The sequence below is a fragment of the Erysipelatoclostridium sp. MSK.23.31 genome (assembly GCF_019125875.1).
GTDB lineage: Bacteria > Bacillota_I > Bacilli_A > Erysipelotrichales > Coprobacillaceae > Thomasclavelia > Thomasclavelia ramosa.
The window spans coordinates 1-57,671 of the sequence record NZ_JAHOCB010000008.1; the positions used below are offsets into that span (position 1 = coordinate 1).

At 31.4% G+C, this 57,671-nt stretch carries 42 protein-coding genes (1 of these 42 running past the window's edge); 5 read left to right on the forward strand and 37 right to left on the reverse strand.

Translation table 11 applies throughout. The features are described from left to right. Nucleotides 1-233 precede the first annotated feature (233 nt). The 3 genes from KSU54_RS05460 to nagE all read right to left on the reverse strand — a co-directional run bounded on the left by KSU54_RS05460 (nt 234) and on the right by nagE (nt 8,413). The gene (locus KSU54_RS05460) at nt 234-5,915 is read right to left on the reverse strand and encodes a beta-N-acetylglucosaminidase domain-containing protein (protein WP_117792032.1); all 5,682 of its coding nucleotides are present in this window, start codon (nt 5,913-5,915) and stop codon (nt 234-236) included. Nucleotides 5,916-6,102: 187 nt separating this feature from the next. Further along, nucleotides 6,103-6,933, reverse strand: a complete 831-nt coding sequence (locus tag KSU54_RS05465; RefSeq protein WP_008792067.1) for a PRD domain-containing protein — start codon at nt 6,931-6,933, stop codon at nt 6,103-6,105. A 19-nt stretch (nt 6,934-6,952) separates the two neighbouring features. Then, complete coding sequence (gene nagE / locus KSU54_RS05470; RefSeq protein WP_008792068.1) at nt 6,953-8,413, reverse strand: N-acetylglucosamine-specific PTS transporter subunit IIBC; 1,461 nt, start codon at nt 8,411-8,413, stop codon at nt 6,953-6,955. Between the two features lie 461 nt (nt 8,414-8,874). Between nagE and KSU54_RS05475 the strand changes: the two genes are divergently transcribed. Further along, nucleotides 8,875-9,357, forward strand: a complete 483-nt coding sequence (locus KSU54_RS05475) for a PTS sugar transporter subunit IIA (protein WP_003538437.1) — start codon at nt 8,875-8,877, stop codon at nt 9,355-9,357. A 130-nt stretch (nt 9,358-9,487) separates the two neighbouring features. On the opposite strand, the gene KSU54_RS05480 is transcribed toward KSU54_RS05475, so the two are convergent. The 11 genes from KSU54_RS05480 to KSU54_RS05525 all read right to left on the reverse strand — a co-directional run bounded on the left by KSU54_RS05480 (nt 9,488) and on the right by KSU54_RS05525 (nt 24,980). Then, nucleotides 9,488-14,644, reverse strand: a complete 5,157-nt coding sequence (locus tag KSU54_RS05480) for a beta-N-acetylglucosaminidase domain-containing protein (RefSeq protein WP_117792031.1) — start codon at nt 14,642-14,644, stop codon at nt 9,488-9,490. 171 nt (nt 14,645-14,815) lie between these two features. Continuing rightward, the gene (locus KSU54_RS05485; RefSeq protein WP_003538441.1) at nt 14,816-15,406 is read right to left on the reverse strand and encodes a thiamine diphosphokinase; all 591 of its coding nucleotides are present in this window, start codon (nt 15,404-15,406) and stop codon (nt 14,816-14,818) included. Next, complete coding sequence (rpe, locus tag KSU54_RS05490; protein ID WP_003538443.1) at nt 15,403-16,044, reverse strand: ribulose-phosphate 3-epimerase; 642 nt, start codon at nt 16,042-16,044, stop codon at nt 15,403-15,405. The genes KSU54_RS05485 and rpe overlap by 4 nt, the downstream gene beginning before the upstream one ends. After that, on the reverse strand, nt 16,037-16,912 hold the full coding sequence (gene rsgA, locus KSU54_RS05495; RefSeq protein ID WP_003538448.1) for a ribosome small subunit-dependent GTPase A: 876 nt from the start codon (nt 16,910-16,912) through the stop codon (nt 16,037-16,039). Before rsgA ends, rpe begins: the two co-directional genes overlap by 8 nt. Nucleotides 16,913-16,921: 9 nt before the next feature. Beyond that, nucleotides 16,922-18,868, reverse strand: a complete 1,947-nt coding sequence (gene pknB, locus KSU54_RS05500) for a Stk1 family PASTA domain-containing Ser/Thr kinase (protein ID WP_008792071.1) — start codon at nt 18,866-18,868, stop codon at nt 16,922-16,924. 1 nt (nt 18,869) lies between these two features. Then, the gene (locus KSU54_RS05505) at nt 18,870-19,607 is read right to left on the reverse strand and encodes a Stp1/IreP family PP2C-type Ser/Thr phosphatase (RefSeq protein WP_003538450.1); all 738 of its coding nucleotides are present in this window, start codon (nt 19,605-19,607) and stop codon (nt 18,870-18,872) included. Further along, nucleotides 19,607-20,635 (reverse strand): 23S rRNA (adenine(2503)-C(2))-methyltransferase RlmN, encoded by a 1,029-nt coding sequence (gene rlmN / locus KSU54_RS05510; RefSeq protein WP_003538451.1) that lies wholly within the window; start codon nt 20,633-20,635, stop codon nt 19,607-19,609. Before rlmN ends, KSU54_RS05505 begins: the two co-directional genes overlap by 1 nt. A 1-nt stretch (nt 20,636) precedes the next feature. Then, nucleotides 20,637-21,890: a 16S rRNA (cytosine(967)-C(5))-methyltransferase RsmB gene (gene rsmB, locus KSU54_RS05515; RefSeq protein ID WP_003538453.1), complete on the reverse strand. Its 1,254-nt coding sequence runs from the start codon at nt 21,888-21,890 to the stop codon at nt 20,637-20,639. Between the two features lie 12 nt (nt 21,891-21,902). Beyond that, nucleotides 21,903-24,101 (reverse strand): replication restart helicase PriA, encoded by a 2,199-nt coding sequence (gene priA / locus KSU54_RS05520; protein WP_117792030.1) that lies wholly within the window; start codon nt 24,099-24,101, stop codon nt 21,903-21,905. Between the two features lie 194 nt (nt 24,102-24,295). Then, the gene (locus KSU54_RS19125; RefSeq protein ID WP_003538456.1) at nt 24,296-24,421 is read right to left on the reverse strand and encodes a hypothetical protein; all 126 of its coding nucleotides are present in this window, start codon (nt 24,419-24,421) and stop codon (nt 24,296-24,298) included. Nucleotides 24,422-24,461: 40 nt separating this feature from the next. Further along, nucleotides 24,462-24,980, reverse strand: coding sequence for a nitroreductase family protein (locus tag KSU54_RS05525; RefSeq protein WP_008792074.1), 519 nt, complete (start codon nt 24,978-24,980; stop codon nt 24,462-24,464). A gap of 116 nt (nt 24,981-25,096) precedes the next feature. Here KSU54_RS05525 and KSU54_RS05530 point away from each other — a divergent pair, with 116 nt between their 5' ends. Beyond that, nucleotides 25,097-25,918, forward strand: a complete 822-nt coding sequence (locus KSU54_RS05530) for a DUF4300 family protein (RefSeq protein WP_009299607.1) — start codon at nt 25,097-25,099, stop codon at nt 25,916-25,918. Here the strand turns inward: KSU54_RS05530 and KSU54_RS05535 are convergent, their stop codons facing one another. The 4 genes from KSU54_RS05535 to gmk form a co-directional block, all read right to left on the reverse strand. Continuing rightward, nucleotides 25,919-26,491, reverse strand: coding sequence for a YdcF family protein (locus tag KSU54_RS05535; protein ID WP_003538461.1), 573 nt, complete (start codon nt 26,489-26,491; stop codon nt 25,919-25,921). It lies immediately after the preceding gene. A gap of 49 nt (nt 26,492-26,540) precedes the next feature. Then, on the reverse strand, nt 26,541-26,957 hold the full coding sequence (locus KSU54_RS05540) for a YjdF family protein (RefSeq protein WP_003538462.1): 417 nt from the start codon (nt 26,955-26,957) through the stop codon (nt 26,541-26,543). A 125-nt stretch (nt 26,958-27,082) separates the two neighbouring features. Next, entirely contained in the window at nt 27,083-27,493 is a 411-nt protein-coding gene (locus KSU54_RS05545) for a hypothetical protein (RefSeq protein WP_003538465.1), read from the reverse strand. Between the two features lie 28 nt (nt 27,494-27,521). Continuing rightward, on the reverse strand, nt 27,522-28,094 hold the full coding sequence (gmk, locus tag KSU54_RS05550) for a guanylate kinase (protein WP_003538467.1): 573 nt from the start codon (nt 28,092-28,094) through the stop codon (nt 27,522-27,524). Between the two features lie 123 nt (nt 28,095-28,217). Here gmk and KSU54_RS05555 point away from each other — a divergent pair, with 123 nt between their 5' ends. Then, on the forward strand, nt 28,218-29,861 hold the full coding sequence (locus KSU54_RS05555) for an Rqc2 family fibronectin-binding protein (RefSeq protein WP_003538474.1): 1,644 nt from the start codon (nt 28,218-28,220) through the stop codon (nt 29,859-29,861). 21 nt (nt 29,862-29,882) lie between these two features. Here KSU54_RS05555 and KSU54_RS05560 read toward each other — a convergent pair whose 3' ends face one another. Beyond that, nucleotides 29,883-30,275, reverse strand: a complete 393-nt coding sequence (locus KSU54_RS05560; protein WP_009008800.1) for a hypothetical protein — start codon at nt 30,273-30,275, stop codon at nt 29,883-29,885. A 74-nt stretch (nt 30,276-30,349) separates the two neighbouring features. Here KSU54_RS05560 and pgeF point away from each other — a divergent pair, with 74 nt between their 5' ends. Beyond that, nucleotides 30,350-31,096: a peptidoglycan editing factor PgeF gene (pgeF, locus tag KSU54_RS05565; protein ID WP_003538479.1), complete on the forward strand. Its 747-nt coding sequence runs from the start codon at nt 30,350-30,352 to the stop codon at nt 31,094-31,096. A gap of 337 nt (nt 31,097-31,433) precedes the next feature. Further along, on the forward strand, nt 31,434-37,001 hold the full coding sequence (locus KSU54_RS05570) for a diguanylate cyclase domain-containing protein (protein ID WP_117798483.1): 5,568 nt from the start codon (nt 31,434-31,436) through the stop codon (nt 36,999-37,001). A 252-nt stretch (nt 37,002-37,253) separates the two neighbouring features. Here the strand turns inward: KSU54_RS05570 and KSU54_RS05575 are convergent, their stop codons facing one another. From KSU54_RS05575 to KSU54_RS05660, 18 genes are all read right to left on the reverse strand, one after another. Continuing rightward, on the reverse strand, nt 37,254-38,729 hold the full coding sequence (locus KSU54_RS05575; RefSeq protein WP_009008798.1) for a bifunctional ADP-dependent NAD(P)H-hydrate dehydratase/NAD(P)H-hydrate epimerase: 1,476 nt from the start codon (nt 38,727-38,729) through the stop codon (nt 37,254-37,256). A 101-nt stretch (nt 38,730-38,830) separates the two neighbouring features. Beyond that, nucleotides 38,831-39,853, reverse strand: coding sequence for a hypothetical protein (locus KSU54_RS05580; protein WP_117792028.1), 1,023 nt, complete (start codon nt 39,851-39,853; stop codon nt 38,831-38,833). 151 nt (nt 39,854-40,004) lie between these two features. Continuing rightward, nucleotides 40,005-40,718 (reverse strand): BsaA family SipW-dependent biofilm matrix protein, encoded by a 714-nt coding sequence (locus tag KSU54_RS05585; RefSeq protein WP_003538491.1) that lies wholly within the window; start codon nt 40,716-40,718, stop codon nt 40,005-40,007. 22 nt (nt 40,719-40,740) lie between these two features. Further along, a complete protein-coding gene (locus KSU54_RS05590) occupies nt 40,741-41,517 on the reverse strand; it encodes a BsaA family SipW-dependent biofilm matrix protein (RefSeq protein ID WP_003538493.1) in 777 nt (258 codons plus the stop codon). Between the two features lie 20 nt (nt 41,518-41,537). Next, nucleotides 41,538-42,266, reverse strand: coding sequence for a BsaA family SipW-dependent biofilm matrix protein (locus tag KSU54_RS05595; protein WP_008792083.1), 729 nt, complete (start codon nt 42,264-42,266; stop codon nt 41,538-41,540). A gap of 232 nt (nt 42,267-42,498) precedes the next feature. Then, a complete protein-coding gene (locus tag KSU54_RS05600; RefSeq protein ID WP_003538498.1) occupies nt 42,499-43,272 on the reverse strand; it encodes a BsaA family SipW-dependent biofilm matrix protein in 774 nt (257 codons plus the stop codon). Between the two features lie 232 nt (nt 43,273-43,504). Continuing rightward, on the reverse strand, nt 43,505-44,146 hold the full coding sequence (locus KSU54_RS05605) for a SipW-dependent-type signal peptide-containing protein (protein WP_117792027.1): 642 nt from the start codon (nt 44,144-44,146) through the stop codon (nt 43,505-43,507). 18 nt (nt 44,147-44,164) lie between these two features. Next, nucleotides 44,165-44,659: a signal peptidase I gene (locus KSU54_RS05610; RefSeq protein WP_008792085.1), complete on the reverse strand. Its 495-nt coding sequence runs from the start codon at nt 44,657-44,659 to the stop codon at nt 44,165-44,167. A gap of 22 nt (nt 44,660-44,681) precedes the next feature. Beyond that, the gene (locus tag KSU54_RS05615; RefSeq protein WP_009299600.1) at nt 44,682-45,323 is read right to left on the reverse strand and encodes a BsaA family SipW-dependent biofilm matrix protein; all 642 of its coding nucleotides are present in this window, start codon (nt 45,321-45,323) and stop codon (nt 44,682-44,684) included. 17 nt (nt 45,324-45,340) lie between these two features. Continuing rightward, nucleotides 45,341-45,961: a hypothetical protein gene (locus KSU54_RS05620; protein ID WP_008792087.1), complete on the reverse strand. Its 621-nt coding sequence runs from the start codon at nt 45,959-45,961 to the stop codon at nt 45,341-45,343. A 23-nt stretch (nt 45,962-45,984) separates the two neighbouring features. Beyond that, nucleotides 45,985-48,882: a vWA domain-containing protein gene (locus KSU54_RS05625; protein ID WP_117792025.1), complete on the reverse strand. Its 2,898-nt coding sequence runs from the start codon at nt 48,880-48,882 to the stop codon at nt 45,985-45,987. Continuing rightward, nucleotides 48,879-49,394, reverse strand: a complete 516-nt coding sequence (locus KSU54_RS05630) for a signal peptidase I (RefSeq protein ID WP_003538514.1) — start codon at nt 49,392-49,394, stop codon at nt 48,879-48,881. The genes KSU54_RS05625 and KSU54_RS05630 overlap by 4 nt, the downstream gene beginning before the upstream one ends. Next, entirely contained in the window at nt 49,387-50,220 is an 834-nt protein-coding gene (locus KSU54_RS05635; RefSeq protein ID WP_008792089.1) for a MucBP domain-containing protein, read from the reverse strand. Before KSU54_RS05635 ends, KSU54_RS05630 begins: the two co-directional genes overlap by 8 nt. Next, complete coding sequence (locus KSU54_RS05640) at nt 50,207-50,896, reverse strand: LPXTG cell wall anchor domain-containing protein (RefSeq protein WP_009008794.1); 690 nt, start codon at nt 50,894-50,896, stop codon at nt 50,207-50,209. The genes KSU54_RS05635 and KSU54_RS05640 overlap by 14 nt, the downstream gene beginning before the upstream one ends. A gap of 20 nt (nt 50,897-50,916) precedes the next feature. Beyond that, entirely contained in the window at nt 50,917-51,564 is a 648-nt protein-coding gene (locus KSU54_RS05645; protein WP_008792091.1) for a hypothetical protein, read from the reverse strand. Nucleotides 51,565-51,720: 156 nt separating this feature from the next. Beyond that, entirely contained in the window at nt 51,721-52,938 is a 1,218-nt protein-coding gene (locus KSU54_RS05650) for a BTAD domain-containing putative transcriptional regulator (protein ID WP_008792092.1), read from the reverse strand. Between the two features lie 425 nt (nt 52,939-53,363). After that, entirely contained in the window at nt 53,364-54,806 is a 1,443-nt protein-coding gene (locus tag KSU54_RS05655) for a C40 family peptidase (RefSeq protein ID WP_003538523.1), read from the reverse strand. 245 nt (nt 54,807-55,051) lie between these two features. After that, nucleotides 55,052-57,671, reverse strand: partial view of an FtsX-like permease family protein gene (locus KSU54_RS05660; RefSeq protein ID WP_117792024.1) — the 3' portion only. It continues 620 nt past the right edge of the window; only the last 2,620 of its 3,240 coding nucleotides appear in the window; its start codon lies off the right edge, out of view; it ends in the stop codon at nt 55,052-55,054.

The window sequence follows — 57,671 nt, forward strand, 5'->3', positions numbered from 1 at the left end:
GAGCTGCATCTCCTTCATAAACATATCCACATACAGAACATACAAATTTAGCCATTATAATTATCTCCTTTTTATATTATTTATTTCATCATCACCTATAATTAACAGTAATGATTACTGATATTAATATATCATATTTTAATTTTTTGTCAATATATATACTCACCTAAATAGAAAAAAAGCTGAATTTTTATTCAGCCTTCTTCTAAAAGAGAGAGAGAAATATATCGCTATTAACAATTTTCTTTTTTACGGTATAGCCATAATCCAGCAATACTTAACATTCCTAATACTAAGAATGATCCAATAACTACATCGTCACCAGTTTTTGAACTAGTTGTTGTATCTGATGCAGTGTTTCCATTAATTATACCATCTTCATTAGGGGTAACTGATGGTTTTATTTCTAATGCATCAATTGCTGCTTGCAACTTAGCCTGTAGTTTATCCACATCAGTTTGTAGCATTTCTGAACTATCTTTTAACTCTACTTTGATAGTTTTAATAATATCCAATAATTTATTATAAGATTCTTCAGTATATCTATTAGCATCAAGTGCTTCAGCAGTTTCTAATAAAATATTAAGATCTGTTAAATCTCCTCGTTCTACAAGTTTTTCAGCAGCAGCTTTCAAAGTTTTTGTTAATTCAGCTATATCTTCACTGCTGTTTTCATCATTTAAAGCATCTTTAACTTCTGTTAGTACTTTAACAAATTCTTTCCATGTAGAAGCAGTATAATTATTTTCTTTATAACTATCAATTAATCCATTTATAGCATTAATTTCATCAGCAGTTGCTTTTAAAACCAATGCCGCACGTGTTTCTTGTAATGCTGTTAAAGCATCTTCCAATTGTTTAACTGTCGCATCATCACTAGCAATTAGGTCATGTGCCACCTTTAATGCATCTACAAATGGTGTTGCAGTAGATGTTAGATATTTACTAGTATCTAAATTATCCAACTCATTTGTATCTATATAATTTTGTAATACTTCTTTACTCACTGAAACTTTTGTAATTAAGTTTGATTTAGCTACTTGTAATATGTTGACCATATCAGCAACTTCTTTAACGTTCAATTCTTCTTCACCTTTAGCTAATAAAGTATTAGCCTCATTAACTTTATCTTGTAATGCCTCCCATGTTGAATCAGTATAATCATCAGCAACTAATGCACCAATTTTATTTAATTCATCTTTAATTAATTGGACATTACCACGAGTAACTAAATTAGTATAAGCAATTTGTAATTCACTATATGCTTTGATTATTAATTTCTTATCTCCTGAAGCAGTTGATAAAACTTCATTTGCCTGATTCAATTTGCTAACATACTTACCATAAGAAGACGCAGTATAATTATTTTCATCAACATTTAATGAGTTAACATATTTTTGTAATGCTTCTAATTCTGGTAAAAATTCATCATCATTTAATCTTACAATTTCAGAAATTGTTGGGATATTATTTGCTTCCCATACAATCTTCAATTCATAAGTCATATCAAATGGTAAATATATCTCATTTAGTGATTTGCTTAAAGTACCTACTTGTACCCACTGTTTTTCTTCACCAACCATTACTAAAGCCATTACCTTAGCATTACTTACTGTCCCTTTTTGAACGATATTTATTTTCTTAACATCTAAATTATCAGAAAGTGTATATGTAATATACCCTGCATCAGTAGTATTTGGTTTATATGCTGTAGTTAAATCACCGTCAAACATATTTTGTGGTACAAATCCTTGTACTTCCACTGCATTTGATTCAAAAGTAGGATCATTTGATACCGGAACATACTCACCATCATTAATTACAATTTCATTGAATAAAACTGCACGATTATTATTTGTTGCTGTCATTAAAATTTTTAAATAACGAGCCTTAACATTATCAGCAGTCCCTTCAACCAATACCTTATTAGGATAAGTACTTGATGCTTTATAACCTGCATCAGAATTTATACAAGTAACAGAGGCATCATTTTTATTTTCTACTCCATCACCAATTGTTATAACCTTTGTCCAATTTTCTAAATCATTAGAAATAAGAATATCAGCATCCCGAATATAATTTACTGCAGAATCTTGGCAGAACATTTGAATTTTAGAAATATTTCTTTCTTGTCCTAAATCATAAATAATGTATTGTCCTTTTTGTGGCAGATCTGCAAATTCTGTTGTTGTATCAATATTACCATCAAAAGCCGCACCATTATTACGACTATCTTCTGCTACTCCCCATGAACTATTAATTCCCATTGTTGTTTCATATAATGAAGGAGCGTATAATTCATTTGAATGTACTTCAAATCTATTAAGATTAAAAGTAATGGCAGAATCAGTATTATTAATTATTCTTACATAACGAGCATCAGGTAATTCACTAGTTTTAGTTTTTACAGTAGTCCACTCAAGTGCATTTTTAGATGTTTCTATAGTCAAATTATCTTTATTCATATCAACAACAATTTCACTAATATCTTTAATTCTTAATAAATCAACACCAATATATTGACCTTGAGTTAATGTGATTACCTCATCATACATCAATTTAGTTAAATCTTCTTTACTTTCTGTTATCAATCTATATTCTGTATTTGTGTATACATTTGTATCATCATAATCTTTAATAGGATCAAATTGAGCAACATCAAATTCTGAGAAAATTACCCAAGAATTTTTCTGTTCATTATTTACTAAACGAACATATCTTGCCTCTACTCCACGTAAATTCTCATCAATAACATCTTTGCCGTTAGTAACACCTTCATATGATTTATATGTTGTCCAATCTTGACCATCAGCAGAGTATTGTAAACTGTATTTAAGCCACTTGTCACCCGCATTACGATCTCCACCAATAACAGCATGAACTTTTCCTATCTGAATTGTTTTTCCAAAATCCCAACCAATAAAATCACCAACGCGGCTAGTATCACCAGGCTTAGTATTAAAATCTAAAGCTGTAGTGTTATCTCCATCCGTTAGATTTGACTCTGTTCCTTTGTAGACTTCCCATGTATCAGTATACATAAATGTCTTTTCTATAGCTGCAGGATTGCTTACACTAAAATCATAAACTTTCCACCAAAAACCAGCACTATCATTTTGTAAATTTAATTCTAAATTTCTAATTCTAACTGCTTTAACCGTTAAGTTTAATGCTGAAACATCCTCATTAACTGCTGCTTGACCATCATATTTTGCAATTTCTTGCCAATTTTTACCATCAATTGTATATTCAAGCGCATATTTTGTAATTTTATCAGTTTTACTATCTTGAACAAAATTAATTGTTCCTAATTTTTTAGGATTTTTGAATGTTAAAATCAATGAGGCATCAATAGGTATATAATCTTTAATTGTGCCACCTTTATACGGATCTTCAGCAAAGTGAGCAAATGTAGAGTTATCTCCATCTGTTACTTTTGCAAGAGTACCGCCTTGTAATGACAATTTATCTATAGATAATGTTCCCATATCATTATCTACAATAGGTTCATCTGTTGGATTTACAACAATATCACGAATTCCTAACCAAGTATTAGATTTCGCTTCTGTGGCAATCATTCTAATTCCTTTTACATTTTGTAATTCTAAATCTTCTAAAACAACTTCATTTGGTAGATTATAAATAGTTCCATCCAAATCTTTCCATTCTTTGCCATCATTAGTAAATTGCACTTTAGATTTTGCAAAAGTATCTTTAGAATTACTATTTGTACCTAATCTAAATATCACTTTATCTACATCAATAGCTTTTGTGTAACTAACACCAACATATGTACCTTCATTTATAGAATTTGGATTTTTATAAACAATTTCCGTATTGGCTTTATTATCAAAAACATTTGAAATAGCTCCAGTAGGTGTATCATCACGATTTGTAATAAATTTTGTTACCTGTTTTGATGGATCAATAATTGATGATGCAACATCAGATAAGTATTGTTCCATTGTTTTTATAAACGGTACAATATGTTGTACCCCTACTTCCGCATATTCATCATGATCAACATAATGGAAATTATGTGTTTTTGATCTTTCAAAAGCAGCTTGACCTTGAGCATACAAGTCCCAAATTTGGTCATTTTCAGCACCATCTTGCACTGCTTTGACACCATTAATTAAAGCAATCGCTGCCTCAGTAGTATCATCCCAGCAATCTAACCAATAAATTATTTGATCTTTTATACGAGTGTCACCTGCTTCATTACGATAAGTTTTTGCAGCTGTTTGTAATTTTGTGAACTCGTTAATTAAATCGGTAAATAAATCATCACTGATTGTATTACCACTATTTAAAGCAGTTTTAAATTGATTCAAACGATCTTTTAATTCTACTGACTCTTGTAATGGCGTTACACGACTATCCATATTTTGATTTATCATATGTTTTGATAGTTCTTTTAAGGCATCCGAAGCAGCTGTTACTTCTGCGCTATTATGATCAACATATTTAAATGAATCTTCCCAAATTTCATCTGCTTCTTCACTAGTTTCCCAAATATTCCATGAATAACATGCATTTCCAAAAATTGCCACTTTACTTGGTTCAGATTGTTGCATTGGATTTAGAACAATACCTTGGATCTTATTTGGATCAACCCCCGGATGTAAGAATGTACTATATCCACCCATAATCAAGTGCTTTTTAGAATTATCAGTACAAGGCCAATTGATCCACATATATGGTCCACGACCTACATTATTAGTAAAAGTTGTTGTAAAATTATTTGAAACTTCACCCCAAACACGTCCACCAGTCATAACAATTTGAACGTTTTCTGGGAAATTCGTATAGTAACCTTGGCCATTACCCATATATTCTTGAGTACAAAATGGTAATGTTAATTTTAAATCTGGATATGTTTTTTGCATTTCCTTGATCCATGCAGTCATATCTTTCAAAGTTTTAATGTAGTTATCTCCACCAACATTTCCAGCATCATCAGCAAGAATTGCAATTTGACGAACACCTGCTTCAATTACTTGAGCAAATTTAGCCTGCATTACTTTTAAATCAGCTTGATAATTTTCTTCACTGTTATATCTAATTGCATTATTCATATACGGATGCAATGCAAAAACAAAACGACATTTTGATTCATTACCAGCTTGTGCTAACGGTTTTATTTTTGTTTCAATTTCTTCATCACTGTATAATTCACGCCATTTAGAATTATGTTTAGGGTCATCTTTTGGAGCATAAAAATATGAATTTAATTTATAATATCCTCCCCATTTCATCAATTCAGAGCGATCTTCTGTTGACCAAGGGTTTCCATAATATCCTTCAATGAATCCTCGACTAGCTACATCAGCGTAATCTTCCATTACAAAGTTACGGATTGAATAACTATCCATCTGGTTAAAGATATGATATAAACTAGTGATTCCATAAAATGCAGCATCAGTATCTTTACCTAATACAGTAATTGTCCCATTATCTGAGGCTAATAAATATGAATCTAATTTATCATATAATCCACTTGTTTTTAATGTGTAATTTTTAGATACATGTTTATCAACGTATCCATCTGATCCTTTAATACCTACTAAGATATTAGTTTGATCTTCTTTAATTTCATTTGAGATAGTAGCATTTATCTTCTTGATTGCCAATACCTCATTCATTCTAGCTTTAGTATATTCATCAATACCATCTTCATATACAATATTAATATTTTGATGAATAACGTAATCACCACTTTGATATTCCATCAAATGTGGTTTAGGATAAATTTCATAATCTGACTCAGCAGCACTAACTTGTGTTGGCCATGCACTAAAACAACCGAAAACCATTAGTACTGCCAAAAACATAGACATCAGTTTATGAGTATTTTTTTTAATTTTTCTCATTATCTCCTTTTCCTTTCCCGTATAGTTAATATCGAGTCCCATTCTCAAAAATTATCAATATTAGTTATACATTATATAAATAAATCAATACAGATTTTAAACAAAAATAAAGACCAAATATAATTATGCTAAAAAACATAATACATATTTGGTCTTGCCTGCTTAGAGTAACAATCCGTATTTACAAGTAAATATTAGCAAAATATTTACTAAACGTCAAGCGCTTCCATTATAATTTTGCGTTCTTTTTTATATGTATACATAAATAAGTTTGCTCGTCTGGTGATAATTCATAATCATAACGATCACGAATTAATTTAACAATCCGATTAATACACAGAGACAATCGTAAATCTTCTTTCAACATTTCCCGGATATCCGCTGTAGTATCTTGCAATTCATCAATTTCATCCCTAAAAATTCTTTCCGCTAAATACTTTAAATGAGTTGAAATTCGCGCATAACCTAGAGAATCCTCCTCTAAGTCAACTTTCATTGATAATTTAATCACATTTAGTACTTCTTTTGTCAAAGTAACAATTTTCGTTGCATTATTTGCCTTATTATCGAGTGAAAAGTTTACTAAATGTAAAGCAATATAACCTGCTTCGTCGTCATCTAACCGTATCCCCGTTTTTTCTTCTATATAATCAAGTGCCCATAAACCAACTTTATATTCTTTTTTATATAATACTTTTGTTTCACTCAAAACAACATTAGGAAGATAAATCTCTTCCTTTTTTCTTTTTACTGCAAATGAAATATGATCACTTATCGCTAAAAATATTTCACCACTAAAATCTGTATCTAATTCCTTATTAGCTTGATTAACAATTTTATTAGTTATTTCAAAATATATAGCAGGTACTGTTTCAATCGATTGCTCAAATCGTTTCTGCTGATCATCTTTAAAAAAATATGTCTTTTCAATCCTGCTTTCGTCAACTTCATCACCAATTCTCTTTTGAAAACCGATCCCCGAACCAGTTAAAATTATATCACCTAACTCATCTGATATTGCTGCAACACTATTATTATTAAAAACCTTGAGTATCTTCAATGTTATTGCCTCCATCCATTTACATTAATATGTCATTCATGGCATCGACAATAAATTGTACTTCGGTGCCTATGATAATTTGTAAATTATTTTTTCCAATTTTTATAATTCCTGTTGCTCCAGTAGCTAATATAGCTTGTTCATCAACTAAATCAGGATTACCTAATTCCACACGTAATCGTGTAATACAGCTATCTGCAAACTGCACATTATTTCGCCCCCCCAAAGCTTCTATCAAAACAATTGCAATCTCATCATAGTCTTGATTTTCTAATGTAATATTGTATTCCTCTTCCTCAATTTCAATTATATCTTCATCAGTCTCCCGACCAGGTGTCATTAAATTATAACGAACTATCATAAATCTAAAAATGCAATAATATATAAAAGCACAAATCAATCCAAGTGGAATCAGCATAAATATATCGTTAGAGAACGGGGCTTTAATACTCAAAATATAATCAATCAATCCTGCCGAAAAGCCAAAGCCCGCAAGCCATTTAAATACCGCAGCCACAAATAGCATTATTCCTGTTAATAGAGCATGAATAAAATATAATACTGGTGCAACAAACATAAAAGAGAACTCCAATGGTTCTGTAACCCCAGTAACAAATGAAGCAAAAGCAGCAGACAATAAAATCGTTCCAACTTGTTTTTTTCGTTCAGGTCTAGCACTTTGGTAAATAGCGATTGCAGCTGCTGGTAATCCAAACATCATTACTGGAAAAAAACCAGCCTGATACATACCAGTTACTCCTTTAATGCCTCCAGACACTGTTCCCCAAAATTTGCCAATATCATTAATTCCTGCCACATCAAACCAAAAGACAGAATTGAGTGCATGATGTAATCCAGTAGGAATTAATAATCGATTAAAAAATCCATATAATCCAGCTCCAACTGGTCCTAATTTCGAAATCATTTCTCCAAATGATACAAAACATTCATAAAAAAACGGCCAAACAATTAGTAGTAATAAAGAAATAACTAGCATTGAAGCAGTCGATATTATTGGGACAAAACGCTTTCCACCAAAAAAAGATAACGCATCAGGTAACTTTACTTTCGAAAACTTTTTATAATTATATGCCACCACAAGACCTGAAATTATTCCAACAAATGCATTTGCAGAATTTTCAAAAGCAGCAGAAACTTCTGCTTCGGGAATTCCTTTTATCAATGCTACAGCCGGTGGTGAAAGCAGCCTAGAAACAATCATATAAGAAACAACCGCACTTAGAGCTACCGTTAACTCTCGTTCCTGAGACATTCCAATAGCAATTCCTACAGCAAATAAAATTGGTAAATTATCAATAATCGCTCCCCCAGATTCAATCAAAAAAGCAGCAATAGCATTATTACTTCCCCATCCTGTTGGGTCGATCCAATAACCAATTCCCTTTAATAATGCAGCAATTGGCATCACTGATACAGGCAACATCAATGATTTTCCCAATCTTTGCATGTATTTCATCATTCCCATCCCCCCAATCAATATAGGATTTAACTGTACCTTTCCATTCAATATATTTATGTTTCTAAACACATTGATTATTAGTAAATTAATGTGTTTTTTTGTCCGAACGAAAATGTACTATTTTTCGTGCAGAATAATATATCCAAACCTATTGTATCACTAAAGCGCTTACTTTGTGTTAAAAAAAATACAACGAACTAAGTTCGCACTATGTAAGAAATTATACCTTTTATTATCAAATCATGTCAATAGATATATCTGTGGCTATATACATTAAATCATAACTACATATTATCATTTTATAAAATAATTGGTATAATATAAGAATATTTAAAGATATTCTTGACATATAATTATTTAGTCGATATTATAAATATAACGATGTTACTATTAAATTAGGCATTAGTGATTATTTTTTGATATCACTAATGCCTTTTTCTATATTTAAAAGGAGATAATGAATGAATTTTTTTACTAGACTATTAAAAAATAAAAAAAATACAGTATGTGCTCCTGCCTGTGGCAAAGTTATTCGTCTGGAAAATATCCCCGACAAAGCATTTGCTAACAAAATGGTCGGTGATGGTCTTGCAATTGAAATTACCGATAATAAACTTGTTGCACCATGTGAGGGAATAATTAGTGTTATTGCTAATACTAAACACGCATTTGTTATGACCCTTCCTAATGGTCTTCATTTACTAGTACATATTGGTATCAATAGAGCAAAGCCAGATGCTAATAATTTTCAGTATCATGTAAAAGCCGGTGACTATGTTTCTTTAGGAGCAGATATTGTTACACTAAGCGATAATTTATTAAAAGTCCTAAATAATAAGGTTATTACCCCTATTATTGTTTGCAACTATGAATCTCACCCTATTAAAACATTTACTACTGCTTCATCTGTTGAAACTGGTAAAACCATTTTTACTTATAAATGATTGAGTCTAAATTAAATGAAGCCCCTTATTTGGATAACCAAATAAGGGGCCTCATTTCAAAAATTAGGCTCGTTTTTTATTTACAGTATAAAAAGCGAAATTTAAATTTCGCTTTTTAACATCTATTAAATTATTCCTCTTTTTTTCTTAACAGCCAGTATATACCAACAATAGCAACAACGCCTAATCCTGTTACATAGGCAAAAATATTTACATCATCACCTGTTTTCGCAGAATCACTAGCAGGAAGTTCGTTTGGAGTCGGTGTTGGTATTGGGGCTACTGTTGCTTTTTCTTCTAATTTAGCAACCGCTGTTTCAAAATTGTTTTTAGCCTCAATAAATTCTTTAGCAGAAATATCACTTAAGTTATCAAGCATAGCTTTTAAAACATTATATGCCTCTTGATATATTTTAGCAGAACTGTCAGTGTATTTGCTTAAATCCACTAATGTAATACTGTTAATATATTCTTTTACTTCATCAGCTTTAGCACGAACTACAAGAGCTTTAAGTGCATTATCAAGTGCTTTGATACTAGCATCAATTTCTTCAGCAGTTCCATTTTCTAATCTTGCAGTTGCTTCAGCAATTGCATCAGCTAATCCTTTGTAACTGCTAGTTGTATATAATTCTTGATTAACTTTATTAGCTGTATCTAAAATATCTTTTAGATCACCAACAACTACTAATTTTTCTTTAGCAGCAGCTAATTCACTAATAGCTTTCGCAAATTCATCAGGGTGTACAGGAATGCTTTGATTATCTATAATCAACTGTTCAACTTTTGCCTTAGCTTCTAGATACATTTTCCATGAGTTGATTGTGTAAAGTTTTTCTGGATTTGTAACCGAAGCTACAAAATCATTTTCTCCTTCAATTGTAATAATTGCTTCTTCTTGATTTGAAGGATTAAATACTAAATTAGTATTTGCTAGATCATAATTAGCAATTAATTTATCAACATCTGCAACTGAAGTATTATCACCATTAGCAATTGCCTTATTAATTGCCTCAATAGCTTTACTATATGCTAACCATGAAGCCGCAGTGTAATTATTTTGATCAGTATGTGCATTAGCGATAATTATTTCCAATTTACTTAAATCACCTTTTAATACTTTATTTTCAATTGCCTTATTAATTGCTCTAACGGCATTATCAACAGTTGTTTGTGAAGCATACTCACTTTCAAGTACTTGCTTACCTGCATTATAAGCATCTCCATATGTTGCAGCTGCTGCAGCTGTCCATGAAGATAAATCTTCCTTGTTATCAATTAAAGCTTTAAGCGCATCAACATTAAGTGTAGTGACCTCAGATTTATATGTTGATAATTCTGTAATATTAGGAATCACATCACCCCACTCAACCTTAATATCTAATAAGATTGTATTTTCAGGTAAAACAAATTCATTAATTGCTTGTGATAATGTTCCTAAAGTTACCCATTGTTCTGCACTTGCATTTGTAAATAATCTTGCTTTAACAACTGAATTAGAAATTACAGCACTATTTTGAATAATTTTAATTGTGTTTACTTGGTTATTAGATGATAAACTATAGTTCACATAACCATTAGCATCTTTAGGAATAAACATTGTTGAAATATCCCCATCAACCATATAACTAAATAATCCATCTCTTGTTTCTTGACTACTAGATGTAAAGGTTGGATTGTTTTGTGAAGGTATAAATTCCCCATTATTTATTTCTAATTCTTGGAATCTAACCCATTTATCAGCTCCAACTTTAGTTCTAGTAATTTCAAATTTTAAATAACGAGCTTGCAGATTTAAACCATCTACTTTTTTTGCATTATATGAAATTTCATGACTTGGTAAAACAAAACCAATTTCATCAGTATTTTCAGCTTCACCTGGGTTATTTTCATTTTGATTACCTAAAAGCATGATTTCTGTCCAAGTTTCACCATCAGTAGAAACTGAGAACTTTCCATGACGTGGATAATCCCATTCGCTATCAGTACATATAGCTTTAAATGAATTTAAAGTTATTTCTTGACCTAAATCATATGTGAAATACTTGCCAACATTTTGTGATCCCTGATAAGCAGTAGCCGTAGTAAGATCACCATCAAATACATTCAATGGTTTATCGATTGAAAAATTACTACTTGTAATTGATTTCTCTTTAATCTCAACTGTATTTACAATAAATTTATTAAGATCAAAAGTTACTTCAGCCTCATTATTATTAATAATACGAACATAACGAGCATCAGCACTTACATTACCAGCATTTACGTTTTGCCACTCATAACTATTTTTAGAAACTTGAATGGTCAAACTATCATTTGTTAATTCACTAACAATATCTTTTAATTCATGAATTCGATCTAGTTTTAAACCTACATAATCACCATTAGCTAAAGTAATCCCTTTAGCTGGCGTGATTTTAGCACTTTCATCTAAATAATCAGCAGTTAAACTCTTGTATTCACTAACATTAGTAAATACTTTACCATTATGATATACCTTAGCTGCTACATCAAATTCACGCATAGCAATCCAAGTGTTTTGATTAACCTTATTAACCAATCGGACATATTGAGCAGTAATATTTTGATCTGACAAATCAGTCACAATATTAATTGTATTTTTATATGTTTCAACTGTTGTCCAAGTTTTACCATCTAATGAATATTGTAAATCAGCATCTTTAAAATAATCACCATCGCTATCAGTGTTACCTTGAAGAATATTAATCTTACCTAAAGTAATTGGTTTAGATAATTTAACCCCTACATAATCACCTGGAATAGTTGTATTTGCAGGTTCCCCTTTTTGTCTAACATTATAATGTACTTTAGTAGTTAAATCACCATCAATAAGATTAGCATCACTACCACCATAAATACTCCATCCATCCGTAGTACGGATCACTTCTTTAGTAAATTGTTCCTCTTCTGCCGGTTGTGTAACAACAGTAAATTCACGCATTGCCGGCCATTTGTTTCCGCCACCAACTTCGCTACATACATAACGTACGGCAACAACATCTTCAATTTCAATATTAGTAACATCTACTTGTGATGCATATTCACCATATACTTCTTTATTTAAATCTTTAAAAGTTGTTCCATCAGTAGAATATTGTAATTTTGCATAACCAAAAGTATCTTCTTTTTTATCACTATTATTAGCACCATTTAAAATATGAACACCATAAATAGTCGTTGGTTTACTTAGATCCACTTGGAAATATTGACCAGCTTTTTCATATCCATTATGCCATGCTGCAGTATCATTATTACCATCAACAATATCAGCTATTTTACCTGAATGCCAAGTAGTAAAGCTTGATGAAGCACTAATTTCTAATGGTTGTTCTGTTTCTCCACTAGCAATATAGTCATTAATTGGTCCTGAAAGTTTATCTTGTAAAGCTTTTGCCAAAGGAATCAAATGTGTTGATCCAGGACTAACTTTAGCTGTTCCATTTAATAATTTACGGATATGATTTTGACTATTAATTAATTCTGATGATGCATTTGAGAATTGATTAAAAGCTGTAACCATATCATTTTCTTCAATTGCAATTGCTGATTCTGTAAAATGTTTAATTGCTGTCGTTAAATCTTTTAAAGAACCGGTAAAAGATAATAATTCTTTTTTCAGGTTTTCATTTTTACTATTTGCATGGAAACCATCACAAGCATCAATAATCACATTCATTTCTGCAATTAATTGTTTTCCACTTTCAATAATTGAATCACCATTAGCTAACTTAGTTTTAAACTCATTAATTAATGGTTGTAATTCTTCAGATTCAGCTAAAACTAAGCCATGACCATTAGGTTGAGGATTAGACATATGCTTAGCTAATGTATGTAATTCCTCACTTGCCTCTTGATCAATATATTTAAATGAATCAGCCCAACTTTGATCATCATTAAAGCTTTTAACATTCCATGCATAATCAGCTACCGCAAAAATAGCCACTTTAGAAGCTTCAGCTTCTTGCATTGGATTAGTTACTACCCCACTTAAATCATCAATATTAATATCAGTGTGTAATAAACTTCCTTTCCCCATCATTAAACGTGACCCGTTAATATCATTGACAGGCCAGTTCAACCAGAACAGTGGACTTCTTCTTTCGTCAGCCCCTTCTGGTAATCTGTTTCTTTTAAAATGATCTAATGTTTTTTGTTCAACTGGTTGACACACTGCTTCACCAGTCCAGAAAATTTTCACATCTTCAGGGAATCCAGCATCATAATCACTTAATTCAGAATAATCCCCTTGCCATGAATGATTATATCCTGCTGGACAGAAAACAGAATCATAAACATCTCCTTTTTCTTTTGCCCAAGCTGATACACTATTCATCATTTTAATTACAACACTACGGTCTAGGCTACCAACATCATCACCAAGAACACCAAATTGGCGTACCCCAGCATCGTACAATTGATCAAACTTTTTAAGTAATGAAGCAATTTCTTCATCTACTTTAGATGCATTGAAACCACCCATAAATGGATGGGCTGTCCATACAAATCTACATTTAGAATCATTTCCTACTTGAACCATTTCCTTAATGGCTGCGAGTTCCTCTTCAGGATATAATTCACGCCATAAATTTTTATGATATGGATCATCTTTAGGTGCAAATACATAAGAAGTCATTTTGAAATCACCACCGAATTTCATTAATGACATTCTATCTTCATTTGACCAAGGAATCCCATAGTACCCTTCGATAAAACCACGAATATCGGTATCAGCATAATCTTTAATTACAAAGTTACGGATTGTTGATCCATCCATTTGATTAAAAATATGTTTTAATGAGGTAATTCCATAAAATGCCCCATCAGTATCTTTTCCTAAAATAACAATTTCACCATTATTTGAAGCAACAAAATGCGCCCCAAATTTACTAAATAGACTCTCTTCAACGCTATAGTTGGATTTAACATAGCCATCAACATACCCTCCAGATTTATATGTACCAACTAAAATATTTGTTTTTCCGTCTACTTTCTGCTTAGATGTGCTAATTTGTTTATTTTTTGACTCTAATACTTCAGTCATTCTCTTTTTAGTAGCAGCATCAATTCCATCTTCATATACCACATTAACTTGTGAACGAATAACATAATCCTTATCTTGATAAGTAATTTCATGTGGTGTTGGATAAATTTCATAATTTGTTTCTTTAGCTTCTACTTTTATATTTGGTGACATAAAAAATAGTGTACTAAATACAACCAACATTGCTAATGAAGATTTTAAAGCTTTGTCCCAAAATCTTGCCATCTTTTTCCTCCCTAAGATTTAGTCAAATGGATTAGAAAAATAAAAGACCGATATACAGAAAATAATCTGTACATCGGTCTTGCCTAATCTAATAGTAACAATCCATTTACTTCACGAGTATATCATGACAATTATCCCCTGTCAAGAAAGCGATTACAAAAAATGGATTTATCAAGCATCTTTTGATTTAACCAGAAGGATTGGTTTACTATTTGTGATAGTTGCAATTTCACAACTTACTTGATTGGATACACATAATGGATCCTGTCGTTGTAAAAAATACTGATTCAATGGGTACTCAGCACCATCAATATCAATATAAGCATCATCTAGTGCATATAATGAAAAATACTTATATTCATCTTGATACACCTTATGTGTTCCCGGCAATAATAATTGAATAACATTTTGCTGATCAATAATTCTAATTTTTTTATCTGCATATTTTTCCAAAAGACACATAACGCTAAGAAAATGATCTAAGCGACCGCCCGTCACACCATAAATATCTACTTCATCATAACCATTCTCCAAAGCATATTCTAAAGCTGCATGTGTATCGGTCACATCTTTACGAGTTGGCAATCTTTCTATATCTAACTCACTTAAAACATTCTCGTTTTCAATCGAATCAAAATCACCAATTGCAAAGACAGGCTTAATCCCCTGTTTAAGTAATATTTCAACACCATGATCAACACCAATATATTTTAAACTGTCATCGAGTTTACAAGCCAGTGCACTACAAATACCTATCTTCATTTTAGTGACTCTATTGCTTTCGTATAATCATCACTACCAAAAACATAGCTGCCGGCCACTAAAACGTCAACTCCAGCATCATTACATAACTTGGAAGTCGATTCATTGATTCCTCCATCTACTTCAATTAAATAATGATAATTATTTTCTTTTCTGAGTGTTGCCAGCTGTGCAATTTTATCAACAGCTGCCGAATTAAATTTTTGCCCACCAAAACCGGGCTCAACTGACATTACTAAAACAACATCTAACTCATTCAAAAATGGTTTTAGTACTTCTACTGGTGTATCCGGCTTAATTGATAGCCCGACCTCCACATCATGCTCCTTAATATGAGCGATTAATTCATTAATCTTATCTTCAGCAACTGCTTCATAATGAAAAACAATTAATGACGCATTACTATTAATAAAATTATCCACATATTTAGCTGGATCAGTAATCATTAAATGTACATCAAGATACATATCCGTTACTTTACTAACATCTTTTAAAATACTATATCCAAATGATATGTTTGGAACAAAATGTCCATCCATTACATCATAATGAATCCAATCTGCCGCTTTGATTGCGTTAATCTCTTCTTTCAAATAAGCAAAATTAGCTGATAATAATGAAGGTGCTACTTTAACCATACTTCCGTTCCTCTTTCTTTTTTACATCTTGTAAATTCATTAAATAATGCTCATAGCGTTCTTTAGATATTTTTCCATCTTCAACGGCTTTTTTTACCCCACAATTAGGTTCACTATCGTGTAAACATCCTCTAAACTTGCATTCATGACTAAATTGAGCAAAATCATGATAGGCTACAGCTAGTTCTTCCGGTGTCATTTCCAATTCTAATGAAGAAAAACCAGGTGTATCTCCAAGATATCCACCATACATCTTGAGCAGTTCAACATGACGAGTTGTATGTTTTCCTCGCCCAAGAGATTTTGATATCTCATTTGTTTCCAATTTTAAATTAATATCTAAGGCATTCAAAAAACTACTTTTGCCTACCCCACTTTGTCCAGTAATCACTGATACTTTATCTTTAAAGACTGTTTTTAATTCCTCAAGCCCATGATTATCTTTTGAGCTTATTTCATATACCCGATATCCAGCCTGACGATAATCTTTAACATATTGTTTAACGCTTTCATCTTCATCTAAATCCATTTTAGAAATAATAATAATTGGTTCAATTCCTAAATGCTCAATTACTAAAAGAAATTTATCTAATAATATTGATGAAAAATCAGGTTCCTTACAAGAACTAACAATCAGAGCTTGATCAACATTACAAATAGGTGGTCGAACTAAACAATTATGACGAGGCAATACATTCATTACATAGCCATCATTATCACCTTCGACTTCATATTCAACAAAGTCACCAACCAGGGGCTTAATCTCATCCTTACGAAATTTCCCCCTAGCACGACATTGAATTATTTGATGATCATCTTCGACATAATAAAACCCTGCTAATGCTTTAATAATTCTTCCTTGTGACATCTCTACCTCCTAATCATCTGTAGGTATTTCAGGTTTATAATTATAATAATAAAGTGTAATAGATTCATTCTTCTTAGTTACCGTAGTAAAGGCATCTAAACTTTGACGGACTACTTGATTTACAGTAATCTTTTCAATTTCATTTGGATCTGTAGGTGTTGGCAATGTTTCCCGTTTAACTGAAAAACCTTTATTTGTTAGTAAGGTCGCAGCAGCATCAATATCCATTCCTTTAACATTTGGTACTTCAATTTTAATTCCCGAAGAAACAGTCAATGTAATTGTCCGATCTTTTTCATCAGGATCAACCTTATGCCCTTCTTTTAGACTCTGTTCAACAACTGTTCCAACTGCTTGTTCTGAACTAGTTTCTTTGATCGTAACATCAAACCCAAGTTTTGTCAGTGCTTCTTTGGCCTTATTTTGATCCATTCCTACATAATTACCAAGAACTACATAATCACCTTTTGATACTGTTAAAATAATTTTACGATCTTTTTCAGTTGGATCTACTTTAGTTCCTTTTTCAATACTTTGATCAATTACAGTTCCTTTAGTTTTAGAAGATATCTCATATTCAATCTCTACTTCAAATTTCAATTTTTCTAATGCCTTTTTAGCAACATCTTCTTTTTTTCCAGTGTAATCTTCAAGAACAATATATTTGCCTTTCGATACTGTTACTTTAACGACATCACCTTCTTTGATCGTCGTTCCTTTTTTAGGGTCTGTTGCAATGATTTCACCTTTTTCATATTCATCAGATAGTTCTTCAGTAATATCATCGCTAATAGTAACATTATATTCTTTTAAAATTTCTTTTGCTTGTTCAACTGTTTTTTCTGTTAAATCAGGCATTAGACTAGTATCTGGCTTCACTCCAAGATAAATCGCAAAAGCAATTCCCGCGATAACTAAAGCAGTAACCACACCAACTGCCACCTTAGCTTTTGTATCTAAACCTTTAAATTTATTAACTAATTTACTGAAAAAACCTTCTTTTTTAGGGGCTGCCACTTCTTTTTCTTCAACTGGATCTACGATTGGTGCAGTATTGCCACTAGTAAATGCGGAACGAGGATCAATAACAATTGTTGGATCAGTATCTTGGTCATGTGAAAAAACTAATTTTTCTTCATCCTGACGCTCCATACAAGTCTTTATATCATCCAACATTTCTGTTGCACTTTTATAACGATCATTAAGATTTTTAGCAGTAGCTTTAATTACAATATTCTCAACAGACTGGGGAATTGAAGGATTAAACTCCAACAATGATGGTAGATCTTCCTGCATATGCTTTAATGCAATATTAACTGGTGATTCACCATTAAATGGTACTTCTCCCCGTAACAACTCATAAAAAACAATTCCTAAAGCATATACGTCACTTTGGGCAGTCGCTTTTTCACCACGTGCTAATTCTGGAGCTAAATAATGCAATGAGCCCATAATAACATCTGTCTGGGTTACCTGCGCTAGAGATTGCATTGAAGCAATTCCAAAATCGGCAATTTTAGCCACTCCACTATCAGTAACCAAAATATTTTGCGGTTTTAAATCACGATGGATAATCCCTAGCTGATGAGCTTTAGAAATTCCACTAATTACTTGTTTCATAATATCAATTGCTTCAACTACATGAACAGCACCACGCTTTAAAATCAACTCTTTTAACGTCATACCCGGCACATATTCCATGACAATATAATATTTATCTTCATCCTCACCAACATCATATATTTCAACAATATTTTTATGAGAAAGTGCAGCTGCTGCACTAGCTTCACGTTGAAATCTAGTTACATATATTGGATCTTTAGCAAGGCTAGTTCGAAGAATCTTAATCGCAATAGTACGATTTAAGATAATATCTTGAGCTAAATAAACATCTGCCATTCCGCCTTGACCAATTAGTTCTAACAATTCATAACGTTCTGCAATTATTTTTGCCATCCTATTTTTCCTCCCGATTATCAATGATAGCTACTCCGATATTATCACGTCCACCATTTTCATTAGCTCGATCAATTAATTCAGTAACTTTTTGAGATACTTTTATATTCTTTTTTAAAATTTCTTTAATTATTTCATCATTTAAGCAATTATATAATCCATCACTGCAAAGCAACAGTAAACTATCTGCAAATTCTAATTCGATAAAAGATGGGGTTAATTCAGTATCTGCACCAATTGCCTGAGTCAAAACATTTTTTTGGCTATGATTAACAGCTTCTTCTTCACTGATTGCTCCACGATCAACTAAAGCATTAACTAAAGTATGATCTTTAGTCAATTGCATTAATTGATCATTTTTCAAAACATAAGCACGGCTATCACCGACATGAGAAATATATATCACATTATCCATTAAAATTGCCACGACAATTGTCGTACCCATACCATGATGCTCAACATTTTGCTTAGCCATTCTTTTTACAATCGCATCAGCTTCATAAATTGTTTCATTTACCCATTTTTTCAACTCATCAACATTATCAAATGGGGGGATACTGTCAAAACAATTAACAAATTGATCCATCACCACCCGAGAAGCAATTTCACCAGCACGATGACCACCCATACCATCACAGACAATTGCAATAACTTGATCTTTTACATTTGCAATAACAGTAGCCTGATCCTGATTTTTATTTCGTACTTTACCGATATCAGTCAATGCATAATAGTTCATTATTTCACCCCACTTCTTTTAGCCCTTAATTGTCCACAAGCACCATCAATATCGCGCCCATGTTCTTTTCTTAAAGTTACATTAATATGTAATCTTAATAGCTCATTTTTAAATATTTCTACTGTTTCTTTATCACTAGGTTGATAACCATGCTCATCAACACTATTATATGGTATTAAATTAACATATGCATTTAATCCACGTAGATAGTGTGCCAATTGACGAGCGTAAACAATATCATCATTAACACCTTTTAACATGATATATTCAAAAGTAACACGCCGATTTGTTTTATCAATATATTCACTGATAGCTTCACGTAAATCATCCATTGGATGCACCTTATTGATCGGCATCAATTCATCGCGAATTTCATCATTAGCAGCATGTAACGAAATTGCCAAATTAGTTTGAATTCCTTCTTCACTATATCGCTTGATCCCTTTGATCAATCCACAAGTTGAAATAGTAATGTGTCGAGCGCCGATAGCTAGACCATGTGGATGGTTAATGATCCGTACAAATTCCATCACATTATCATAATTATCAAATGGTTCACCCGTCCCCATTACGACTACATGACTAACTCGTTGATCAATATCTTGTTGTACTTTAATAATTTGTGCAACAATTTCACCTGGTGTTAAATCACGTTGTTTGCGTAATAAACCACTAGCACAAAATGTACATTTCATGTTGCAGCCAATTTGGCTAGTTACACATAGTGACTTACCATAGTCATGAATCATTAAGACAGATTCAATCAAACTTCCATCTAATAATTCGAACAGATATTTAATTGTCCCATCTCTTGATACTTGTTTTTCTTTAATTTTTAAAACATCTAAAGAAAATTCTACTTTCAATTGATTTCGTAGATCTTTTGATAAATCCGACATATCATCAAAACTACGAGCATCTTTCTGGTAAAGCCAGCTAAAAACTTGTTTAGCACGGAATGGCTTTTGTTTGATTGAAGCAAAATATTCAGTTAGTTGTTCTAGTGAATAATCATAAATATTTTTCATCTTATTTTCCTTTTTCTAATTTACACATATAAAATCCATCACTGTCATAAACATACGGTAAAATCTTCTTTTCTTCAATTATCTTCATATCTGGATATTTATCAAGAAATTGTTTTATCATTTGTTCATTTTCTTTTTTATTGATTGTACACGTACTATAGACCATTTTACCATTTTTCTTCAATAAATAGTAGGCATTGTCTAACAATTTTGCTTGTAAAGGAATGATTGTATCCATTGCACCAGAATCATGATATTTAATCTCCGGTTTACGTTTCATTACTCCTAAACCGCTGCAAGGTGCATCAAGCAAAATTTTATCAAATGATTCTTCTGAATATTTTTCTTTCAACAAAGTGGCATCCCCAACATGCAGTTCTACATTATTAACACCTAAGCGTTTTAGATTAGCTTCAACTAGCTTGATTTTATGTTCAAATAAATCATATGCAATTATTTTACCCTGATTATTCATAATAGCTGCTAAATGTGTAGTTTTACTTCCTGGAGCACAACACATATCAAGAACGAGATCCGTTGGCTGAGGATCCAGCAACGGAGCAATCAACTGGCTTGACTCGTCTTGAATAGTGACTAACCCGTTTTTAAAATAATCAGTGTTAGCAATATTTCCTGCTCTGTACAAGAGTCCATCGGGAGAAAGATTCCCTGCTTCAAAATTTTCATCAGTTAATAATTGAGCCTTTGTAGTCTTTAAAATATTGACCCTCGCTGCTCTGGTTGGTGGTGTATTATCATGCTGACAAATCTTTTTGGCTATATTTAAATCATACTGTTTACTTAACATCTTAACTATCCATAAGGGATGGCTTGTTTCAATAGAAATTCTTTTCAATTCATCCTTCTCATCAATCTCACATTTTCCATTACGTAAAAAATTTCTTAAAATAGCATTAACAAATTTCCCCGCAAAATTATCACGTTTCTTTGCTAAACGGACAGCTTCATCAATTACAGCATAATCCGGAACCTTATCTAAGAAAATTAATTGATACAATGACATCAATAAAATCATTTTCTCACGATTTTTAATTTTTTTCCCTTGAATATATGGCGCCAATTGATATTCAAGATATAACTTATTTTGAATCGTTCCATATACAATTCGTGTAGCCAAATCTTTATCATTTCTAGATAATAAGCTTTTTTCTAAATAGTCATTTAAAGTAATATTTAAATAACTTTGCTCATTTTGGTATTTTATTAATACATCTAATGCAGTCGTTCTTGCCATAAATAGTCCTTCCTATATTTGATTATATGGATTAAAGTCACAAACCACATGAACTTTATTTCCTTTTTTATTATAAAAATCACTCATCTTTTCTAATACTGGATATAATTGTTTACTATTTGTAAATTTAATCATAATACGTTTACGATAAATATCCTGCATCCGATAGATCAAACTATTTGCCGGACCAAGAATTGCCATTTTATCAAGTTGTTTTTGTAAATACTTTTTTATTTGCACCGCACTTTGATTAACAACTTCTTCATCTTTTCCTTGTATTAAAATGCTCACTAAATGAACATATGGAGGGTAAGCTGCTAATTTTCGTGTTTTCATTTCTTCCTGATAAAAACGAAGATAGTCGTGATTCTTGACACATTGTAACACAAAATGCTCAGGATTGTATGTCTGAATCATTACTGTACCTTCTTTTTGACCACGTCCACTTCGTCCTGAAACCTGTTCAAGCAGTTGAAAAGTTCGCTCATTAGCACGAAAATCAGGGATATTTAAACTTATATCAGCATTTAAAACACCAACAAAAGTAACATTTTCAAAATCTAATCCTTTTGCTATCATCTGTGTTCCTAATAGAATATTACCCTCTTTGCGAGCAAACTTATCTAATAATTTTTGATGCCCATCCTTTTGTTTAGTTGTATCAACGTCATAACGTATCACTTTTGCACCATCAAATATAGTCTCCAGCTGTTCCTCTACTTTTTGTGTTCCTGTTCCAACTAATTTTAATCGTTCACTTGAACAATGTGGACAAAGACGCGGCATTTCAATTTGATGTTCACAATAATGACAACGTAATTTGTGATCCGCCTTATGATATGTTAAGGTTACATCACAATGAGGACATTTAATTACTTCACCACAATCAAGGCAACGAACATATGTTGCATAACCACGTTTATTTAATAGAAGAATTACTTGTTCATCATGATCCAGGCAGGTTTGAATTTGTTCCTTCATCGCTTTTGAAAAAAGTGAATAATTTTTATTTCTAATTTCATCAGCCATATCGATCAATTCAATCTTTGGTAAGGGAAACTGATTGATCCGCTTTGGTAGCTCGTATAGATCATAAATTCCTTTTTGTCCTCGACTATAAGATTCTAGTGACGGTGTAGCACTACCAAGAATAACGGGACAGTTATGGTATTGCCCCCGAATTCGAGCAATCTGAGTCGTTTGATACCGTGGCTTGCTTTCCTGTTTATAACTAGGATCATGTTCTTCATCTAAAATAATCAATCCTATTTTTTCCAAAGGCGCAAATACCGCACTTCGAGCACCAACAACGATCTTAACTTCACTATTCAAAATTCGCCGATACTCATCATAACGCTCACCAGCAGATAATTTTGAATGTAAAATTGCTACCTCTTTCCCAAATTTGTGTTTAAAAGCATTGACCATCATCGGTGTTAAAGAAATCTCCGGTACTAACATTAAGACAGTTTTATTATTTCTAATCACATATTTAGATAAATGTAGATACACTTCGGTTTTTCCAGAACCAGTCACACCATGAATTAAAGCAGTATGATAAGTATCAATTTTGCTCATGATTCCATTGACTACTTTTTGTTGATCAACAGTTAAAGAAAACTCATGTTCCTCTTTTTGATCATCTAAATAAGGGTCACGATATAATTCCTGTTCGATTATTACCGTTACCCTCTGTTCAATTAACTTGTCAAGCAGTCCACGGCTATAAGGAAATGCTTTTAGTGGCGTGTCGGGATGTGTTTTTAAATATTGATACGCTTCTTGTTGTTTAACAGTTTTAAGAGTAGCATCTTCATTAATAACTTTAATTACCTTTTGATACTTAATTCCAACACTTTTATTTGTACTTGGTTTTAATTGAGGTGGCAACATTGCTTGAAGACAGCTAATTCGTGGTGACAAAGTTAATTTTGCTAATGTCAAAGACAGCTCTTGTAATTCTTGATTTAATAAGGGGCGCTCATCAATAACTTCACTAATATAGCGATATTTAAATCCTGCTGCTGTTTCTAATTCCTCTTTTGTTGAATTGCTATAACGACATCCCGTTACATATCCGATTATTCGTTGATATCCAAACGCAATTGTCACTCTAACCCCACTAGCAATTTCAGTATTTGCTAAATAATCAAAAGTAGTGTCAAGAGCATGGGTTGGATGTTCTACTAATACTTGTACAATATACACCATCATCATCTCCAATTTGTTTCTATTCTACCACATCTACAAGATAAAATAAAAGAGTCGATTAACTCTTATATCTTTATAGCAAAGTATCTAATTGCTCTCCCACGTTTTTTATTTTTGGATGATCTATCATCTTACCACAAACATCTGTTCTAGCGAAAAATTAGCGAGTAACACCGCTGGTAATAAAGTGCAAATTAAACTAGCCTGATGACACTAAAAGCTTTTATTGATGATTCATCAAGATAGATATTAAGATCATGTTTCAACACATAATCATGATAACCATCAAAAACAGTTGCATGAGTTAATACATACTTCATTGCATTCACTCTCTTTTAAAAAAAGGAATCTTTGCGATTCCTAGACACGATAAATATAATTATCTTTTCGCGGTTTAGCTTCTGGTTTCGGTTCTTTACCATAACCTAAAATACAATTACCGATTCCTACATACTTTTCATCAATGCCCCACTGCTTTAACAATTCTTTTCCCTCAGTACTCATAAAAACTTCTTTGGCACGATGAATCCAGCAAGAATCTACGCCAACTGCATTGGCTGCATTTAAAAGATTCCCCATTACTAACGCACCATCTTCTAAATATGTTCCAATCGTTGAATCCCCTAAAACGACTACCACTGTTGGTGCTCCATAAAAAGGATCGTTTTCACTATCCATTATTGCCGCATTCAATTTTGATAGCCGCTTAATTATCTCAGGATTTTGAATAACTACCATAATTGCAGATTGACGTCCCATTCCTGAGGCTGCATATGTTCCAGCCGTCAAAATTTCATTCAATTGTTCTTCGCTAATTTGCTCTTTTTGGAAGCTTCGAACACTTCGACGTGTAATTAAATTATTGATTGTTTCATTCATTATACTATCCCCCTTTTTATAAGGATATTATATCACAGACTTAATGAATATTAAGATATAGATAATTGTTTTTAAGAAAAATACTCTATATAATTTAGATAAAAGGGGGGCTGTTTATGTGTAAAAAACTATCAATAATTTTACTATGCCTGCTTATGATAACAGGATGCTCTAAAGACAAGCCAATTTTATATAGCAATCTTGGTAATCAAGCCAGTCAAAATAAACTTACTAATATTTTAAATGAAGCTGATCTCCCCAAAGAGAATATTAAACAATTCTTTTCCTATGTTAATACCTTTAATCAGCACGCTACACCCTTAATTGGTGATTTTGAAACTTTAGAAAGAGAACAACCAGATTACCAATATTTTAAATATAATAGCCCAGTTGAAATAAGTGATCAAAACGATTCTAATTCACTAATTCCTTCATTTATCTTAATAAAAAACCTAATTTATACTAATAATACCGGTCACGCAGATGACTCATATATTATGTTTAATTTAAATTTAATTGATACTATTGATCAGTATTCAATGAGCCAAGAAGATCGTTTAAAATTCATTACTACTTTTAACAGCATTTCTGTTACCGGCATAAAAAATAATGAAATTTCTCATATCAATCAAATTGAAAAAACATTTAGTGATCGTGACTTTAGCGTAAAACAAAACCAAAAAGCATCATTGATTACCTTGTGGCTTCACTCTTCCGCAGATAACCGTCGCTTTGTTAGCCACTGTGGTGTTTTAATTGATAGCAATGACGGTTTATATTTTATTGAAAAATACGGTTGTTTTTATCCTTATCAGGTGACAAAATTTAATAGCCGAAGTGAATTAAAAACGTATTTATTAACTCGAAACGATCTCAAAGGAGATGAAAATGACGGTTTGCCACTCGTTTTTGAAAATAATAAATATCTGAATAAATAATTAATAATATCCTTTGAATAAATTGTAATACATTTTTATATTAGTTCCTAGATGCAGAACCACGACTTTAATCCAACAGTATGATTTCGGTGCTGAAGCACTGACCATGGCATAATCTAATTTGAATTTCCGAGCATAATGATCTGCCTTTCGTAAATGCCAGCTATTTGTAACAACTAGAGCATTTTTCAATCCATTTATCTGCATTATATCGCGGCTATACATCAAATTATGATATGTACTTCGAGATTGTCCCTCGATAAGGATATCTTCTTTTTTTACCCCTAAACTAATTGCATATGAAGCCATTATTTTCGCTTCCTGATATTCATTTTTAACTGCCCCACCAGATAAGATTAAAAATTTAATCTTATCTTTTTTATATAAAGTAACACCCATTTCAACCCGTGATTTCATAATTGTTGATGGCTCACCATCGATATTAGCAGGATAACCACAAATAATCGCACAATCATATTTTTTATAACGCTGTTTTTTATATGGTTTTTTAAATACTAATAAAAATGCTAGTAGATTCAATATTCCAAATCCAATTATTACTCGTTTGACCATTTTATTACCTCATTATTTTACATTTCCCGGGAAATTGTAACAAAAGGGCCTAATGGCCCCGATGTTTCGCTTTACGTTTTTGCTGTTTCAATACAAATAGATGCTCTTTTTCAGCCGTTCGCTGCTCACGACGAATAATTTTATTCTTTGCCTTATTTTGCTCATATTGTCGTTTCAACGCTTGCATCGATTTAGTACCTGTTTGTAAGTTCATAGATTGTTTTCTAATCATCCGTTGTAATCGCTTAGGATTTTTTGGTTTATCTTTATGTTTCGCTTTGAACTCAGCAACAAAATTAAGTTTATGGTAATTATTTAAAAAATAAACATATATCTCACCATCACTTGGCTCTTGACCGAACACAACTCGTTCAACGTAACACTTATCTCCATTTGTTAAATAAAATACTCCAATCCAAAACGGATCATCAAATAAAACATTTAATTCCAAACCAACATCCAACATATCGCTATCCTCCTTGAAATTTACTTCTAAGAACGGACAACCTCAGGAGGGCAGGTTACTGATGCAAAATGCACAACTTGACTACCAACAAGTTCGTGTTTTTATCTTAGCAACCATATTATAACTTATTTTTCAGATTTATTTAAGAGGAAAGCTATTCCTGCTAACCCTAAACCTAATGCGATTATAATAAATAAATTAATACTTACATCATTATTCAAATAAAAATATACTTTTAAATCATCATATAGTCCCATCAAAACTGCAATAATTAATAAAAAAGCTAGTAAAAATGGCACTTTTAGCCGTCCATCATTTTTTTTCATAAAATCAAACACTTTAGCATCAAATACTTTAAATGCATCTAACAACATGTATATTCCCAAAATAGCTAATAACACAATAATGTCGGTTGGGCAAAAAATTAAATCAAGTCCTAATTTACCTTCTAACCCTTGTGCCAAATATAAAATTAAAACCATTCCTGGATAAAAAATATACGCAAACACCTTAAAATACTCTTTAAACTTTTCCATTTTTCCTCCTACTAAAAATCAGGGATATTTACCCCTGATTTGTTTGATGATTTTTTATAATTTCAGCAATTTTATCTTTTGCTGCCATAACGTCATCATTTTCCACTACATATTTATATTCATCTTTAGTCGCAATTTCTTTTCTTGCTTTTGATAAACGTTGTTGGACAATCTCTTCTTCCTCTGTACGACGTCCACGAATTCGTCGTTCGAGTTCTTCTAAGCTAGGTGGTACTAAAAAGATTGTTGTTGCATCTGGACATTTTTCCATTACTTGAAGGGCCCCTTGAACTTCAATTTCTAAAACAACATTTTTACCTTCATTTAATAATTGATCAACGTAATCTTTGGGTGTTCCGTAATAATTACCGACAAACTGCGCCCACTCTAATAACTTTCCTTCTTCAATTTTACTTTTAAATTCTTCTTCTTCAACAAAAAAATAATCAATTCCATCTCTTTCATTTGGACGTGGTTTTCTTGTTGTCATCGAAATCGAATAAGCAAGATTTAAACTATCGTCTTTGAATAATTCTTCTCTTACTGTTCCTTTACCAACGCCACTAGGCCCACTAAGAATTATCAACATTCCTTTTTGCACTGTCTACACCCCTTTTTTTTGATAAGTTCATCATACAAAATACGTCTTATATTGTCAATTGTTTTCAAACTATATAATGTCAATTATTTTTAATCTATGTTATACTTACAACGGTGATAAAAAATGGCATATGATGGAATAATGATGCATCAAGTAATTGATGACTTAAACAAAACAATAACTGGTGGTAGAATCAACAAAATCTACCAAATCTCAAAATATGAATTATTGATTCAAGTTCGTAATAATCGAACTAATTACAAGCTGCTGCTCTCCTGCCATCCAATGTACGCAAGAATTCAGCTGACTAATTTAGACTATCCTACTCCGGAAAGTCCGAATCCTTTAACAATGTTATTTCGTAAACATCTTGAGGGTGGTTATATCAAAAAAATTGAACAAATCGAATTAGATCGAATTTGTCATTTTCTTTTTGGCTGTCATAACGAATTTGGTGATTACGTTGAATACCATTGTTATATTGAAATTATGGGTAAACATTCTAATATTATTCTTTGCAATCAAGATAAAAAAATTCTTGATTGTTTAAAACGAATTACCCCTAACATTAATAGTGAACGTTTTGTACAACCAGGGGCAATGTACCAATTGCCACCAATGAATCAAAATAAAGTTGATCCTTTCACTAGTGATTTTATTGAAAACAATAATCTAACAAAAATATATCAAGGGATGTCTCCAATACTATCTAAAGAAATTCTTTATCGTCATGATAATGGTATAGATTTTAAAGAGATTATGGATGAAATAAAAAATAGCGATACCCTTTATATAAGTAGAGTTGATGAAAAAGAATATTTTCATTTAATTCCATTAACTCATCTAAATCAGCAGGCACAGTCTTATTCATTATTCGATGGTCTGGATAAACATTTTAATTTAATCGATCAAAAAGAACGTATAAAACAACAAACATCAAATCTTTTGAAATTTATTAATAATGAATATCAAAAAAATGTTACTAAACTTGCAAAATTAGAATCAACTCTAGAAGATTCGAACAATAGTGATGAATATCGAATCATTGGCGATCTTTTATACTCAAACTTACATTTATTAAAAAAAGGAATGCGTCATGTTGAACTAGATAATTACTATGATGGTTCTAAGATTATGGTTGATTTAGATGAGAAACTTGATCCTAAAAGTAATGCTCAAAAATATTATAACAAGTATCAAAAGGCAAAAAATTCAATCAATGTTCTGCATGAGCAGATTGATTTAACCAAAAAAGAAATTGAATATTTTGACACTCTTTTAACACTAATGGATAATGCTTCATACTATGATGCCCTAGAAATAAAAGAAGAATTAGAAAATCTAGGATATTTAAAAAAGAAAAAGAAAACTAATACGATCCGTAAAAATAAAAAACCTTCTTTTGAGACATATTATACTAAAGATGGTATTGAAATATGTATTGGGAAGAATAACCTTCAAAATGATTATCTAACTTTTAAACATGCTCATCGCTATGATACCTGGTTTCATGTTAAAGATATGCCTGGTAGTCATGTTGTCGTTAAAGGTGATCAATTAGATGAATATACGATTCGATTAGCTAGTAATATCGCTGCCTATTATTCAAAAGGGAAAAACAGTAGTAGTGTTCCTGTCAATTATACTTTAATAAAAACATTGAAAAAGCCTCATGGCGCTAAACCTGGGCAAGTAATCTTAGATAATTATAAAACTATTTATATTGATCCTGATCAACATTGCCTCGATGAATTACAAAAAAAATAGATGCCTGGGCATCTATCTTTTTTAGCGGTTACATCCACATCCGCTTCCTCCGTTATTAGCGTTGTTATACATTCCATTAATAACAGAGTCACCTGTGTTATTAGCTGCGTTAAATCCTGTACCTGCTCCGTTAAATGGAGTAGCGTTAGCAGCACTTGCGAATGGATTTCCATTACTTTGAGTCATGAAAGTACGTTCATAACGTGGATAATAACGTGGGTAATAAACGATATTATTAATATGGCGACATTCGATTGGGCAAATAATTGGTTGTTCAACATATTGATTAGAGCAGCTTGTACAAACTTTTCTTGGTGCAACGATTGGAGTAGCACGGCAGCAGTTCATTCCACTGTTACATCCTCCACATCCGCAGCTGTTGTTACAACCACATCCTGAGTTACAAAACATCATTTCCACCTCCTTTAATATACTATATGTTCGATTAAATTTGGTGCTAAGGCAAATTACACAGAAAGGTCTAAATTATGAAATTAATCAAATGGAATACTGTTGAAAACATTGAAGCATATACAATTACTAAAGAATTAGGCGATATGTCTTATAATAACGAGGACAAACAATTGATTCTCAATAATCGTAAACAATTAGCCAAACTTTTAAAAACTGATTTAGAGCACATGGTGGCACCACATCAAACACACTCAGCCAACTTTAAAGAAGTATCTCTTAAAGACGGTGGCAGAGGTATGTACTGCCAAGATGATGCCTTTAACAATACTGATGCTCTTTATACAAAAGATACTGATCTCTTTTTATTATCATTTCATGCAGATTGTACCCCAGTGTTACTATATTGTCCTAAAACAAAAATAATTGCTGCAATTCATTCTGGTTGGCTAGGAACAACTAAACAAATTGTTTCAAAAGTCACAAAACATCTAATTGAAAATGAACATTGTGATCCTAAAGAGATGCTTGCCTATATTGGACCATGCATCTGCCAAGATTGTCTTGAGGTAATGGATAATGTCATCGACTTAGTTAAACAAATGGATTTCGATACTACTCCGTACTATAAACAAACAGATACTACACATTATTTGCTTGATAACAAAGGTCTAAACCGACAAATGTTATTAAATTTAGGTTTATTGAAAAAAAATATTACTGTTTCGCCATATTGTACTGTTGAAAATGACAAGTTATTTTATAGCTATCGTAAATATAAAGATAGTGGCAGAAATATCACAATCATAAAAAGACAAGCTTAAAGGACTATAACAAATAAAGATTTTCAATCTTTGATATGTTCCCTTCTAGATGACAAGTTTTTATTATTTTATTTGTCTACCTAGGAGGAAGCATATCACTCTAGGCGTTATAGCCCTTTTTATTTATTAAATCAGTTTTTTCTACTTTAATTGTTAATATTTATTTTTTAGTAATTAAATTTTCCATAAAATTACATAAATTGGTTATAAATCAGTTACAAAATCACATTTTAACTACATTAACTTATCTTTTTACTTGTTAATTTTTTTATATGTTTCTCGATGAATGATATAATAAAAGTAATATATATAAACGATAATTGAGGTGATTTTGTCGATGAATGAAAATTTTAATTCAGCATTCTACAAGAAGATTCTTGATCAAATTAACTCTAATATCTATGTCACCGATGTTGAAACTGATGAAATTGTATATATGAACGATTATATGAAAAATACGTTTCAAGTCTCTAACACCGAAGGAAAGAAATGCTGGCAGATTTTACAATCTGGAATGAACAAAAGATGTGAGTTTTGTAAAATCAAACAACTTCAAGAATCTAATTCACAAAAAATTTGTGTATGGTATGAAAAGAACACGATAACAGAAAAAACATATTTAAATCATGATACTTTAGAACTTTGGGATAACAAACTTTATCATATCCAAAATTCGATTGACGTTACTGAACAACTACAGTTATCTGTAGAAGCAACAATTGATGAATTAACAGGTATTTTTAATCGAAATGCCGGTAAAAAACGAATTGAAGAACTATTAACTGCTGAATATCTTAACGAAGACTTTGTTGTAGTTTTATATGACATGAACGGTTTAAAATGGGTTAATGATACTTATGGACATCTTGAAGGCGATCGCCTATTAATATTTGTTGCCCAAAATATAAAAAAGCGTTTGAAAGAGCCAAACTTTATCTTTCGCCTTAGTGGTGATGAATTTATAATTGTTTTTTTAGATACTACTGTTAAAGGTGTAGAAGTTTGGATGGATAATATTCTTTTAACTTTAAATCAAGAAAGAATCAAAGAAAACATTGATTATGATACCTCTTTTAGTTATGGAATTGCTAATATCCATGTAGATGAAAATTTAACTGTTTCTGATGTATTATCTATTGCTGATTCACAAATGTATATCCAAAAACGAGATTATCATATTCTTATGAATAAAAAAAGGCTAACAAATTCACAACCTAAGTATAATTCTATTCCTTTATTTGAATATAATCGTGATCATCTTTTTGAAAGTTTATCAGAAACAATTGATGACTACTTATTTGTTGGAAATTTAAAGACAAGTAAATTCATGTACTCACGTCAGATGATGATAGATTTTCGTTTGCCAAATCAAATTCTTGATAATGCTGCAGCATTTTGGGGAGAAAAAATTCATCCTGATGATAAAGCAGGATTTTTAAGAAGTAATCAAGAAATTGCTGATGGCAGAGCTGAACAGCATACAATTTATTATCGTGCAAAAGATGCCTCTAACCGTTGGATTCCCTTGCTTTGTAAAGGAAAAATGATTAGAGATAAAAATGGTAATCCAGATTTATTTGCTGGAACAATTCGTAATTTAGATAAAAATAGAGAACAAGCTTCTCTAGAGCCAAATTCTTTAGATACTTATTTAGATACTTCGTATTATATTTATGAGAAAAATCAAAGCAATAAAAATAATTTTCTTTTTCAAAAAAGCTTTTACTTTGTAAACATATTTGATCAGCAAAATGATTTAAAAACAAAAACTGACTTACTTGATTTTGTAAATAAAAATATCCCGGGAGGAATACTAGCTGTCCAAGCGCACTCTGGCTTTCCACTCTATTGCTTTAATCAAGCCATTTTAGAATATACCCAATATTCTTATGAAGAATTATGTCAAATAACAAATGGAAAATTTTCAAATATTATCTATGAAAAAGATCGTCAATTTGTTGAAAGAGAAATTTTCCAACAGCTTGAAAGAAATGACATTTATGAAATTCGTTATCGCATAGTTTGCCACGGAGGCCATTTGCTTTGGGTATATGAAAGAGGAAAATACGTTATCGATGGGCATGGTCAAAAACTAATTTTGTCTTTTTTTGTTGATATTTCCCATGAAATGAATAATGAACAAGAACTACGTTTCATTAATGAAAATAGCCTTGACGGAGTTTTTAAAGCTGCATTAATTGAACATTTTCCAATTTTATATGCTAATGACGGATATTATCGAATACATGGGTATACCAAAAAACAATTTCACCATGATTTAAATGATTGTGCTGAAAATCTCATTTATGAATCAGATAAAGCAAGAATAAGAGCCCAAATAACGGATTTAATTAAAAATAATCAGTCACAAGCTATTCTTGAATATCGAATTAAAAAACGAGACAATTCAATTGCCTGGATTCATATTAGTGCCAGCTTTACTTCGCTGCTTGATCAAACAATTATTATGATTGGAATGGTCATGGATATTACTAAACGAAAAAAACTAGAAGATAAGTTATATCGCTCACAGCAGTTGTTTAAAGTTGCACAAACTAAAACCGGCTTAAATATTTGGGAGTTTGATATTCAAAACAAACAAGTAATTGGCAATCCCGATTCTGCAGTAATCCGCAGCTATCAAAATCTTACTGCCAATATCCCAGAAAGCATAATTGCACAAGGGTTGATCCATCCTCAAAGCATTAATGAACTTAAGAATTTATATCAACGCTTAGAAAAAGGAGCTGCTCCCCTTTCTGCTACAATCAGGGTCAAACAAAAAGATGCGAAAGATAAATATCTTTGGGAAAAAATAACATATACTATTGTCCAGCATATTGATGAAAAACCAGCATGGGCAATTGGCATATCAGAAGATGTTACAGAACAAAAAGAAATTGAGACAAGAATCTATAATGAAGAAAGTTTAAGGAAAGTTTTGAATGAAGATATTATATTAAACATCCGTTTAAATTTTTCTCGTGATTTTATCGAAGATATTTCTTTACATTCCAATGAACAGTATGAAAAACAGCTCTCTGATTACACATACGATGATATTTATAAATATTTATTACAGACTATTGCTAATGAGGATGATCAAAAAAAATTTGAGAAAAAATATTCTAAAAATCAAATTAATGACTATATCCGTACTTTTACCGATATTCCAACTTTTGAATTTAGGCAGAAATATTTAAATGGAATGATATTATGGGTATCCTTAAATATGAAAACAACTATTTCTCCTCAAAATAACGATGTAATATTATTTATTTATACCAAAAATATTGATATCCAAAAAAGACGTGAATTAGCATTGCAAAATAAAGCAGAAATTGATGAGATGAGTGGCTTATATAATGAGTCTACTTCACAGCTAATGATTGAAACATTGCTGAAGAAAGAATATGATCCTAAGAAAGTCAATGCTTTTCTTTTGCTAGATATTGATAATTTTAAACAGATAAATCACAGTGGGAATTTCTTGTTCGGTGACCAAATCATTCGTCAAATGGGACAAATGATCAAGAAAAGTATTTCTTCCAGCTGTATTGCAGCACGAATCAATGGTGATACATTCTCTATTTTTTATCATAATGCTGAATCAAAAAAAGTTATCTATCAAGCAGCCTTACAACTTCAAAAAAAGCTTTCTAGTATTTATCATTTTCAAGATATTGAGACCCAGTTAACTCTCACCGGTGGTTTAATCTATCTATTTTCAGAAAATATGAGCTATAGTCAAATTCATCAATGCGCACTCCATGCCTTAGATACAGCTAAAAGACGCGGAAAAAACCAGATACTATCTTATCAAGAAATTGAAAAAGTTGAATTTAATTTCAAGATTGAAATGATTATTAACCCTAATGATTTTACAATTTTATCGATGAGCCCGACTGGACAAATCATATTTAATTGTATTTTCCCAGTTAAAAAGCCAATAAAATGTTATGAATTATTACATAATCGTAAATCACCGTGCCCATTTTGTTCTCAACAAATCGACTTTGAACAAACAAATATGCGTGAATGTTTTGTATCCAAAATCGATAAACTTATGTATGTTAAAGAACAGCTGTCTCATTATGAGGGCGATACTGTAAGAAAAATTGAAATGCAGGATATTCCCTTTAACTTAGCATATGAAAATCAGGATTCAGATTTACAACAATTTTTAGAAATAAGCTGGAAAAATATAGATAAAAATATTCAACGAGAAAATGCTTTTGATAATATTCTTAGACAATTAGGAACATTCTTTAATGCCCAAAATGTTCTCTTATTTCATCAAAGCGATAATCAACAAAAATTTTCTCTGACTTCAAAGTGGAATTATAATAATCAAATCTCTAATATTAAAAATACTCATTTCAGTAAGGAACACTTTGAAAATATTGTTAGTGCTGTCGCACCACAAAAATACTTTGTAATATTAGATAAAAACCATTTTTGTTATAAAAATATTACAGAACTATATTTTGAAAAGGGTGTACCACTACCATTATTATTTATCGGTATTTATAACAAAAACAAGCTTGTATCATGCTTGCTCGTGGAAACTGTTAAACAACATATTAACGCTTCAAAATCTATTGAGGTGATTGCTGATGTTATTTGTAAAATTACCACTATTTATAATTTGCAGACTAAATATACTTATGCCCTTACTCATGATCAAAAAACCGGTTTATCTAACTACGATTCTTATATTAAGACTATAAGAAATATAAATACTGATATTTATTCTACTTTTGGAATGATTGAAATAACTATCATTAATCTAAAAAAATATAATCAGCGGTATGGCATCGTCCAAGGTGATGAAATCTTACAGTTCATCGCACAAACAATTACTAAATTTTTTGATAAAAAATCATGTTATCGGATCAGTAATGCCCATTTTATAGTGCTTTGTCCAGATATTACGTATGAAAACTTCATTCATATATATGATACTTTTTACCAAGAGCTAATTGAATTTTATGATCAATGGATCATTTGTGAAAAAGTTTGGGAAAAGAATTCACTTGTGTTAGAAACAATGCAAGAGCAATTAGAGGAAAAAAAAAGACATGCTGTAAATAAAAAAATACACTCTAAGTTAGCTAAATCTGATCAGTCGATAGCAAAAATATTAGAGCGTTTAAATACTGCTTTTGTAAATGGAAAATTTTTAACCTTTTTACAACCTAAGGCTCATACTAAAACTAATCAAATTTGTGGTGCTGAAGCATTGATCAGATACAACGATCCTCAAAAAGGAATTATTCCACCAGGGCGTTTTCTTCCAGAAATAGAAAGAGCAGGATTAATTAGACATATAGATTTATTTATTCTAAAAGATGTCTGCCGAATTCTCAGTAACTGGTTAAAAACTACTTGGAAGCCTTTCCCAATTTCAATAAATTATTCTCGAGCAACTATTTTAGAACCTGGTATTTTAGAAGAAACTAATAAAATCGTTGAAAGCTATAATATTCCTAAAGAATTAATTGAAATAGAAGTTACTGAATCCATTGGATCAATTGATTCTGCTAGTTTAAAAAATATTGTTAATCAATTTTTAGCTGAAGGATATAAAATTGCTTTAGATGACTTCGGTGCTGAATATAGCAATATTTATATACTATACTCGCTGCACTTAAGCTCACTTAAACTTGATCGAAAGATCGTAAGCGATATTTATCATGATCACCGTGCTAAATTAGTAATCAAAAATATCATTAATACGTGTCAACAATTAGATATAACTTGTGTCGCTGAAGGAGTAGAAACTAAAGAACAGCTAAAAGTGTTAAAAGATTTATCTTGTGATGTTATTCAAGGCTATTATCTTAATAAGCCTTTATCTGAAGATGATTTCAAAAAGATTTCTGGCATCACTAACCCCCATTGACACTAAAACAAAGATAATCCTAAGATAGTTTTTTAGTTCTAAAGCAGATGAGCATAAAACTAATTTACGTGATTATCTTTTTTTATAAATGCATCATAGTTAAATACCCTGTATCAAAAAATTTCTATTTTATTGATTTTAATACATTCTTTTATCTTGCTTAAATACTAATTATAAAAGTCATCACTATTGATGACTTTTTCACATATATTTTTAAATCTATTAAAATTAAATTTAGATTTCAAGTTCTAATTATTCATTGATAATTTCATGCATTACTTGTGGAATCAAATCAATTAATTTACTAGGTAATACTGTATAAGAATTATCCCCTATTACATCCCCACAGCTGCCATGTAGATAAGTTCCTAAAATAGCTGCATTTTTAGGTGTATAGCCTTGTCCAACAAAACTAACGATCATCCCAGCTAAAACATCTCCCATTCCAGCCGTAGCCATCGCCTTATTAGCTGTAATATTACGATATGTCTCTCGACCATCTGTAATTAATGTGTTAGGACCCTTTAAAACAACAGTAACACCATATTTTCGAGCAAAACCACCAACTTTATCAATCATATCTAATTCATCATCATAAGCACACAAACGCTTAAATTCACCAAAATGAGGTGTTAAGATAATAGGAACGGGGCACTCTTTTAATAAATCTAAATGTTTAGCTGCAATCGTCAAACCATCAGCATCAATTACGATTGGACAATTGGCATATTGTAAAGTATCAATTACATACTGCTCGCTTTGTTCATTTAACCCTAAACCTGAACCAATCAAAATTGCATCACGGTCATAAAAAAGTTCTTGTTCCAGTTTACTATTACGAAGTTTAGAAGTACATTCAGGAGTAACTGTTGCTAGCGCATCAATTACTTTTTCACTTGAACAAACACATACAACACCACTTCCACTATAAACCGAGGCTTTTGACGCTAATAAAGCAGCTCCTCGATAGTAATCACATCCAGTTAAATGTAAAATCTTGCCATAGATTCCTTTATGTCCATAATAAGCACGCGGTTTTAAATGATATTTGATCCATGATGGACTAACCAATTTAGCAAGCCCCTGCTCCTGACGTAAATCTTTAGCATCCAATATTTCAACTGCAATCTCTCCTGTATACATATGACACTCTTCATTTAAAAAAGCCTGTTTGATTGCTGTTAAAGTAATTGTCTTACTAGCACAAATCACATTACCATAAGGTATTCCTGTATCAGGATTTAATCCAGTTGGAATATCAATTGCGATGATGTCTATATCATATAAATTATTAATTTCTTCAATTAATATCCTAGCTACTCCACGAACTTCACCATTTAATCCGAAACCAAACATTGCATCAATTACCACATCTGCTTTTTGTGCATCACTTATAAATAAAGATATATCTTCTTCATCCATAAAAGTAATTGGAACTTCCATCTCTTGCGCTTGCTCAATATAAAAATTATTTGCTTGAGAAAATTTATTAGGGTTCCCAAAACAGTATAACTTCACATTTCGTGCTCGAATATGTAGTTTAATCCCTAAACTTAAACCATCAGCTCCATTATTTCCCGGTCCACAAACAATCACGATATTATTATAACCCAAACAATGCGGTAAAATGGCATTACTAGCTTTATCCACTAGTTCTTCGATTGAATATCCCTCATTTAATAAAGCCTGATCGTAAGCCTTCATTTGTCTACTTGTTGCAACATACATATTATCACCATTACTTTCTCTATAAAATCTTATGTTTATATTATAAAGCAATTATTCATAAAAACCTACTTAGAAGCAAAAAAAATAAAAAAAGCAGATTTCTACACTCTGCTTCTAGGACGCTCATCCATTATCTCTTGATAAATCATTGTAACAATATTATGTGGATTAATATTTTGGTCTAACAGACGTTCCAGCATGATCATCATTTTTCCATCATTAATAGTACCGATAATATTCGCTTTTTCAATATTTTGAATATCACATATATATGGAAAAAATTCATTGATTTTTGTATTGATTCCATAATGATGATTAGAACGGCTATATAAATAAATTATCTTATCACCATTACAATCCTCAAAAACACTTCCGCGAGGATAATTAAAAACATTTTTATACTGCTTAACTTGCTTTCTTTTTTGTTCATGCTTATATTTTCGTTTATTTTCATATACTATTTCAATATGTTTTGGTGATAGCATATTAACCAGCTCATAAGATTTTTTACAATCAAATATAATCGTTTCACTGTAATCAAATTCATATCGTAATGCTGCTTCACGAACAAACTTAGTCTTATTAACATATAAGTTTGAATTATCTGTTTGATAAATATAATATAATTGATCACCCACTCTAATAATATCACCAACGCAATAAATAATCGGAACATCAAAATGAATCAATCCCTCTAGGTAGCGTGAATTAACAATCAGTTTTCGCTCAATCATTATTAAATTATTAATTCCAATCCGATTGTAAATATCTCGAAAATTAGTTCGCGGAATCTTATAAGTGTTTGTTAAATAGACATATGTATTTTTACGATGGTCATATATATTCTTATCAAGCTTAAATGTAGCTAAATAACAGGACTTTTGTTTTGTAGAACAATAATACCCATAAAAATAATTTTCGTCCTTAGCAACGACCAAATAGGGCCTAATTCGATGACTTTCTTCTATACGTTCTAACTCATCATTACTTAACGGCATCAAAGCCCATACTAGATTTCCTATCGCCACTTCATTATATTTATCTTCAACAATTGGCGTAAGATCTATAATTTCCTCTTTTTCTAGTCTACTAAAATACTTTAATAATCTTTTAAACAATTTCATCTTCCCACCCCAAGATAATTATATACCCAACAATCAAAGAATACAAAAAGATTATAGAAGCATTAATCCTATAATCTTTTTGTTACTCATTATATAATTGAAAAAACGAACTGAAGTGAGGGGTACAGTTCGTTCTTTCTATATTTATATCTTATTTTTCAGCAATTGTTGCATAATTAGCAACAATGTAATCTACAACTGGATTACTTCCCCAAGTTTTAATAGCTGAAGCTGTTGCTTGAATCGTATTTGCAGTTACTGTTAATTTATAATTAGCATCATCATATCCGTACTTACCTTTTTCGGTAGTTGTAATTTCTTTTTTTGTTCCATTTTCATCAGTTGTTACAACCGTAGTAACACTCTTATCAGTTACATCTAATAGTGGATTTAAAGTAACGTTATCTAATAATAAAGCTGAACTATTACCGCCTTTGATTGCTCCCATATAATAATAAGTTCCTTCATATTCAACCCATTTACCTGCTTGTGCCGCCAACTCTATATCATCAGTATATTTCACAACATTTGGCAATGCCAATAAAGCCGCATTTTGTGTTAAACCATTTTCATCAGTAAATGTATTGCTTAAAGTTTCATCACCGCGGGTCCATGACTCTGTTAATGTTGCTTTAACAACTACATCAACATTACCACTGTTTTTTACTGTTACATCTTTATTTACTTCAACTCCTGGTAACCAATCAGTTGGTGGAGTAAATTCTTCTTCAATTGTAGTATCATATTTTGCTGTTTTAAATTCATTTGTTTTTGTCAATTCCTGACTAAAATACGCTAACGACCCAACTACTCCTACTGTTAATGCTAATAATAATATTCCACCTAAACTTTTTTTATTTTTCATTCTTCTTCACCTTTCCTTTTCTTTATTGTTGTTCAGCAATCGTAGCAAAATGATCGGCTAAATACACAGCCATCACATTATCACCAAACGCATCCCTAATTGCTGCTTTTGAAGCTTGGACTGTCCGCGCTTCAACTGTCAAAGTATAATCTGCGCTATCATATCCATATTTTCCGTATTGATATTTTTTAGTTACAGTTGTAGTCCCTTGTTCATCTGCTTCAACGACTGTATGACTGCCGCTAACTGTTGCATCTAATAACGGATTCATCTTCACACTATTTAATAATCCATTTGATGCTTCATCTTCACCAATTACACCTAAATAGTAGTAATAATCACCATAATGAATCCATTTATTATGATAATCTGCTAGATTATCTTTAACATCTTCATATTCATAAACCATATTTTGAACAAAATTTTTAATTGCCGCATCATGTGAAATGCCGTTTTCATCAACGAATGAATTTGGTAAAATTTCACCTTCCTCGCTCAAGATTTTATCTGGATCATTAGGATCCATCAGATTTTCACTACGTTTCCATAGCTCAGTTAATTTTGCTCTTACCACAATATCAACGTTTCCAGTATTTTTAACTGTAACTTTTTTATTAATTTCAACACCTGGTGCCCACTTATCAGTTGGAATAAATTCTTCTTCGATCGTTGTATCATACTTTGCCGTCTTAAGTCTATTTTCAACAGTTAAGTCTCTAGAAAAGTAAGCCAATGTACCTACAACCAATACAATTGCAGCTAATGAAATAAGGGCAGATAGGCTTTTCTTATTTTTCATTTCTATCACTCACTTTCTTTTTAATCTAATAATGCATACGTTTCAGGAACTACAGTTTCAAAAGCGGTTCCTGCGACTGCTTGTTTATTAGCTTGATAAACTTGAACTGTAATCGTTAAAGTATAGTTGGCACTAGCATACTTACCATTACCAGTTACAACTGTTTTATTGTAAGTTGCATTATTGGGAATGCCTGTATTTGGGGCAACTGCCCATCCTGTTTCAGGATTATTAGTTATTTTGCTTGGTTCACCAGTTGTCATCGTCGAATAATATACTACTGTTTTCTTAGTTTCAGCAAAATCGACATCTCCACTTAACATGATTGATTTTAAAAACTTATCCTCGGCTCTACCACCCGAAGAAATTATTCCGTCATAATAGAAATATCCATCACTATTTGAATATATCCATTTATTACCATATTCTTTTTCAACAACACTAGCTCTTGGATCAGCACTTGTAACTGTAATATCTTCACCATCAGCTGTTTTCCATGTTTCACTCCACATTGCTCGAGAAACAATATTACCAGTTCCAGTATTTTCAACACCTACTTCTTTAGTAACTTTATCTCCGGGTTCCCAATTATCTTTTGGTGTAAATTTTTCCACAACTTCTGACTTAAACTGTCCAGTTTTTAATTTGTTATCAACATTCGTTGTGCTATTATAATAAGCAACTGCCCCACCTATAACTAAAAATGCTGATAACGAAATAATTGCAATCAAACTCTTTTTTCGTTTCATAATTTTCGTACCCCTTTCTCAAATATTTAATAACCGATATGTGGTATTAATAACCAACAAATATACTTTTGTCATATTACAACATTATTATAAATAATCATGGTTTGCTTCTGGTTATATTTCACTTTCCTTAATATTCTATTTTAATGTTTTTATTGAATCTAAAAATCAATAATTGTCTTAACTTATAAAGAAAAACACTCTAACAATTGTTAGAGTGTTCGTGGCTTCATTAGTTGTTTACTGTAGGTAATCCATTCAAGAAATTTTTTACAGTTTGATTTGTTGCATCAGTGATCCAAGTTGCAGCAGCTTCTTTATTAGCTTGTGAAACTTGAGCAGTAATTGTTAATGTATACTCAGCGTTATCATATAAACCATTTGATTTAACTTCAGCACGTTTAAATGTCGCTTTAATATTGTTATTTTCATCATCTAATGCTTTAAATTCTTCTTCAGAAATTTTTACCCATTGAGTTTTTGAGTCAGTTCCAATTGATGTTTTATCCGGTTCAGTTGCTGCAGTTGTATAATAAAAGTTTTTAATATCTGTTCCAACTACATCAGCACTATTTTTTAAAGTAATTGAAGTTAGGAAATTTTCTGTATGTCCATTTACTCCAATCATCTCATTATAATATGCCCATCCATCATTACCGTCAACCCATTTATCGCTCATACCATTTTTATCAACAACACTTTCATTATTAGTGTCTGGATAAGCTACTGCTTTAAATTCTTCTCCGTTGCGTGTCCATGATTCTTCCCATTTAGCACGTGCTACTAAAGCATAATCTCCTGTATTATCAACTCGTACCTCTTTTGTAACAGTTGCTCCTGGATTAAATTCTTTAGGTGTAAATTTTTCGACAATATCAGAGCCAAACCCTTTTGTTTTTAATTTATTGTCAACTGTATGTGTTTGAGTAAAATATGCTAGAGTTCCTACAACTACCAATGCCCCTGATAATACAATTGATGCCACTACGCTTTTCTTGTTTTTCATGATTTCCACTCCTTTTTATTTTTTATTTCATTTTACAAATCAATGATAACAATTGATGGTTTGCTTCTGGTTATATTTATAACTCTTATTCTATTAATATAACTATCGAAGAAAACTTTTCTTTTACAATTAACAGTATATCTTTATTTGGTTTTTTTCCGGTTATATTCACAAACGAAAAATAATATTCAAAAACAAAAAGAGATGTATAAAAATACATCTCTTTCACGATTTAATCAATAGAAACTAATTGTCCATTTTCAACAATAATTGAATCCCAATTTTGCGTAGCAACTGCATTAGCACCGTCATCTGCTTGTACACCATTAGCAGTGATTATAATCTTAGATTTAAGATTAGCATATGACATTGTTTCCTCATATGAGGTAAAATTATTTTCAATAATAAATGATTTAAATAAATTGACAGTCTCATTAGATTTTAATGGCATCTTTAGATAGTAATAAGATTTACCCTTTTCCCCAGTAGCTTTATATATCCATTTATCTTCATCAATTCCACGAATTACAATTTTATCAGGATCTTTATCACTCAAGATATTTCCATCTTCATCCATCCATACCTTTTCAACCGTCACTCTTATGAAAGCATCTAGTTCCTCAGTATTTTTTATATCAACAATTTTAGATTTTTCTTGTCCAATCACTACTGGATCATCATACTTAATTCCATCTTCACTCACAGAGGCATCGGGATTAGTTGAGCTTTCGATAACATCTATTCCAAATTCACCAATTCTAATCCGGTTCTTAGTCTCATCACTATCTGTAAACCATGCCAGTGTGGCGGATACAGCAAGTACACAACCTAGCAAAACTATTAGACTCATTATGGTTCTTTTCTTTTTACTCATCTCGCTACACTCCTATCTTTAGACTGTCACTTTTTCTTTTTCATCCGCTACAAGGTTACTCAAAACAATATTTAATAACAATATTCCACCAATAATTGCTACCGCAATATATTTTGCTGATGAAGCAAAGATCGTTCCAACAACAGGGAGGCAGAATTCTAATGTCTTTCCGGCTACATTTTGATATTCTACCGGATTTGTATCATTAGTTGGATTTGCATCGCCTTTTGTAACAAAAGTTTGTGAAATTTCGTTTTTCACTATCACTCGGTGAGTAACTAATGTATCATCATCTACTCGAAATGTGATTGCATCGTTTTCTTTAATATCCTCAAAAGAAGCAGCTTTGTAATAGATCAAACTTCCAACTGGATATGTGGGTTCCATACTTCCAGATAATACAACTACAGGCTTGTAGCCAACTACCATAGGAGCAAGTATAAGCACTAATGCTATTATCACTACATAACATAATATTGATAAATAGCTAACCACTTTCTTAAATATCTTCATAACCTGCCTCCTATCCTAGTTATTAAAAATCTTCTCCAGATTTCTGTTGATTACTATTACCCTTATAATCACTCCATGTTACATTATTTCCAGAAATAGCAGCAGTTTTACCAAAGGTGCTTTGTGCCCCTTCAGTTGTAGCTTTACATGATTCTAAATTAAATGTAATTTGATAGATTATTCCTGAATAATCCACCGCATGAGTATCATTTGAAACTTGCTCCGATAAAACCAGACTATCCAAAATGATATTAGTTGTTGTATTAGCTTTTAATACTTTAGTGTAATAGAAATAGCCGTCATTTCCATCCACCCATTCATCTTGCCAGGCAGATGTCCATTTCTTTTCAACACTATCAACGTCACCATTTACAAAATCACCATTTTGATTGATCCAGCTTTGACTGTAACTTACCCTGATTAAAGCATCAATTTCACCACTGTTGGCAAATTTAACCTTTTTATCAACGGTTTCTCCTGGTAAAAATTGTGAATCTTGATTAAATTTTTCAATCAATTCAATCTCCGGTTCTTGCGTTGCCATTTTGTTTTCTACATTGACGGTACTATTATAGTAAGCACTTGTATATCCAATCGCAACAATCAAACATACTGAAGCAAAGATTAAAGCTACCTTCGTCTTTTTAATTTTTAAAAATTTCACTTTATCTTCACCTCCATTTAATTCCAAGTAATTACATTGTTAGAAATAACTTTAAAATCACGACCAAAGTTTGCTTGTACTGCTCGATGGTTAACACTATCGTCATCACTATACTGTACTGCTTCACTAACAAATTTCAAAGTATAATCTGCTGTTTGATAAATTTCGGCATAATTGCTATCAAATTTAAGACTAGTTAAAACTTTAGCTGTCATTTCATTAGCTGGAAGAACTTTTTTATAATAATACCAGCCATCACCACCATCAAACCAGTCATTTTGCCATGCTTCAGTCCAGTTCTTATTAACAACTTCATTGCCATCAACTAACCCAGAAATAACCTTGCCATCAGCATCTTTCCAAAACTCCGCATAAGAAACTCTTAGAAAGACTGGTGCTGTTCCAGTATTTTTGAATTGTACTTCTTTTTCTACTTGATCAAACCAGTCTACAGTTGAATCTTTGTCAAACTTTTCTACTACTTCAGTATCCACTGTTGGTGTCTTAATATTATTAGTGACAGATGCACTTAGTTTTGACCATGCGTAGATTCCGCCCACTGCAGTAAGACAGACTGTCACCACTACCATCAATACCATCAATGGTCGTTTCATTTTAATTCTACCTAAATATTTCATTGCGTCATCCCTCACCTTCTTTATTAATTACCAACTTTTTTTATTTCTGCAGCTTCTAAATCAGTAGTTACACCATCCTTATAACCTTGCACAGTTAACTGTGGTTCTCCTGCATCAGCCACAATATTTCTAAATTTAATTCCTTCAATTACAAATTTTCCAGTAGTTTCATCAATAATATCTTTCCATTCAATATAAGCATTAGTACCACTGCCACCTAGCTTACCACCTTGAGCATCAATTACCTCAAACTTATTAGCATCATATTTTACTCGAATATCAACATCGGTATCCATTGTTGTAATACTTGTAAAAATACTATTAAATGCATTTTCCATCGCACTACTGTTATTTGCTTTTGTATAATGTCCTTCACTAGCTAAACGCGTTAAGAAACTATCAAATAATGATGAATTATTGGAATTAAGACCAATCGTAAAAATCGTCTTACCTAAACCTTTACCAGAACGATTAGTTCTATTGCCTGCATCATTAGAATTATTGTTACTACGATTTTTAGTAATATCATCATTTTTATGACCATAATACTTTGATCCATTACTACTTTCAATGTAATTATTGATTCCTGTTAAATTTCCACTAAACTTAATAAAATCAGCTTGATTTAAAGCCTCAGCTCCAACCCGATACCCATTATCATCATAATCATTATAACTAGTATTAAATCCCTTATTTCCTGGTTGACCGTCAGTAAAGACGATTACTGAACGATTATTTTCTCCAGTTGCACTTGATAATTGATTACGAACTTCATACAAACCTAAATCAATTTGCGTTCCTCCTGAAGCTTTAATATTTTTGATACCACCATTATTTTTAGTTAAATATGTGTACCATGTTTCATTACCTGATTTAATATCTGATAACTTCACAAAATTATTATTAGTGATCGAACCATCTGCACTATATGCAAAAGTAATTACTGATACACGACTGTCAGGATTATGTTCATATAACTTAGTTATAAATTTAATTACATTATTTTTTAAATGGGTTAGACGACTGCTGCCATTCATTGACTCATCCATGCTGCCTGATTTATCTAATAGCAAGACAACGTCTTGTGGGGCTTTTACTGTCGTAGATTTAACATTTCCACTTACATTATATTCATAGTTATTGATTGTTTCACTTCCAGCAGGAAGATAATTAGTCTTTTCATCAGTCGCTTTAAAGAATCCAACATGACCAAATGAATTTGTTAGAGTCACATAACCATTAGCTGCATCTTTATTTTGACTAAGTTCGATAATATTTCCACTAGATAAGTTTGTTTGAGCATAACCACTTTCTGTACTTTCTAGCTTATATTCCATTGGAACAGTTTCTGTTACGGTATATTTACCAAACGGTAAATTTTCTAAAAGAACTTCTTCATTATTTTTTAAGATTAAATCTGTTTTATAAATTACTGCATTTTCACCATCTCGACCAACCACATGAATAATAAATGTCTTATCTTCACTAGAATTGTTTACAACATTTTTTACAGTAAGAGTTGCACTTGTAATTGGCAATTCTTCATTAACTGTTGGTACATTGAAATCCAATGTAGAATCTTTATCAATATAATTTTTATAGACTAACTGGGTTGGGTCATTGGCTGGATAATCTGTACCATCCTTATATTCCTCTTTAACTGCTACATAATATTCTAAATGAGCTTGACTGTTTTTTTCAACATCACCTACATACCAAGTGATTTTTTTTCGACCATTTTCTGTACTTACAATAACATAACCACGATCAAATATTAATTTATCAGCTACAGAGTTATCATAACGGCCATCAGGTAAATCTAAAAGATCAACATACTGGCTCATTGGATCATTGACAATCCCATTTTTTATGATTGTTTCATATCGAGTCACAATCTCATTAGCAATATTTTCATAAATTCCGCTTAAATCACTAGAGGAACTATAGGCATATCCTTCACCTTGAGTAGCTACATTCTTCAAGAAACTATTAACACTACTTCCAGTTGTGTAACCAATCGTAAAAATTGTATTTCCACTTTTCTTTGCTAATAATGCTTCATTTTCAGCTAATGTAGCAGCTGCATTATTTAAAGAATAGTGACTATTATTTAAATATAAGTCTAATGTAAAATCATTTCTTCCGCCCTTAATTACACTATCATAATTGATTGCATTTTCCCCAAAAGTATATCTACCACTATATCCTAAAGCTTTATCAGTAGCGGTCGCTTCGCTATAATCATTAACTAAATAACCATTATTGCGTTCATTATTTAGTTTATAACTTCCTGTCGCACCACCATCACTTAATAAAATAATAATTCCATTTTCTGATTTAGCATTTTTTAAAACAGTTCTAGCTTTATAAAGCCCTGCTTGAATGTTGGTTCCACCATCCGAATTATTTCCTAATTCGACATCTCTAATTGCTTGTTTTGCGGTTTCAAGATTGCTTGTTAGATTTTGTTCTACTGTACCATAGTAATTAAATGTCACAATTGAATATCGATTCTTTTTATTTCCAGAAATTTTACTATTATTCAAAAACTCAATTGCAGCGTTTTTAGCTTTAGTAAGACGTTTTTTATCATTTGAAGATGTGCTATTTCCATGTTCATCTTCAGCCATACTATTTGAAATATCAAATACTAGAACAATATCATTACCAATCGCCTCAACACTATCCTGGGCTTTTCCAGTAGCTAAATCCAAATTGATTTTATACCGATTATCGCCAACTCTTTCTGAAGTTTTATTAACAGTAACTAGGCCATCACTACTAGTAGTAGAGCCAGGGTTATTTTCCGCTTCAACAATTAAGTTAGTTCCAGCCGCTGGTATTATCATCGCTAATGCCAAAACCAGTGTTTTTATCTTTCTAGTAAACTTATTTTGTTTTCTTTTTTTAGATATCTTCATTTAGCTTCCTCCTCACTGACGTTACTGTTAAGCTTCTTTTTTGTTACCAGATTAACGATTATATAAATCAACACTAGACCAGCCAAAATTATTTTTGCAATCATTGATTGGATCATTCCATAAATATATCCTATATAAGGAATATTTATCTTTACTATCCCATTTAATCGACTAAAGGCAACTGGGTTTGAATCTTGGCTACTATTAGCATCACCCTTAGTAATAAATACTTGTTTTTCTTGGTCTATTTTAATTACTCGGTGAGTTATCACATTACCGCTTACACCTGAGCCTTTAAAACTTATAATATCATTTACCTTTATTTCATCAGCTTTAGCTGGTTTAACTAGTAATAATTCTCCAGTTGAATAAACAGGCTCCATACTATTCGATAATACAACATTTACCTCATACCCCAGCAATCTTGGGCCAAGTGTTATAATCAAATATATAAAGCATAAGATCAATAATATCGTTGAAACAATATTATTAATTTTTCTTATTTTATTCACTTGCTTGTTTCCTTTTAAGAATAAAGATACCAGCAGCAATTAACAGTAAAACAATTCCACCTGTAATATACAAATAAGTATAATTAATTCCTTCTTCACCTTTTTTTAAAGGCGTCTGATCATCAGGAACTTCCTCTGTTCCATCCCCAGGTGATAACGGAGTTTCTGAATCAGTCACATTTTCGGTATCATCACCTTGGTTAGTTGTAGTACCACCAGTTCCTGCTCCACCAGTTGCAGTTGATACTGCAGTGTTAGCAGGTAAACCTACAGGAATCACTACAACACTTTCAACATATTCCTGTGTTACATTTAAATCTCGATATACATATGTGATTGAATTATCTGTTTCACCAATTGTAATTGATAAATCAGCTGCTCCAATCAATTCATAGCCAGCAATCGTTTTAGCTCTCTCGTTCACTGTACTGCCAAGTGGCGCTGTCATAACTTTTGTTGTGGCTATTTGAACATTATCCTGATTAACATAATTGATCGAATATTCGCGTCCATTAGTCAAAACTTGATATTTGGCTACAAATGTCATTGCACCAGTAACAGCCTCACCACTAGCTGGAAGGGTTTTATTCCATCCCATTAAATAATAGCCATCTTCTACATTGATATCAGGGATATCCGGAAAACGTTCGTTTGCTGCTACATCGATAGTAATCTTATTTTCACCATTAGCAGCAAATGTACCATGAGCTCCTGCCCTAAATGTTACTTTATAGGTTCTACTAGCATCAACTGTCATTGGATTAACAAAGCCGACCATTGCAATCATCATAGCTAGAACAATAATGACTTTTTTAATTTTCTTCATGACTGCAATCCTCCTTATGCTTTTTCTTCTTCAATAAGAATATAACTGCAAATCCACTAACTGCTACCAATCCAAGTAATGGTGCAATTACAGTTGCATCACCAGTTTTGATACTTTCATAAACATTTCTAACTACTTCAACAATAGTACTTTGATCATCAAGTTCTTCAACACTAAAATTAAACTTGATCAATCCTTCACGATTTTGATACGTATTATCCATTGAATCACCATTAACTTCCAATGTCATTGTTACTGTAGTAGTTTCACCTTTTTGTAAACTAGCAAGTAACGTATCTTCACTCATTCTTCCAGAACTTAAAGCAGCCAGATCATCAAGTGTTCCATTATAAAACTCTTCACCTTCATTAGTAATTGTAATATTATAAACACTTAATCCCGAAGTATCAGTATCAAGACTATCTAAGACATCAGCACTCAAATAAAATCTTAACTCTCGATGATCATCATTTTTTAAAACAATATTTTGTGTTCGAACTTCACCAGGCATAATATTTTTAAAATTATCAAATAAATCCTGACTACCATCCAAAAAAATAAAGTCTTCTGCATCACCATCAAATGATACATTAGTATCAGCTGCATGAATAGTAGTCATAGATAGTGCTAGTACTGTTGTTACAACTAATGTTTTTAAAATATTTTTACCTCGCATTTTAATGACCTCCTCCACGACTATTCTTCTACATACTGAATAACATCATTATTATCAATTTTAACTTCTAAGCCCCATTCACTCAAAATTGCAGATTCAGCACCAACTTTTTGAATTGCTTCAGCTTCAAAACTTAAATGAGCACTTAAACCAGAGTAACGCATTGCATTAGTGTTATCGATATTGCCAGATAATTTGATTTGATTAACAAATAAATCTGTTACTGCCCCTGGTTCTAATAATTTTTTATAATAGAAATAAACAACTTCTTTATTTTCATCACTATCTTGAATAATCCAATTATCTTTATCATTAGTAATGATTTCAATAAAACCAGGATTAGCATCGATCACCTTATTACCGCTTTCATCTTCCCAGTATTTGGTAACAGCAATTCTTGTATATAAATCATTTTCTGATGTATTTTTTACAAATGTTTGTTTATCTTTTATAGCTCCAGGATAACCAAAATTAAAGTTAATACCTTCATCCGTTATTTGACCATCTTCATTTGTTGTAGCATCTCTCAATTCAATTCCAATATTCCCTGAACTAAGTTTGTTACTTGAAGAAGTATCGGCACGGAAATAGGCAATTGCGCCTCCAATTGGAACCATGATACATAGAACAATCATTAATATTAATAGCTTATTTTTTTTATTTTCCATGATGATTATCTCCTTTGCTTTAATATTGATCGGTGGATACTTTTCCCACATTACATCCATATTATATGTAATGGTGGTTTTAAAGCGGTTATATTTTGTTTTAGATAATAACTTTCTTTTAAAATCTAAAAAAGAGTTAAGTTATATCTCTAAAACTTAACTCTGAACTGAAGACTCTATTGGTTTTTTATATAATAATTTTGCTTTTGCAACATCATAATTCAAACGATATGTAGTACTATTATATTTTGCATAAAACTTTTTATTTATTCTTTGAATGATTGTATATGCATTGTCCATTTCCTGACACGCTACTAAAATAATATATTGTTTCTTATTAATTTTAGCAAACAAGTCATTCACTCTTAATGATGAAGCAATCATTTCTTTTAACTGGTTCATTACATGTACTTGATTTTCTATTGTAGTTTTAGCATTAAGATCAAAAATAATCAAAAAATATTTCTTATTATCTCGAAGTGCATTCTTAAGTAAAATTTCATACATATGCTTAAACATGTCATATCCACAGTAAAACCCTCGATAATCAGCATTATTAATAATCAAATCTTCATTAACATTTTCAGTATTAATAATATAATCTTCTTCTATATCTTCTGTAATGACATCATAAAGCTCTTTAAACCGCGGTGATAATCCTGTTCCCAACTCTTTATAAAAGCGTTCATTCAGATCATCATAATATTTTAACGCATTATGATAGTCCTTTAATTCAATCAGCCCTTTAATATAATAATAATGTAGACCTTCGTAAAATGGTTCTAATAGAATAGCATGATAATTTATTGACATCATCTTTTCAAACTGTTTTCTTTTCATGTAGTATTTGCAAATTTTGATAACACAGTTAACATATGCTGAGCGAAAAAATTCTAGCATCTGTTCAATCCAAATAGAATGATTAGTCGTTATATATAATTTACCTTTATATAGATGATTTACTTTTTGAGCATATGCTAGGTCCTTATCACTTATATCATCAATATATTTTATTTTGTCCCAGTTATAATAAAACTCCTCAGTATCCATCACCCATTCCAACTTGGGATTGATTTGATAACCACCTTTAACAGTTAAAATAACTTCTTCATCCTCATTAAAAATACCTGATGCTTTTAAATCTTTACGAAGTCTAAAAATAGAAAACTTAACCACACTATTTGGATTTTCACTATCCGGATATAAAATATCAATAATATTATTCTTAGATATTACAACTCCTTTTTGAAGCAGCAATAATTGGAATAAATTAATCAACTGTTTTCCTAATAATTTGGTTAAATCAACTGTTACATTTCCACGTGAAAGTGAAAACGTTCCAAACATATTTACGTTAATCTTATCATTTGCCATATCTAATTCCCTCACTTTTCAAGATATGTTACTTGCCCACAAATTTATCCACCAAAATAGTCATATTCTAAAACCCCATTACAGTATTAGCCCATTATTTTTATTTAATAGTAATTTATTAGTGATAAATTCTTACCACTTGGTTTAACTATAGATTTTCGTGCACAAAAAAAACACATAAATTTGGGTCTATTTACGTGTTTTATAGTAAGATTATATGCGAACGAAAACGTATTCTTTCCCGTGCAGGAAAAGTATGATCCTCGATTCTAATTTTTTTATAAAAATAACATATTCATTATAGCACTGTATTTTTAATTACGTCAACTTTATTTATAAGTGCGGTAATACTAATTATATTGATAGAATCAAAAAAGATTACGAATTTAAAATCGTAATCTTTAATTAGTTGTTATATTCAATTTTTATTTTACTCTTACAGCACAAACGAATCCTGAACCAGACACAGATGAAATCTTAACTACATCACCAGTTCTTGGGGCATGAATATATTGACCATTACCAATATAAATACCAACATGTCCTGATTTCCATAAGATATCTCCTGGCTGTGCTTGGGAAATACTAATTTGTGTACCTGCATTCTTTTGAGCTGAAGATGAGTGTGGAAGTGAAATTCCTACACGTGAGTAACACCATTTGACAAAACCTGAACAGTCAAATGAATTTGGACCGTCTGCTCCCCATACATATGGACACCCTAATCTAGAATAAGCAGCTGATAAAACACTATTACCATAGTTATTACTTGCTGCCCCGCCATAAACTGCATTTACCTTTACTGATAAGCTCGCGGTACCTGTGTTACCGGCTGCATCAGTTACTGTATATGTAGCTGTTTTAGTACCAGCTTTCGCTGTACTAGGAGCATCAACTTTGACATTGGCTTTAACATCACCATCTTTATTATCAATTGCTGAAGCAATATATGCATTAAAATCAACATTTTCACCAGCATTAACTGTAATTGAAGATTTTGTTAAACTAATTACAGGAGCTGATAAATCTTTAACAACAACATTTAAGTTAGCCTCACTAACATTTCCTGAACTATCAGTTGCAGAAATTTTCAATGTTTGCGTTTCATCAATTTTTGAAGTATCAATAGATCCTTCAACAGTTGGTACTAAAGTACCATCTAAGTTATCTGTAACATTTACAAAATTATTTAAATCAAAACCACTTCCGTAATCTACAGTAACATTTTCTCCTTGGGTTAAATTAATAACCGGAGCTTCTAAATCGCTAACAGCGAATGTAAAAGTTTTAACAGTTTCATTACCTGAACTATCAGTAGCCTTTAAAGTAATATCTTGTTGACCTTTAACCTCTGTATTTAATGGGGTATTAGCCTCAATAAATGGAGTTACATCACCATCAACATTATCATTAGCCTTAACATAGCTAGCGAAATCTGTACTTCCTTTTACAGGAACATCAATTGTGTATCCTTGATTTGAACCTAATGATTCAAATTTTGGTCCCTCATTATCTACTACATTAACTTGAACTGTTTTTGTAGCAACATTAGAACCACTATCAGTTGCAGTAACTGATACTTTATAAGAACCTAATTGTGTTACATTTAATGATGAAGTGTCAGCTGATACTTCAATTAAATCACGACTGTCCTTATTATCAGTAATATCAATACTATCTACATCAAATTTCTCACCATAGGCAAGATCGATTTGATTAGACTTAATCTCAGGTTTTTCTTTGTCTGCTGCTGCATAACCAACTAGCATAAAACTAGCAACAGCTGCAATCGGAATGAACATTGCTTTACGATTAACGATATACTCGTCAACTACATTTTTAAAGCTTGTCTTAATATTTCTATCCATTCGTTACCTCCTTTCAATAATATATCCAATTGTTATTATATTACTATTTTTTAGAAAAATCTAGCCCTGAAAGCTCTTTCATTTTTGTCCTTTGGCTGTATCGCAAGCTCCGCTTAGCTTTCAAGAGAATAATTTTTTTAAGATTTCTTAAGAAATTTATAAGATTTTACATAGTCCTAAATAGAAATTACCATAAACATAAATATTAATAATAATATTATCCAGAATTTATAACTAAAAATACCTTATTCAATGCTCTTTAATGACTCAACCATATCAATATTTTTTAAAACTTTTCGCATTCCAAAATCAATTAAATAAGTAAAGATCATTGTAATAATTATTGCATAAACATAACTCATTAAATTAACACTTCTAATAAACATAGCTACTTCAACTTCTACCGCATTAATGATAAACATATGTAAAACTTTCCCAATTCCTAATCCTACAATTGATCCGATTGCTGATAAAATTAGGTTTTCTCTAAATACATAATCATACACCTCACGTGGATAAAAGCCTAATACCTTTATAGTTGCAATTTCACTTTTACGTTCTTGAATATTAATATTTGTTAGATTATACAAGACAATAAAAGCTAAGGCCCCGGCACAAGCAATCAATATTACAACAACACTATCGATACTGCCCATTTGATCTCTAAATGCTTGACTAATTCCTTTAACATAATTTAATGAATCAATATTGCTATCCTTGTCGCAATAGTTAGTAACAGTTTTACGATTGCCATCATCTTCTAAATTAAAATACGCATAATTATTAACTGGAGTCTCACCTGTTAGACCTCGATAAAATTCTTCACTCATATATATATGGTGTTGAAAATACAATAACATTACTCCTGTAATTTTAACCTGATAATCTTTTTCATCAATCGTTATATTTATTTTATCTCCAATCGTTACTCCTAATAATTCTGATAATTTAGCTGAAATAACAACCCCCTGATTATTTAATTTAATTTTTTCACCTGTTTGATAATTCTCTAGATTTGTATATTTGCTAAGTTCCTCATTATTCTTAAATACTTCTAATGTACCATAATGATCTTTACTTCCTACAACTGTGATCGTTTTTCGATAAAAACTACTGCAATCTTTTACACTACTTAAACTCTCAAACTCATCCTTTTCTTTTTTTAATTGATCATTACTTAGATTACGATCAAATACAACCATTCCATCGTAAGTAAAAATATCACCATATTGCTTATCTGCTAAAGTAGAAACCGAATTCTTGATCCCAAATCCAGTAACAATTAAAGCCGCACAACCAGCAATTCCTATAATCGACATAAAGAAACGCTTTTTATACCTAAAAATATTTCGCATCGTAACTTTTTGATTAAAAGACAAACGTTTCCAAATAAATGTTATTCTTTCTAGAACAATTCTTTTTCCCATTTTAGGGGCCTTAGGTCTAAGCAGACTAGCTGGCATCTCATTTAATTCTTGACGTGTCACTATGTAAGTAACTAATAAAGTAATCGCTACTGAAATCAAAAATGTTTGGATACAAATAAAAGTATCAAATGAAATCTTGATTGGTGCACCGACATTAAACAACATTTTACGATACAAGAAATAAATAATACTTGGGAAGAAATATACTCCTGCGATAATTCCTAATACACTAGCCACGAAAGTAGCTAAAAAAGCATAAATCAAATATTGATTAATTACATCTTTTTTATCATATCCTAAAGCTCTGAAGGTTCCGCTTTGGACTCGCTGTTCTTCAACCATTCGAGTCATTGTTGTTAAACTAACTAATGCAGCGACCAAGAAAAAGATCAGTGGAAAGACTACTGCAATGGCTTTCATTGATTGACAAGCAGAATCATAGCTTAAGATACTAGCACTTTCCTCACGTGTTAAACTAATCAGTTTTCCAGTTGGAATATCATCAATGGCACTGCGAGCATCATCCAGTTTTATCTTAGCATCATCTAACGATGTTTTCGCTTCATCTAATTTAATCTTTGTTTCATCCAGTAAAACTTTTGTCTTGTCTAATGTAATTTTAGAATCGTCCAGTTGTTTTTTAGAATTAGTCAAAGTTATCGCTGTTTCATCTAACTGGGCTTTGGAGCTGTCTAAAGTAACTTTCGTATTTGCTAACGTAATTCTTGCACTTTCCAATTGATTAGCTGTAGCAGCCAAAACAGCACCATTATTGTCCAATTCCAGCTTGCTCGCATCCAAAGTTTTTTTAGTTGCATCCAGTTGAATTTTAGTCTCGTTCAACTTTTCTTGCATTATTGCAGCATCTTCTGGCGTAATTAAATTATTCTCAATTAAATATTGTAATTGTACTACACTTTGATTATATTGCTCAATTCCCACATTATACTGATTCAGTCCATTATTATATTGATTTATCCCCTCATTATATGCACTGATTCCTTGATCATACTGAGCTTTTCCCAGCTGATAATCACTGACTCCTTGATCGTACTGAGCTTTTCCATCTTGATATTGCTTTAGACCATTTTGATATTGACGATACCCATCATTGTATTTATTTAAACCATCTTGATACTGCTTTAAGCCACTTTCATATTGGCTAAGACCATTGTTATATTGAGCTAATCCATCTTGGTATTCATTGATACCATCATTATATTCCTGTTCGCCTTTTTCTAATTCACGATTAGCATCACCCGCTAATTCCTCATTGACCTGAGCAACTTTACCACTAAGAACTTTTTTAATTTCTTTATTAACATCTTTTACATAACTTAAATAATCATCACTAAAAATATTATTATCATCACTGTTTTTTAAAGTCACTCGAATTTCATTAAAAACAGTTCCATTACGAAGATCATATAGATCTTGC

What these genes read in the sequence shown, in the direction of transcription:
- rlmN (WP_003538451.1), bottom strand. Translation starts at nt 20,635, where the DNA reads ATGAAAAATATTTATGATTATTCACTAGAACAACTAACTGAATATTTT.
- KSU54_RS05625 (WP_117792025.1), bottom strand. Translation starts at nt 48,882, where the DNA reads ATGAAGATATCTAAAAAAAGAAAACAAAATAAGTTTACTAGAAAGATA.
- priA (WP_117792030.1), bottom strand. Translation starts at nt 24,101, where the DNA reads ATGGTGTATATTGTACAAGTATTAGTAGAACATCCAACCCATGCTCTT.
- KSU54_RS05540 (WP_003538462.1), bottom strand. Translation starts at nt 26,957, where the DNA reads ATGTTGGATGTTGGTTTGGAATTAAATGTTTTATTTGATGATCCGTTT.
- KSU54_RS05610 (WP_008792085.1), bottom strand. Translation starts at nt 44,659, where the DNA reads ATGAAGATATTTAAGAAAGTGGTTAGCTATTTATCAATATTATGTTAT.
- KSU54_RS05535 (WP_003538461.1), bottom strand. Translation starts at nt 26,491, where the DNA reads ATGGTCAAACGAGTAATAATTGGATTTGGAATATTGAATCTACTAGCA.
- rsgA (WP_003538448.1), bottom strand. Translation starts at nt 16,912, where the DNA reads ATGTCACAAGGAAGAATTATTAAAGCATTAGCAGGGTTTTATTATGTC.
- KSU54_RS05530 (WP_009299607.1), top strand. Translation starts at nt 25,097, where the DNA reads ATGTGTAAAAAACTATCAATAATTTTACTATGCCTGCTTATGATAACA.
- KSU54_RS05585 (WP_003538491.1), bottom strand. Translation starts at nt 40,718, where the DNA reads ATGAAAAATAAAAAAAGTTTAGGTGGAATATTATTATTAGCATTAACA.
- KSU54_RS05655 (WP_003538523.1), bottom strand. Translation starts at nt 54,806, where the DNA reads ATGGATAGAAATATTAAGACAAGCTTTAAAAATGTAGTTGACGAGTAT.
- KSU54_RS05575 (WP_009008798.1), bottom strand. Translation starts at nt 38,729, where the DNA reads ATGTATGTTGCAACAAGTAGACAAATGAAGGCTTACGATCAGGCTTTA.
- KSU54_RS05475 (WP_003538437.1), top strand. Translation starts at nt 8,875, where the DNA reads ATGAATTTTTTTACTAGACTATTAAAAAATAAAAAAAATACAGTATGT.
- KSU54_RS05560 (WP_009008800.1), bottom strand. Translation starts at nt 30,275, where the DNA reads ATGATGTTTTGTAACTCAGGATGTGGTTGTAACAACAGCTGCGGATGT.
- KSU54_RS19125 (WP_003538456.1), bottom strand. Translation starts at nt 24,421, where the DNA reads ATGAAGTATGTATTAACTCATGCAACTGTTTTTGATGGTTATCATGAT.
- KSU54_RS05640 (WP_009008794.1), bottom strand. Translation starts at nt 50,896, where the DNA reads ATGCGAGGTAAAAATATTTTAAAAACATTAGTTGTAACAACAGTACTA.
- KSU54_RS05645 (WP_008792091.1), bottom strand. Translation starts at nt 51,564, where the DNA reads ATGGAAAATAAAAAAAATAAGCTATTAATATTAATGATTGTTCTATGT.
- pgeF (WP_003538479.1), top strand. Translation starts at nt 30,350, where the DNA reads ATGAAATTAATCAAATGGAATACTGTTGAAAACATTGAAGCATATACA.
- pknB (WP_008792071.1), bottom strand. Translation starts at nt 18,868, where the DNA reads ATGGCAAAAATAATTGCAGAACGTTATGAATTGTTAGAACTAATTGGT.
- KSU54_RS05555 (WP_003538474.1), top strand. Translation starts at nt 28,218, where the DNA reads ATGGCATATGATGGAATAATGATGCATCAAGTAATTGATGACTTAAAC.
- KSU54_RS05595 (WP_008792083.1), bottom strand. Translation starts at nt 42,266, where the DNA reads ATGAAACGAAAAAAGAGTTTGATTGCAATTATTTCGTTATCAGCATTT.
- KSU54_RS05545 (WP_003538465.1), bottom strand. Translation starts at nt 27,493, where the DNA reads ATGGAAAAGTTTAAAGAGTATTTTAAGGTGTTTGCGTATATTTTTTAT.
- KSU54_RS05590 (WP_003538493.1), bottom strand. Translation starts at nt 41,517, where the DNA reads ATGAAAAATAAGAAAAGCCTATCTGCCCTTATTTCATTAGCTGCAATT.
- KSU54_RS05525 (WP_008792074.1), bottom strand. Translation starts at nt 24,980, where the DNA reads ATGAATGAAACAATCAATAATTTAATTACACGTCGAAGTGTTCGAAGC.
- KSU54_RS05580 (WP_117792028.1), bottom strand. Translation starts at nt 39,853, where the DNA reads ATGAAATTGTTTAAAAGATTATTAAAGTATTTTAGTAGACTAGAAAAA.
- KSU54_RS05650 (WP_008792092.1), bottom strand. Translation starts at nt 52,938, where the DNA reads ATGGCAAATGATAAGATTAACGTAAATATGTTTGGAACGTTTTCACTT.
- KSU54_RS05460 (WP_117792032.1), bottom strand. Translation starts at nt 5,915, where the DNA reads ATGGGACTCGATATTAACTATACGGGAAAGGAAAAGGAGATAATGAGA.
- KSU54_RS05620 (WP_008792087.1), bottom strand. Translation starts at nt 45,961, where the DNA reads ATGAAATATTTAGGTAGAATTAAAATGAAACGACCATTGATGGTATTG.
- KSU54_RS05605 (WP_117792027.1), bottom strand. Translation starts at nt 44,146, where the DNA reads ATGAGTAAAAAGAAAAGAACCATAATGAGTCTAATAGTTTTGCTAGGT.
- KSU54_RS05505 (WP_003538450.1), bottom strand. Translation starts at nt 19,607, where the DNA reads ATGAACTATTATGCATTGACTGATATCGGTAAAGTACGAAATAAAAAT.
- KSU54_RS05570 (WP_117798483.1), top strand. Translation starts at nt 31,434, where the DNA reads ATGAATGAAAATTTTAATTCAGCATTCTACAAGAAGATTCTTGATCAA.
- KSU54_RS05480 (WP_117792031.1), bottom strand. Translation starts at nt 14,644, where the DNA reads ATGGCAAGATTTTGGGACAAAGCTTTAAAATCTTCATTAGCAATGTTG.
- KSU54_RS05485 (WP_003538441.1), bottom strand. Translation starts at nt 15,406, where the DNA reads ATGAAGATAGGTATTTGTAGTGCACTGGCTTGTAAACTCGATGACAGT.
- nagE (WP_008792068.1), bottom strand. Translation starts at nt 8,413, where the DNA reads ATGATGAAATACATGCAAAGATTGGGAAAATCATTGATGTTGCCTGTA.
- KSU54_RS05635 (WP_008792089.1), bottom strand. Translation starts at nt 50,220, where the DNA reads ATGAAGAAAATTAAAAAAGTCATTATTGTTCTAGCTATGATGATTGCA.
- rpe (WP_003538443.1), bottom strand. Translation starts at nt 16,044, where the DNA reads ATGGTTAAAGTAGCACCTTCATTATTATCAGCTAATTTTGCTTATTTG.
- KSU54_RS05600 (WP_003538498.1), bottom strand. Translation starts at nt 43,272, where the DNA reads ATGAAAAACAAGAAAAGCGTAGTGGCATCAATTGTATTATCAGGGGCA.
- rsmB (WP_003538453.1), bottom strand. Translation starts at nt 21,890, where the DNA reads ATGGCAAGAACGACTGCATTAGATGTATTAATAAAATACCAAAATGAG.